Here is a 54,252-nt window from a genome sequence, read left to right on the forward strand (position 1 = left end):
CGCCTTGGCGATACCGGCGAGGTTGAGGTCACCGGCGTTCTTGATGACCGGGGTCATCAGGCCCTTTTCGGAGTCCACCGCGATACCGACGTTCTCGGTGTCGAAGTAGGTGATGGTCCCCTCGGCCTCGTTGATCCTGGCGTTGATCGGCGCGTGCGCCTTCAGCGCCTGCGCCGCGGCCTTGACGAAGAACGGCATCGGGGAGAGCTTGACGCCCTCACGCGACGCGAACGCGTCCTTGGCACGGGCGCGCAGCCTCATCAGGCGGGTGACGTCGACCTCGACGACCGAGGACAGCTGGGCCTGCTCGTGCAGGGCCTTGACCATGTTGTCGCCGATGACCTTGCGGATCCGCGGCATCTTGATGGTCTGGCCGCGCAGCGGCGACGCCTCCAGCGACGGGGCCCTCTTCGCGGCCGACGGGGCGGCAGCGGCGGGGGCCGGGGCGGCGGCGGCGCTCTTCGCGGCCTCGGCCGCGGCGACGACGTCCTGCTTGCGGATACGGCCGCCGACGCCGGTGCCCTTGACGGCGGCCAGGTCGACGCCCTGTTCGGCGGCGAGCTTGCGCACCAGCGGGGTCACGTAGGCGCCGTCGTCGGCCGGCTTGGCGGCGGCCGGAGCGGCCGGGGCCTGGGCCGGAGCCGGGGCGGGCGCCGGAGCGGCCGGGGCCGGGTCGGGAGCCGGGGCGGTCTGCTCCTGCGGAGCCGGGGCGGACGGCGCCTGCGGAGCCGGAGCCGGGGCGGCCGGGGCCTGCTGGGCCGGGGCGGCCTGCTGCGGGGCCGGGGCCTGAGCGGGCTCGGGCTGTGCCGGGGCCTGGGCGGGCTCGGGCTGCGCCGGGGCGGCCGGGGCCTCCTGCGCGGGGGCGGCGGCCGGAGCGGCACCCGCCTCGCCGATGACGGCGAGCTTGGCGCCGACCTCGGCGGTCTCGTCCTCACCGACCACGATCTCCAGCAGGGTGCCCGAGGTGGGCGCCGGGATCTCGGTGTCGACCTTGTCGGTGGAGACCTCGAGCAGCGGCTCGTCGGCCTCGACGCTGTCACCGACCGACTTCAGCCAGCGGGTGACGGTGCCCTCGGTGACGGACTCGCCGAGCGCGGGCAGGACGACGTCCGTGCCCTCGGCGGAGCCGCCGCCGGCCGCGGTGTCGGTGGTGGGAGCGGGCGCCGGGGCGGCCTGCTCGGTGGACGGGGCGGCCGGGGCCGGCTCGGGAGCGGGCTCGGCGACCTGCTCGGCCTGCGGGGCCTGCTCGGCGGCGGGCGCGCCGCTGCCGTCGTCGATCAGGGCCAGCTCGGCGCCGACCTCGACCGTCTCGTCCTCGGCGACCTTGATGGAGGCCAGGACACCGGCGGCGGGCGAGGGGATCTCGGTGTCGACCTTGTCGGTCGAGACCTCGAGCAGCGGCTCGTCGGCCTCGACGCGCTCGCCCTCGGCCTTCAGCCAGCGAGTGACAGTGCCCTCGGTGACGCTCTCGCCGAGCGCCGGAAGGGTTACGGAAACCGCCATGGTTTCGGTTGCTCCTTACGGAAAGTGCGGAAGTCTGTGTCGTCGCGTTCGTCGACCGAGGGGTCAGTCGTGCGCGTGGAGGGGCTTGCCGGCCAGGGCCAGGTGGGCCTCGCCGAGCGCCTCGCTCTGGGTCGGGTGGGCGTGGATGAGCTGCGCGACCTCGGCGGGCAGCGCCTCCCAGTTGTAGATCAGCTGGGCTTCGCCGACCTGCTCGCCCATGCGGTCGCCGACCATGTGGACGCCGACGACGGCACCGTCCTTGACCTGGACGAGCTTGATCTCGCCCGCGGTGCCCAGGATCTTGCTCCTGCCGTTGCCCGCGAGGTTGTACTTCAGAGCGACGACCTTGTCCGCACCGTAGATCTCCTTGGCCTTGGCCTCGGTGATGCCCACGGAGGCGACCTCCGGGTGGCAGTACGTCACCCGCGGAACACCGTCGTAGTCGATCGGAACGGTCTTCAGACCGGCCAGGCGCTCCGCCACCAGGATGCCCTCGGCGAAGCCGACGTGCGCGAGCTGGAGGGTCGGGACGAGGTCGCCGACGGCGGAGATGGTCGGCACGTTCGTGCGCATGTACTCGTCGACCAGGACGTAGCCGCGGTCCATGGCGACGCCCTGCTCCTCGTAGCCCAGGCCCTGGGAGACCGGGCCGCGGCCGATGGCCACCAGCAGGACCTCGGCCTCGAACTCCTTGCCGTCGGCGAGGGTGACCTTGACGCCGTCCTGGGTGTACTCGGCCTTCTGGAAGAAGGTGCCCAGGTTGAACTTGATGCCGCGCTTGCGGAACGCGCGCTCCAGGAGCTTGGAGGAGTTCTCGTCCTCGACCGGCACCAGGTGCTTCAGGCCCTCGACGATCGTGACCTCGGTGCCGAAGGACTTCCAGGCGGAGGCGAACTCGACGCCGATGACACCGCCGCCCAGGATGATCGCGGACTTGGGCACGCGGTCCAGCACGAGGGCGTGGTCGGAGGAGATGATCCGGTTGCCGTCGATGTCCAGGCCGGGCAGCGACTTCGGCACGGAGCCGGTCGCGAGCAGGATGTGGCGGCCCTCGACGCGGCGGCCGTTCACGTCGACGGAGGTGGGGGAGGACAGTCGGCCCTCACCCTCGATGTACGTCACCTTCCGGGAGGCGACGAGCCCCTGCAGGCCCTTGTACAGGCCGGCGACCACGCCGTCCTTGTACTTGTGCACCCCGGCGATGTCGATGCCCTCGAAGGAGGCCTTCACACCGAACTGCTCGCTCTCGCGGGCCTGGTCGGCGATCTCGCCCGCGTGCAGCAGGGCCTTGGTGGGGATGCATCCCCGGTGCAGGCAGGTGCCGCCGACCTTGTCCTTCTCGATCAGGGCGACGTCCAGGCCCAGCTGCGCCCCGCGCAGGGCCGCGGCGTAACCACCGCTGCCACCGCCGAGGATCACTAGGTCGAAAACGGTGCTGGCGTCGTTCGCCACGTCACGTCCTCCATGCATGTGCGCCGTGAGCCGGTCTTCGGTGACCGGCAGGCGGCTGGTGTCCGGCCGCTCGTTCTTCGGCCCTTCGGTGGGGCCCTGTCCTGCCGAGCCCCATCTTCGCACTTGTCAGCACACAAGGAGACGCCGGGCTGCGGTGTGAGACACCCCACGTTCAGATGAGCCGCCTTCGGGGGCGAAGCCCGAGTGGCGCGGTGCTGTGTCTGATCTGCGGCTCCGCCGCGCAGCCGCGAGGACGGCGAACCCAGGGGGCGCGGTGCCGTATCGGATCTGCGGCTGCGCCGCGCGGCCGCGACCAGTCCTCACGCGCACCGGCGACCGACGGCGGGACGTGCTCGCAGGGGCGCGGAGCCGTATCCGATCTGCGGCTGCGCCGCGCGGGCGTGAGGACGGCGAACCCGGGGGCGCGGTGGCGTATCGGGTCTGCGGCTGCGCCGTGCGGGTGCGGGGACGGCGAACCCGGGGGGCGCGGTGGCGTATCGGGTCTGCGGCTGCGCCGTGCGGGTGCGGGGACGGCGAACCCGGGGGGCGCGGGGAACTGCGCGAACAGCCCCACGCCCCCGCACTCGCCGCACCACCGGCGAGACCGGGCTCTCCGGGGACTCAGCCCAGCTCGCCCGCGGCCGTCAGCTCCGCGACCCGCACCAGCGTCCGTACGGCCGAGCCCGTGCCGCCCTTCGGCGTGTATCCGAACGGTCCGCCCTCGTTGAAGGCCGGACCGGCGATGTCCAGGTGCGCCCAGGTGATGCCCTCGCCCACGAACTCGCGCAGGAACAGACCGGCGACCAGTCCGCCGCCCATCCGCTCGCCCATGTTCGCGATGTCGGCCGTGGCCGAGTCCATCCCCTTGCGCAGGTGCTCCGGCAGCGGCATCGGCCACGCCGGCTCCCCGACCTCCTCCGCCGCCTCGTGCAGCGCCGCACGGAACGCGTCGTCGTTGCCCATGATCCCGAACGTCCGGTTGCCGAGCGCCAGCACCATCGCTCCGGTCAGCGTCGCCACGTCCACGATCGCGTCCGGCTTCTCCTGCGAGGCCGCCCACAGCGCGTCGGCCAGCACCAGCCGGCCCTCCGCGTCGGTGTTGAGCACCTCCACGGTCTTGCCGCTGTACATCCGCAGCACATCACCCGGACGGGTAGCGGAACCGGAGGGCATGTTCTCGGCCAGGGCGAGCCAGCCGGTGACGTTGACCTCCAGGCCGAGGCGCGCGGCGGCGACGACCGCGGCGAACACGGCGGCCGCCCCGCTCATGTCGCACTTCATCGTCTCGTTGTGACCGGCCGGCTTCAGCGAGATGCCGCCCGAGTCGTACGTGATGCCCTTGCCGATGAAGGCGAGGTGCTTCCTGGCCTTGGAGGAGGTGTACGACAGCTTGACCAGGCGCGGTCCGGCCGCCGAGCCCGCGCCGACACCGAGGATGCCGCCGTAGCCGCCCTTGACCAGGGCCTTCTCGTCGAGCACCTGCACCTTGATGCCGTGTTCCTTGGCCGCGGCCTGGGCGACCGCGGCGAACGACTCGGGGTTCAGGTCGTTCGGCGGGGTGTTGATCAGGTCGCGGGCGCGGTTGAGCTCCTCGGACACGGCGACGGCACGCTCGATCGCGGCCTTGTACGCCTTGTCGCGGGGCTTGCCGCCGAGCAGGGTGACCTCGGCCAGGGGCGCCTTGCCGTTCTTGGCCTTGGGGTCCTGGCCGTTGGCCTTGTAGGCGTCGAAGGAGTACGCGCCGAGCAGAGCGCCCTCCCCGAGCGCGCCGGCGGCGGCGGAGTCGCCCAGCGGCAGCGCGAAACCGGCCTTCTTGGACCCGGCCAGGGCGCGGGCGGCGACACCGGCGGCCTTGCGCAGGGCCTCGGAGTCGTAGTCGGCGTCCTTCTCGGGGGCCGCGCCCAGGCCGACCGCCAGGATGAGCGGTGCCTTGAAGCCGGACGGCGCCGGCAGCTTCGTCACCTCGCCCTCGCCGCCGGAGGCGCCGAGAGTCTCCAGAACGCCGGCGAGCCTGCCGTCGTACGCCTTGTCCACGGCCTCGGCGCCCGGTGCGACGACCGGCCCGTTGGCACCCTTGGCGACACCGATCACGATCGCGTCGGCCCGCAGACCGGACGCCGCGGCGGTGCTGAGAGTGAGAGCAGTCACGGTGGTGAAATCTCGCTTCCGATGTGAAGTTGCAGTGGTCGAACGATGTGGGTCGACCGGGCCCGACAGCCGACCCTATTCCGACCTCAGGGTCCGGTATCCACGGGGCCTTCCCCGGTACGGCGAACACTCGACGTCGAGACTACGCGCGTGGTCCCGTTCGCTCATTCCTGCGGGCGTTCACCCGTCGGTGGCGTAGTGGCCATTTCCTGATCCCTCACACCGGTGAACTGGGTCACACTCGTCGCGATCCGGTGAGCGCCCTGCTCGCCGCTTTGCACGATTCCCACGGCTCCCCCCTCTGCTCGACCGCACGAAGATGCCGGGGATCTTCTGGGGAGGAACCATGACGCGGCGTGCGCGCGGATGGAGGAACACGGCCGCCGCGATGACGGCGGCGGGCCTGATCACGGCCGGGGCCTCCGCGCCCGGGGCGACGGCCGCCGAGCAACCCCGCGTCGACCTGAGGGTGCTGGTGGTTACGGTTGTGCCACCTGGTGTACGACGTCCCGCCCGGCGTCGACCCGGAAGGTCTGGCCCGGGCGCGGGGCGCGGCGGTGCACTGCGCGGTGCCCGGGGCCGGAGATCATCCGTGGGGCACCCTGCCGCACACCTCCAGAACGCGGAGAACACCCCGTGAGACGCCTGCCCCTTCTCGTCGTCGCCCTGCTCCTCGTGCTGCTCGCGGGGTGCGCCCAGGCCCCGGACGACAAGCCCGGCCCCCGCTGGCGGCCCCGCCCCGGCACCGACTGGCAGTGGCAGCTCAGCGGGCGCCTGGACACCTCCGTCGACGTGCCCGTCTACGACATCGACGGCTTCGACCACTCCGAGGACACCGTCGCCCGGCTGCACCGCGAGGACCGCAAGGTCATCTGCTACCTCTCCACCGGCGCCTGGGAGGAGTTCCGCCCCGACGCGGAGAAGTTCCCCGAGTCGGTCCTCGGCCGCGGCAACGGCTGGAAGGGGGAGCGCTGGCTCGACATCCGCCGCACCGACGTCCTGGAGCCGCTCATGGCGGCCCGGATCGACATGTGCCGCGACAAGGGCTTCGACGCGGTGGAGCCCGACAACATGGACGGCTACCGCAACGACACCGGCTTCCCCCTGACGGCCGCCGACCAGCTCCGCTACAACCGCCTCATCGCCGGGCTGGCCCACGACCGGGGCCTGGCGGTCGGGCTGAAGAACGACCTGGACCAGATCCCCGAACTGGTCGGGAACTTCGACTTCGCGGTCAACGAACAGTGCGCCCAGTACGGCGAGTGCGCGGCCCTCACGCCGTTCATCGAGGCGGGCAAGGCCGTCTTCCATGTCGAGTACGAGGTTCCCACCGGCCGCTTCTGCGCCGACTCGCGCCGCCTGAAGCTCAGTTCGCTGCTCAAGAAGTACGAACTGGGAGTGTGGCGACGGGCCTGCTGAGCCCGGTCCCGGTGACCGTCGTGCCCGCGATCCGCTCGGCGAGGGACCGGCGGCCGCAGGAGAATGACGAGGAGATCGTTTCAGCCCAGTGCCAGAACGACCAGCGAGGTGGTCGCCGCCGTCTCCGCCAGGCCGCCGAAGACGTCCCCCGTCACTCCGCCGAAGCGGCGGGTGCAGTGGCGCAGCAGCGTCTCGGCGGCGGCCAGGGAAACGACGACCGCGAGCACGCCGCGGACCATGTCGTACGGCCCGAGGAGGGCCCCGGCCGCCGCGGCGGCCCCCGCGACGGCCACGGTGGCGATCACCGCCCCCCGCGGCGGCACCACACCGGCCACCGCCGCCCCCAGCCCCTCCGGCCGCGCCGCCGGCACCCCCGCCCGGGCCGCGAGGGTCAGGGCCAGCCGGGCGAGTGTCGCGGAGACGACGGCGGCACACGCGCCCCGGCCCCAGGAGGCCTCGTACGCCTGGGCGAGCGCGGCGACCTGTGCGAGCAGGGCGAGGACGAGGGTGATGACCCCGAACGGCCCGATGTCCGACTGCTTCATGATCCGCAGTGCGTCCTCGGCGGGCTTTCCGCTGCCCAGCCCGTCGGCGGTGTCCGCGAGCCCGTCGAGATGGAGCCCGCGCGTGAGTACGGCCGGCACGGCGACGGTCGCCACGGCGGCGAGCGGCGCCCCCGCGCCCAGGGTCAGCAGGACCAGCCCGAGCAGGGCGGCCGCCGCACCCACCGCCAGCCCGGCCAGCGGAGCGCACAGCATGCCGCCGCGCGCGGCCTCCCGGTCCCACCGGGTCACCCGGACCGGGATCACCGTGAGGGTGCCGAAGGCGAAGCGGAGTCCGTCGAGGGGCGAGGTACTGGGCACCGGCGCAGGCTACCGGCCGGTCAGGAGAGCGGGAACGGCAGCCGTGGATAAAGTTCACATATGGGATGGTTCGAGCGGAACATCATGGAACCCGGCAAGCTGCCGTTGCTTCTCGCTCTCGTCTCCTTCGTCCTGACCTTCCTGATCACCCGGGGCATCACCCGTCTCATCCGGGCGGGCAAGGGCCCCTTCCGCAACATCAGCGGCAGCGGCGGTGTCCACGTCCACCACGTGGTCCCCGGTGTCATCCTGACGATCATCGGCGGCTTCGGCGCGGTCGCCGGCGGCCAGTACGGCTTCGGCTCGGCGCTGGCCGCGGTGATCTTCGGCATCGGCGCGGGCCTCGTTCTCGACGAGTTCGCCCTGGTCCTGTATCTCGCCGACGTCTACTGGACCCCGGACGGCCGCAAGAGCGTGGAGATGGTCGTCCTGACCGCCTCGCTCGTGGGCCTGCTCCTGATCGGCTTCTCGCCGCTCGGCGTGAACGATCTCAACGAGGACCAGCAGCAGAACCGCGCCGTCGTCCTCGGGAACATCCTCGTGAACTTCGCGTTCGCGCTCATCGCCCTGTTCAAGGGCAAGACGCGCCTCGCGGTCCTGGGCGTGATCGTCCCGCTCGTCGCACTGGTCGCCGCCGTGCGGCTGGCCCGTCCCGCCTCCCCGTGGGCCAAGCGGTTGTACGGGAACCGCCCTCGCGCCCGTGCGAAGTCCACCCTGCGCGCCTACCACCACGACCGCCGCTGGGTGGGCCCCCGGCGTGCCTTCCAGGACTGGATCGGCGGCGCGCCCGACCCCGAGCCGGCCCGGTCCCTCGATCGCCGCTGACGCGGCGCGCCGAGCGCGCACAGCATCAGCACCGCCACGATCGCCGCGAGGTGCTCCTTGCCCGCGAGGTTCTCCTTCAGCACCACTTCGACCACCATCGCCACGACCACGACCGAGGCCGTGACCCAGGCGCGGTAGAGCCACCCGAGGAAGACGGCCAGACCCACCACCGCCGCCGACGGCCCGGTGTCCACCACCCACCGGTCCGAGGCGGGCAGACCCAGCGGCGCGTCGGGACCGAGCCCGATGCCCAGACGCGCGTACAGCGTGCCCGCGAGCGTGGCGGCGTAGGCGAGGGCGAGCGTCCGCCACCAGCCCAGGCAGAGCTCCGCGATGCCGAACACCAGCAGGATCTGCGCGAGCGCCCCCCACACCGGCAGATCCAGCGCCGGAACGAACAGCGACAGCGGCGTCCGCAGCAGTGCCACCCACAACGGGTCCGCGGCCCGCACGCCGCCCACGTCCTGCACGAACCGATAGCCCCACGCCTGGTGGTGCACGAGGTGCAGCACGGCCGTGAGGCACACCGCCGTGACCGCCATCGGCACGGCACGCCACCGCCGCTCGGCCAGCGGCCCGCGCACCGCGGCGAACAGCGCACCCCATTCAGCGCGGGCCCAGCGGGCGAGCGTGGTCATCCGGCGGTCGTCCTCGTCCGTGCGTGGAAACGTCTGAGGGTGTCCGCGACTCGGTCAAGCCGACACCACGTTCCAAGACCGACCGGAACGGGACGAAGTTGAGCCAGGCGGGAGTGACCTGGCTCTCGGGGCGCTACTGCCCGGCGGACGCCCCGGAGCGCCCCGGATGCCTCGACGCGTCCGGCCTGGCCGACCTGCCGGCTCCGGGGCGCTACTGCTTGGCGGACGCCTCAGATGCCTCAGACTCAGACGCCTCAGACTCAGACTCAGCCTCGGACGCCTCGGACGCGTCCGGCACGGCCGGCTCCTCGGAGTCCTTCGGCTTCTCCGGCAGCTCCGCCGCCAGCGCGGCCGCGGCCTGCACGAGCGGCAGCGCCAGCAGGCCGCCCGCGCCCTCGCCGACGGTCACCCCATGGGACAGCAGCGGCTCCAGGGCCATCCGGTCCAGCGCCTTCGCCTGCCCGGGCTCCCCGCTGTCGTGCGCGGCCAGCCACCAGTCCGGTGCCCGGAACGCGATCCGCTGTCCGACCAGCGCGCACGCGGCCGTCACGACCCCGTCCAGCACCACGGGCAGCTTGCGCACCGCGCTCTGCAGCAGGAAGCCGGTCATCGCGGCGACGTCCGCTCCGCCCACCGCGGCCAGCAGCCGCAACTGGTCCCCGAGCACCGGCCGCGCCCGGCGCAGCGCGTCCCGGATCGCCGCGCACTTGCGCATCCACGCCAGGTCGTCGATCGCCAGCCCGCCCCGCCCGGTGACGACCGACGCGTCGACCCCGCACAGTGCCGCGACCAGCACGCCCGCCACCGTGGTCCCGCCGACGCTCACATCACCGAGCACCACCAGGTCCGTGCCCGAGTCGGCCTCCTCGTCGGCCACCGCGACCCCGGCGCGGAACGCCGCCTCGGCCTCCTCCGCCGTCAGCGCGTCCTCGATGTCGATCCGCCCGCTGCCGCGCCGCACCCGGTGCCGTACGACGTCGCCGGGCAGCGAGTCGGGGTCGCAGTCCAGGGCCATGTCGACGACCCGCACCGGCACGCCCAGCCGCCGTGCCAGCACCGACACCGGCCGGCCGCCCGCCAGCACCTCGCGCACCAACTCCCCGGCGCCGCCCGCCGGCCGGGCCGAGACGCCCAGCTCGGCGATGCCGTGGTCACCGGCGAAGAGCACCACCCGCGGCCGTTCCACCGGCCGCACCGGCACGGCGGACCGCGCCGCCGCCAGCCACTCACCCAGTTCGTCGAGGCGGCCCAGCGACCCGGGCGGCACGACCTGTCGCTCCCGGCGCGCCTCGGCGTCCCGGCGGATCCCGCCGTCCGGACGCTCGATCAGATCGGTGAAGTCGTCGAGATTAAGCGAGCTCATTCGCCGAACAGTACCGGCACCGGTCGAACAGCACGGCGCCACATCACCACTCCGTCGAGGCGACGTCATTGCACCCGAGATCGGCATCCCATACGTTCCGGTTTGCAGAGGATTGTCGTACGTGGCTCGTGCGACGTCCCCGCCGTACGTCCTTGCCGTACGCCGCCGCGCCCGGGAGCCGCCCATGCCCGCACATCCCGCCCCTTCAGCACCCCCCGCCCCGCAGGCGACCACGCGGGTCCACGAACCGCGCCGGGAGGACTGCCCCTGGTGCGGCTCCGCCCGGCTCCGCAACCGGCTGCGCACCGGTGACCTGCGGCAGTACAAGCCCGGCAGCTTCACCGTCGACGCGTGCCGCGACTGCGGCCACACCTTCCAGAACCCCCGTCTCACCGCGCAGGGCCTGGCCCTCTACCACCGGACCGTGCGCGGGGAGCCCAGGGACCCGGCGAGCGACGGCCTCCTGGCCCTGCGCGCCGGTCCGCGCCGCCACCGCTCGGCAGCCCGCGCGATGCTGCGCTTCGGCGAGCCGGAGAGCTGGCTCGACGTGGGGACGGGGCATGCCCGCTTCCCGGCCACGGCCCGGCGCTTCTTCCCGTACACCGCTTTCGACGGCCTGGACCCCACCCCGCGCGTGGTCCGCGCCCGCGCGGCCGACCGCGTCGAGGAGGCCCACGTCGGCCGCCTGACGGACCCTCGGCTCACCGAGCCCCTGCGCGCCCGCTACGACGTGGTCAGCATGCTCCACCACCTGGAGGGCACCCCGGACCCGCGAGCGGAACTCCACGCGGCCCTGTCCGTCCTGCGTCCCGGCGGCCACCTGCTGCTGGAGACCCTGGACCCCCGCAGCCTCTTCGCCGTCCTCCTGGGCCGCTGGTGGCTCGCCCACGACCAGCCCCGCCACCTCCACCTGATCCCCCCGCCCAACCTCCGGGCGGAACTGGAGGCGGCCGGCTGCACGGTCCTGACGCTCGACCACCGCCCGGTGCACGTCCCCCACGACCTCGCGGGCGCCATGTCGCTGGCCCTCTCCCACGCCCTGCCGGCCCCGGACACCCCCTGGCGGGCGATCCCCCCGCCCCCCGTCCAGAGGCACGCCCGTACCGCTCTGCTCCGCGCGGGCATCCCGCTGGTGGCCCTGGCGGCGGTGGCGGACCTGTTCCTGGCCCCGGTGGCCCGCCGCACGCGGTGCGCGAACACCTACCGGGTGATCGCCCGCAAAGCCCCGTAGCCGACCGGGGCGCAGCCCTGGCCTCCGTCAGCCCCGCAGCACCACGGCCTGCCCCGCCACCACCAGCAGCACGTGCTCGCACTCGTCGGCGAACCCCGCGTTCAGCCGCCCCAGTTCATCCCGGTACCGTCGCCCCGACGCCGTCGCCGGCACGATCCCCGAGCCCACCTCGTTCGACACGGCGACGACGGTGCGCCGGGTGATCCGTACCGCCTCCGTGAGCTCCCGCACCCGTTCCCGCAGCGCCTTCTCCCCGTGCTCCGCCCACACCGCGTCGTCCCATGCCCCGGCGGAATCCATCGCGTCGGTCAGCCACAGCGACAGGCAGTCGATGAGCAGAGGCGGCCCCTCGGCCTCCAGCAGCGGCACCAGATCACAGGTCTCGACCGTCTGCCACGATCCCGGCCGCCGGTCCCGGTGCGCCGCCACCCGCGAGGACCACTCCGTGTCCCCGTTGCGCGAGCCGCCCGTCGCCACGTACAGCACGTCCGGGAAGGCCTCCAGCCTCCGCTCCGCCTCCACCGACTTGCCCGAGCGCGCCCCGCCCAGCACCAGGGTCCGCCGCGGCACGTCCGGCACGTTCTCGTACGCCCCCACCACCAGCGTCACCCCGTCCGGTACGGCCCGCGCCCCGGCCGCCGCGAGCCGCCGCCCGAGCTCGGGGCCGGGCGGCACGTCGTGGTCGAGGTGGACGGCGACCACATCGGTCGTCGGCCCGACCGCCCCCACCGCCCGCAGTTTCGCCAGCGCGTCCGGCCGGCCCACGACGTCCACCAGGACCATGTCGTAGGACGCGGCCGGTGCCTCCAGGCCCGCGGGCGCCCCGCCCGGCGGCAGATACAGCAGCCGCTGCCCCTCCGGCCCGGTCACCGCGTATCCCGTGCCCGGCGCGTCCAGCGCCACGGCCCGCACCCGGTGCCCCGTCAGCAGCGTCAACTCCCGCCCGTCCGGCACCCGCCCCGGCTGCGGCAGCCCCGCGGGCACCTCCACCGCCGGCCCGTCGTGCGGATGCGACAGCAGCACCTGCCGTACGCCCGTCAGGGAACGGCCCGCCCGCGCCGCCGCGAACGCCGCGCCCGGTGTCAGGTCGAGCAGCAGGGCGCCGTCCAGGAGCAGCGCGGTGGCCGCCCGCGTGTCCGGGCCGAGGGCGGCCGCACAGGCCGCGCAGGGACAGTCGGGGCGGGGGAGGCCCGCCGGGGCGCCGGTGCCGAGCAGAGTGAGTTCCACGGCACCGATTTTCGCCTGCCCGCCCGGCTCCTGCGCGCCTGGCACCCCGGATGGAGCCCCCGCGCGGGCTCCGTACGGGAAGCGTGGGTGACCACCCGCGCGCAACCGGTCACCCGCGGTCCTGTGACGGGACACCCGGTCGAGCGCATAGGCTCGGGGCGGGAGCCGGACCAAGATCCGGCTTTTCGCTGTGCAGTGTGCTCACACACATGGGAGGCGTACATGGCGGCATGGACGTGGCGGTTCGAGAAGACCGACGGGACGGAGGTCCAGCCCGCGGTGCCGCCGGAGGAGTTCCCCACCCAGGGGGACGCCGAGTCCTGGATCGGAGAGCACTGGAAGGCCCTCCAGGAGGGCGGTGCCGACCAGGTGCGGCTGTTCGAGGACGCCGCGGAGATCTACGGGCCGATGAGCCTGCACGCGGCCGAGGCGTGAGCCCGGGCGGGGGCCGAGGCCCCCGCCCACCCCTCGTGCGCGTCGTCCGTGTGTCAGCCGCGCACGCCGCACAGGTGCAGCAGCGCGGCCACCCCGCGGTACGGATCCGTCCGCCCGGCCTTCTCCTCCACCGCGAGCAGCGTCTCCACGTCGGCCGGGACCTGCGCGCCGTCCGCCGCCGTGTCGGTGAACACCCGCACCCCGTACCAGGCGTGCAGCGGCGCCCCGATCCCCGCGAGCGTCGACGTCAGGTCCTTCAGCCGGTCGGCGCGCACGTCGAGCCCCAGCCGGTTGCGGTAGGACACCGTGTCGAAGGCGGCCAGCGCCCCCGGCCAGTCACCGGACAGGCCCGGCCGGAACGCGAGCGCGTCGCCGTTGCGCACGAGCAGGGACAGCAGCCCGCCGGGCGCGAGCATCCGGGCGAGGCCCGCCAGCAGCGGGTCGGGTTCCTCGACGTACATCAGGACGCCGTGGCACAGCACCACGTCGAAACTGCCGGGCAGGAAGTGCACACCGGTGTCCCGGCCGTCGCCCTCGATGACGCGCATCCGCTCCCGGATGCCCTCCGGCTCCCCGGCCAGGGACTCCCGGGCCGCGGCGACCATCGTCGCGTCCTGCTCCAGACCGGTCACCTGGTGCCCGGCCCGGGCCAGCCGCAGCGCCTGCGTGCCCTGGCCCATCCCCACGTCGAGCACCCGCAGGCGCTGACCGACCGGGAACCGGCCGACTATCTGCTCGTCCAGCTGGCGGGCCACCAGCTCCTGTCGCACGACATCGCGCAGCCCGCCCAGCCTGTCCAGCCAGGCCTGCGCCGCACCCCCGGAGAACGGCGTCGTGGTCAGGGCCGCTCTCCACGTTTGACCTGCGGCTTCGGCAGCCGGAGCCGGCGCATCTGGAGGGAGCGCATCAGGGCGTAGGCGACGGCGCCGCGCTTGTTGTCACCCGCGAAGCGCTCGTTCAGCTGCTTCTTCAGACGGAAGGCCGTCGCGAACGAGTCGAGCACGATCAGCACGATCACCACGAGCCACAGCAGCAGCGCGATGTTCTGCAGCGACGCCACCCGCACCATGCTCAGCACGAGGATGACCACGGCCATCGGCAGGAAGAACTCGGCGATGTTGAACCGCGAGTCGACGAAGTCGCGCGCGAACCGGCGGACCGGTCCCTTGTCCCGCGCGGGCAGATACCGCTCGTCGCCGCTCGCCAGCGCCTGGCGCTGCCGCTCCATCGCGGCACGGCGCTCCTCGCGCTGTCGCTTGGCGGCCTCCTTGCGCGTCATCGACGTGTTGGCCACGCTGCGGCGCTGGGTCTGGGCCTGGCTGCGCTTGGGCGTGGGGCGGCCCTTGGGGGCCTCGGGGTGACGGGGCTGATTGGAGTCGGTCACCGGCGCCTTGTCGGCTGCCTGGGCCTTCTCATCCTTCGCACGGCTACGGAACACAAAACCCAAGGGTAAGGGCTTCGGGGCATGGACCCCAGCCCCGCGGGGAACGATCCGGCAACACCAGTCGTCAGTAAGGGGACAGAGGGGACGTTGCGTACGTCTTCGGATGCCTCTCGGGGTGTACGGCTCCGGCGGCCCCGGGGATCACCTACTCCCTACGCCGGAGCGGGAGCGTACGCAGTCGTCCTTGGGGATGAGCGCATCCGTCCCCGAACAGTGCGGTAATGGATGCAGGGCCCGTACTGTGGGTTCTGTCGCAGGAGCAGCTGCCGAAGTCGGTCAGAAGGGGGCGCGCGAAGCCCATGAGCGGTGTCATGAAGCGTATGGGGATGATCTTCCGCGCGAAGGCGAACAAGGCCCTGGACCGGGCCGAGGACCCGCGCGAGACCCTCGATTACTCGTACCAGAAGCAGCTGGAGCTGCTCCAGAAGGTCCGCCGCGGCGTCGCCGACGTGGCGACCTCCCGCAAACGTCTGGAACTCCAGCTGAACCAGTTGCAGTCGCAGTCGGGCAAGCTGGAGGACCAGGGCCGCAAGGCGCTCGCGCTGGGCCGTGAGGACCTGGCCCGCGAGGCACTCTCCCGCCGGGCCGCGCTCCAGCAGCAGGTGACCGACCTGGAGACCCAGCACGCGACGCTGCAGGGCGAGGAGGAGAAGCTCACCCTCGCGGCCCAGCGGCTCCAGGCCAAGGTCGACGCCTTCCGCACGAAGAAGGAGACGATCAAGGCGACGTACACCGCGGCCCAGGCACAGACCCGGATCGGGGAGGCCTTCTCCGGCATCTCCGAGGAGATGGGCGACGTCGGCCTGGCCATTCAGCGTGCCGAGGACAAGACGGCCCAGCTCCAGGCCCGCGCCGGCGCGATCGACGAGCTGCTCGCCTCCGGTGCCCTGGAGGACCCCTCCGGCATGCACAAGGACGACCTTCAGGCCGAGCTGGACCGGCTCTCCGGTGGTACGGATGTGGAGCTGGAACTGCAGCGCATGAAGGCCGAGCTGGCCGGCGGTTCGGGCAGCGGGCAGCAGGCCATCGAAGGCGGCGCGAACGGGCAGCAGTCCCCGCAGCAGCCGCAGGACACTCCGCGCTTCGACAAGCAGTAGGGTCCACGCCTAGGAGGGCGACATGATCGTACGGATCATGGGGGAGGGCCAGGTGAGCCTGGCCGACGGCCACCTCGCCGAGCTGAACAAGCTGGACGACGAACTCCTGGCGGAGATGGAGAACGGCGACGGCCCCGGCTTCCGCCGCACCCTCCAGGCCCTCCTGTCCAGGGTCCGCGACCTGGGCGACCCCCTGCCCGACGACTCCCTGGAGCCTTCGGAACTGATCCTGCCCTCTCCGGACGCCACGCTGGAGGACGTCAGGGAGTTCCTGAGTGACGACGGTCTGATCCCGGGCTGAGTGCCGCACCCCGTGGCCGGACCGAGGAGGGCCGGGGGGCGGCCCCGGTCCGGCTACCGTGGACAGCCGTGAGCACTCTCGCGCGGGCCCGGTGCCGGGCCAAGGCGCATCCCCTGGCCATGGACGCGGTCCTGGCCGCGTCCGTCCTTCTCTGCATGGTCGCCGGTTCGTTCGTGGAGCCCCGGCACCAAGACAGCGTCAGCTGGGCCCTGCGCACCCCCGACGCCCTCAGTCTCGTCCTCATGGCCCTCGGCGCCGCCGCCCTGGTCTTCCGTCGCCGGGCCCCGATGACGGTCCTCGCCCTCACCGGCGCCGTCTCCGTGGTCGAGTCGGTCACCGGCGACCCCCGCGCCCCCGTCGCCATGTCCGCCGTCGTCGCCCTGTACACCGTCGCCTCCACCACCGACCGCCCCACCACCTGGCGCGTCGGCCTGCTCACCATGACCGTGCTGACCGGCGCCGCCATGTCGGCCGGATCCCTGCCCTGGTACGCCCAGGAAAACCTCGCGATCTTCGCCTGGACCGGTATCGGCGCCACCGCCGGCGACGCCGTCCGCAGCCGCCGCGCCTTCGTCCAGGCCATCCGGGAGCGTGCCGAACGGGCCGAGCGCACCCGCGAGGAGGAGGCCCGGCGCCGGGTGGCCGAGGAGCGCCTGCGCATCGCCCGGGACCTGCACGACGTCGTCGCCCACCACATCGCCCTGGTCAACGTCCAGGCCGGAGTCGCCGCCCATGTCATGGACAAGCGCCCCGACCAGGCCAAGGAGGCACTCGCGCACGTCCGCGAGGCCAGCCGCTCCGCCCTCAACGAGCTCCGCGCCACCGTGGGCCTGCTGCGGCAGTCCGGCGATCCGGAGGCCCCGACCGAACCCGCCCCGGGCCTGGACCGCCTCGACGAACTCACCGGCACCTTCCGCAGTGCCGGCCTGCACATCGAGGTCGCCCGCGCCGACCAGGAGGGCACCACCCTCCCCGCGGCCGTCGACCTGGCCGCCTACCGGATCATCCAGGAGGCCCTCACCAACGTGCAGAAGCACGCCGGGCCCCGGGCCAAGGCGGAGGTCAGCGTCGTACGCGTCGGACCGAACATCGAGATCACCGTGCTCGACGACGGCAGCGGCGAGAACGAGGACCGGCACAGCGGCGGCGGCCACGGACTGCTCGGCATGCGCGAGCGCGTCAGCGCCCTGCGCGGCACCCTCACCACCGGTCCCCGCTACGGCGGCGGCTTCCGCGTCCATGCCATCCTGCCGGTCAGGAACCGCACACCCACCGGGGAGGACCCCGCATGACCATCCGTGTCCTGCTCGCCGACGACCAGGCGCTGCTGCGCAGCGCCTTCCGCGTGCTCGTCGACTCCGAGCCCGACATGGAGGTGGTCGGCGAGGCCTCCGACGGCGCCGAGGCGGTACGGCTGGCGAAGGAGCGGCGCGCGGACGTCGTCCTCATGGACATCCGCATGCCCGGCACCGACGGCCTCGCCGCGACCCGCATGATCAGCGCCGATCCCGCCCTCGCCGAGGTCCGGGTGGTGATCCTGACGACGTTCGAGGTGGACGACTACGTCGTGCGGTCGCTGCGCGCGGGAGCGTCCGGCTTCCTCGGGAAGGGCTCCGAGCCCGAGGAACTGCTGAACGCCATCCGTATCGCGGCCGGCGGCCAGGCCCTGCTCTCCCCGGCGGCCACCACGGGTCTGATCGCCCGGTTCCTCGCCACCAGGGACCCGGCCGACGACGAATGCGACCCGGCCCGCGGCCAACGGCTCGACTCGCTCACCGTCCGCGAGCGCGAAGTGCTCGTGCAGGTCGCCGGCGGGCACTCCAACGACGAGATCGCCGAGCGCCTCGAAGTCAGCCCGCTGACGGTGAAGACGCACGTCAACCGGGCCATGGCCAAGCTCGGAGCGCGGGACCGGGCTCAGCTCGTGGTCACCGCGTACGAGTCGGGCCTGGTCCGTCCGAGGGTGGAGTGAGCCCGACGCGGGCGTACTGCGGCGGGAGTATGCGCCGCATAAGGAAATGGACCTGGGGCCTACGAAACCCCGTTCCCCCATGGCCCAGGGTGTAGGGGCGGGCGCCCTTCCGCGCGTCCGCTGCCGCTTCTGCCGCCGAACAGAAGAGAGACCCTCACCCATGTCCTGGCTGTCCAGGTTCAGCCTCGCGCAACGGGCCTTGATCGGGCTGATGTCGATCATCGCGCTCGTCTTCGGGGCGATCGCGATACCCCAGCTCAAGCAGCAGCTGCTGCCCACCATCGAACTGCCCGTGGTGTCCGTGCTGGCGCCGTACCAGGGCGCGTCACCGGACGTGGTCGAGAAGCAGGTCGTCGAGCCCCTCGAGGACACCCTCGAAGCCGTCGACGGCATCAGCGGCGTCACCTCCACCGCCGGCGAGGGCAACGCCGTGATCATGGCGTCCTTCGACTACGGCAACGACACCAAGCAACTGGTCGCCGACGTCCAGCAGGCCGTCAACCGGGCCCGCGTCCAGCTCCCGGACGACGTCGACCCGCAGGTCGTCGCCGGTTCCACGGACGACATGCCGACCGTCGTCCTCGCCGTCACCTCCGGCCGGGACCAGCAGGCCCTGGCCGACCAGCTCGACCAGACCGTCGTGCCGGAGCTGAAGAGCATCGACGGCGTCGGCCAGGTCACCGTCGACGGTGTGCGCGACCTCCAGGTCACCGTCACACCCGACGACGCCGAGCTCGCCAAGGCGGGTCTGACCTCGCAGTCCCTCGCCCAGGCGCTCCAGGCGGGCGGCGCGACCGTCCCGGCCGGCTCCTTCGACGAGGGCGGCGCCAACCGCACGGTCCGGGTCGGCGGCGGGCTCACCTCGCTGCGGCAGATCCAGGACCTGATGGTCACGGGCGAGCCCGGCGCCAAGGGCAAGCCGGTGCGCCTCGGTGACGTGGCCACGGTGCGGCAGCAGGAGGCCACGGCCGACTCCATCACCCGCACCGACGGCAGGCCCAGCCTCGCCGTCGCCGTCACCATGGACCGCGACGGCAGCGCGGTCGCCATCTCCGACGCCGTCCGGGACAAGCTCCCGGACCTGCGCGAGGACCTCGGATCCGGCGCGAATCTCACGATCGTGAGCGACCAGGGCCCGGCCGTGTCGAAGTCCATCAAGGGCCTGACCACCGAGGGCGCGCTCGGTCTGCTCTTCGCGGTCCTGGTGATCCTGGTCTTCCTGGCCTCGATCCGCTCGACCCTCGTGACCGCGGTGTCCATCCCGCTGTCCGTGGTGCTCGCCCTGATCGTGCTGTGGACGCGCGACCTGTCGCTGAACGTCCTCACGCTGGGCGCCCTGACCATCGCCATCGGCCGGGTCGTCGACGACTCGATCGTGGTCCTGGAGAACATCAAGCGCCACCTCGGCTACGGCGAGGAGCGCCACTCGGCCATCCTCAACGCCGTCCGCGAGGTGGCCGGCGCGGTGACGTCCTCGACGCTCACCACGGTCGCGGTGTTCCTGCCGATCGGTCTGGTCGGCGGCATGGTGGGCGAACTGTTCGGCTCGTTCAGCCTGACCGTGACGGCCGCCCTGCTGGCGTCCCTCCTCGTCTCCCTGACGGTCGTGCCGGTCCTGTCGTACTGGTTCCTGGGCCCGCCCAAGGGCACCCCCGAGGACGCGGCCGAGGCACGCCGGCTGGCCGAGGAGAAGGAGGCCAAGAGCCGCCTCCAGCGCAGCTACGTCCCCGTCCTGCGCTTCGCGACCCGCCGCCGCCTCACCAGCGTGGCCATCGCCCTCGTCGTCCTGGTCGGCACCTTCGGCATGGCGCCGCTGCTGAAGACGAACTTCTTCGACCAGGGCGAGCAGGAGGTCCTCACCGTCAAGCAGGAGCTGAAGCCCGGCACCAGCCTGGCCGCGACCGACGCCCAGGCGAAGAAGGTCGAGAAGCTGCTCGCCCGCACCGAGGGCGTGAAGGACTACCAGGTCACGGTCGGCTCGTCCGGCTTCATGGCGGCCTTCGGCGGCGGCACCGACACCAACCAGGCCTCCTACCAGGTGATGCTGGAGGGCTCGGCGTCCTACGAGGACGTCCAAAGCCGCATCGAGAAGGGCCTGGCCGGGCTGAAGGGCATCGGCACGACCACCGTCGCCGCCGGTGACGGCTTCGGCAGCCAGGACCTCAGCGTGGTCGTCAAGGCCGCCGACGCCGACGTCCTGCGCACGGCCGCCGAGGAGGTCCGCAAGACGGTCGCCTCCCTCGACGACGTCACGGACGTCAGCAGCGACCTGGCGACCAGCGTGCCCCGCGTCTCGGTCACGGCCGGCGACAAGGCGGCCGCGGCCGGCTTCGACGACCGGACCCTCGGTGCGGCCGTCGCCCAGGCGGTCCGCGGCACCACCGCGGCCCAGGCGACCCTGGACGACACCGAGCGCGACGTCGTCATCCGCTCGGCGAAGCCCGCCACGACCCTGAAGCAGCTTCAGGACCTGCGGCTGGGCGGCACGGTGAAGCTCGGCGACATCGCCACCGTCAAGCTGGTCGACGGCCCGGTCTCCATGACCCGCATCGACGGGCAGCGCGCGGCCACCATCACCGCGAAGCCGACCGGCGACAACACCGGCGCGGTCAGCACCCGGCTCCAGTCCGAGATCGACGCGCTGAAGCTCCCCGACGGCGCGACGGCGTCCATCGGCGGCGTCTCCGAGGACCAGGACGAGGCGTTCGCCAACCTGGGTCTGGCGATGCTGGCGGCCATCGCGATCGTCTTCATGCTGCTGGTGGGCACCTTCCGGTCCCTGATCCAGCCGCTGATCCTGCTCGTCTCCATCCCGTTCGCCGCCACCGGCGCGATCGGCCTGCTGATCGCCACCGGCACCCCGATGGGCGTCCCCGCCATGATCGGCATGCTGATGCTGATCGGCATCGTGGTGACGAACGCGATCGTGCTGATCGACCTGATCAACCAGTACCGCCGGCAGGGCCACGGCGTCGTCGGGGCCGTGATCGAGGGCGGCCGGCACCGGTTGCGCCCGATCCTCATGACCGCCCTGGCGACGATCTTCGCCCTGCTGCCCATGGCCCTCGGCATCACCGGCGAGGGCGGCTTCATCGCCCAGCCGCTGGCCGTGGTCGTCATCGGCGGCCTGGTGACGTCGACGCTGCTCACCCTGCTGCTGGTGCCGACGCTCTACGCGATGGTCGAGCTCCGCAAGGAGCGCCGGGCGAGGAGGCGGGCGGCGAAGAAGGGCCTGCCCGCAGAGCGGACGGACGCGCCGGAGCCGGAGCCCGCGAACGTCTGACGGCCTGATCCGGCGGCGGCCGGGCACCGGACCCGCGGGGCCGGTGCCCGGCCGCCCGTGCACGCGTTCCGTATCCTGTGGTCTCGAACCGCTCAACGGGGGAGGGGGATTCGGGCGTGCCGCTGCACAGCGACGACCCGAAGTCGGTCGGCGGCTACCGGCTGCTCGACCGGCTCGGGGCCGGGGGCATGGGCGTCGTCTACCGGGCCAGGGCGCGTTCGGGCCGTGACGTGGCCCTCAAGGTCGTGCACGCCCAGTACGCGGCGGACGCCGTCTTCCGCGCCCGGTTCCGGCAGGAGATCGCGGCGGTCCGCAAGGTCAGCGGAGCCTTCACGGCACCGGTCCTGGACGCGGACCCGGAGGCGGCCCGGCCCTGGATGGCCACCCAGTACGTGCCCGGGCCCTCGCTCGCCCGGCGGATCCGCGACCGGGGCGCCCTGCCGGACACCGAACTGCGTGGGCTGGCCCTGGGCCTGGTGGAGGCCCTGCGCGACATCCACCGGGCGGGGGTCGTGCACCGGGACCTGAAGCCGGCCAACGTCCTGCTGGCCGAAGACGGCCCGCGGGTCATCGACTTCGGCATCTCCCGCGCGGCGGAGAACCACCAGACGCTGACCGAGACCGGCCAGTCGCGGCCACCCCGGCGGCAGCGTCTTCAGTCTCGACCCCGCGCACCCCGAGCGGAAACCGCGCTCGGGGTGACGAGGGAGCGGGACCGGGGCTACGGCAGCGCCAGCATCCGCTCCAGGGCCAGCTTCGCGAACGCCTCCGTCTCCTGGTCCACCTCGATGCGGTTGACGAGGTTTCCCTCGGCCAGGGACTCCAGGGCCCAGACCAGGTGGGGGAGGTCGATGCGGTTCATGGTCGAGCAGAAGCAGACCGTCTTGTCGAGGAAGACGATCTCCTTGCCCTCGGGCGCGAAGCGGTTCGCCAGGCGGCGCACCAGGTTCAGCTCCGTGCCGATGGCCCACTTGGAGCCGGCCGGCGCGGCCTCCAGGGTCTTGATGATGTACTCCGTCGAGCCGACGTAGTCCGCCGCGGCCACGACCTCGTGCCGGCACTCGGGGTGGACCAGGACGTTCACGCCCGGGATGCGCTCGCGCACGTCGTTCACCGAGTCCAGGCTGAAGCGGCCGTGCACCGAGCAGTGGCCGCGCCACAGGATCATCTTCGCCGCGCGCAGCTCCTCGGCCGTCAGACCGCCGTTCGGCTTGTGCGGGTTGTAGAGGACGCAGTCCTCCAGGGACATGCCCATGTCCCGCACGGCCGTGTTGCGGCCCAGGTGCTGGTCCGGGAGGAAGAGGACCTTGGTGGTGGAGGGCTCCCCCTGCTCGAAGGCCCAGTCCAGGGCGCGCTTGGCGTTGGAGGAGGTGCAGATCGTGCCGCCGTGCTTGCCCGTGAACGCCTTGATGTCGGCGGAGGAGTTCATGTACGAGACGGGCACGACCTGCTCGGCTATGCCGGCCTCGGTCAGCACGTCCCAGCACTCGGCGACCTGCTCGGCCGTCGCCATGTCGGCCATCGAGCAGCCGGCGGCGAGGTCGGGCAGCACGACCTTCTGGTCGTCGGACGTCAGGATGTCCGCCGACTCCGCCATGAAGTGCACACCGCAGAAGACGATGTACTCGGCCTCCGGGCGGGCGGCCGCGTCCCGGGCCAGCTTGAACGAGTCACCGGTCACGTCGGCGAACTGGATGACCTCGTCGCGCTGGTAGTGGTGGCCGAGCACGAAGACCTTGTCCCCGAGCTTCTCCTTCGCCTTGCGGGCGCGCTCCACCAGGTCCGGGTCGGACGGCGAGGGCAGGTCGCCGGGACACTCCACGCCGCGCTCGCTCTTCGGGTCGGCCTCACGGCCGAGGAGCAGCAGGGCGAGGGGCGTCGGCTGTACGTCGAGGTCCTGGGTCTGGGCGGTGGTCACGACACGCACCCTTTCTGTTTCTGCGACTTTTCGTCGATTTGACGCTATCTATCATAACCGCTTCACGTCACTTTGACGATGTCCATAGCGTCTGTGTGACGTGAATCCCGGCGAGCCGCCGTTCATTCCCGGGACGACCCGGAAAGGGCCGTTTTCCGGTTGCCGGTGCGTGTGCGAGCATGAAAAGAAGCCGAGATCGAGCGCCAGGCCCCGGAATGAATCCGAGGCCCCGCCGGTTGGAACCGTCGGCAAGCAGTCTCCGTACAACCCGGGAGAGATGTAGATGTCCGTATCGGACGAGACCAGCACCGTCACCGACGGCATCATCCTGACCGACGCCGCCGCGTCGAAGGTCAAGGCGCTGCTCGACCAGGAAGGCCGCGAAGACCTCGCGCTGCGTGTCGCCGTCCAGCCCGGCGGCTGCTCCGGCCTGCGCTACCAGCTCTTCTTCGACGAGCGCGCCCTCGACGGCGACGTGGAGAAGGACTTCGGCGGTGTGAAGGTCGTCACCGACCGCATGAGCGCCCCGTACCTGGGTGGTGCCACGATCGACTTCGTGGACACCATCGAGAAGCAGGGCTTCACGATCGACAACCCGAACGCGACGGGCTCCTGCGCCTGCGGCGACTCCTTCAGCTGAGCCTGCCGGGCCGCCGGCGGCGACCGCGCACACGACGAAGGCGGCGGCCCCCTCCGACGGGGCCGCCGCCTTCGCGTTGTACGGCGGTTCCTACCGCTCCCGCGTCGGGGGAGCCGGCAGCCGTGGGCCCTCCTTGGCCAGCGGGATCGCCTTGCCGTCCGCGTTCACCACGGCCCGGTCACCGAGCGGTTCGTCCAGCTGCACGGTCTTCTGGAACACCTTGGCGATCAGGATGCAGACCTTGTTCGGCCACGGGGTCGACGTCACGGTGACCGTCACCTCGTCACCCTTCTCGCTCGCCTTCACGTCGTAGTCGGAGCACACCCCGCCCGTGAAGGTCACCGTCAGCTCCGAGCCCTCGGCCCGGTAGCCGTTCACCTTCACCTCGCGAGGACCGGGAGTCGATGTCGGCCGGTCGCCGGGCCCGTCCGTCTCCGTCCCCGGGGAGACCAGGTACTTCGGTTCCACCGCCGGGTACGTCACGGTGAACGGGTCTTTCGCGCCCGGTGCCGTCACCTCGAACAGCCAGGACGGCACCAGCGCCTGCCGTCCGTCCACGACGTGCGCGGCCAGCCCGAACACCGCGTTCTCGACCGTGACCGCGTCCTGCTTCGGAGCGCCGCTCGCCGACTGCTCGCAGGGCTCCTCCAGCCGGTCCTTGTGCGGCACCGGGGAGGCGCAGCCGCCGATGCCCGCCCGGGGATCGTCCTCGGGCTGTCCGTTCATCAGCTCCAGCGCCTTCCCGGCGCCGACCACGGGGTAGGTGTCGCCCTTCACCGGCGCCTCGAGCCGACCGCTGCCGCCGACGACCTCCCCGTCCGAGCCGACCGTGATACCGGTCGTCCAGCCGTACGTGGGCAGTCCCCCGATCTCGGGGGCGGCGTTCACCACCCGCTGGGCCCCCATGACCTGGCTCGCGTCGAGCTTCGCGTCGTCCTGACCCACGGCCTTCAGCACGGGCGCGGCGGCCTTCTCGGCCACCTCCTCGCTCACCGGTGTACCCCCGGGCAGCCGAGGGGTGCAGGTGTCGGTGCCCTTGCAGTTGTCGGTGCCCGGGGCGTACCGGCTGAACGTCCAGGCCCCGGGCGCCTGCCTGTCCACCTGGAGGCTCGGCCCGGACCCGTCCTTACCCCCGATCCTCCAGGCCTCGGCCTGCGCCACCGGCGCCCCGTCGACCCCGAGAGCCCTCGCCAGCCGGGCCGCGTCCTCCCTGCTCACCTCGCCCCGCGCCCGGTACACCGCCGCCTCGCCCGGACCGTCCGGCAGCGTGCCGTCGGCCCGGTAGGTGACGCCGTAAGGGTTGGGCTCGCCGGGCGCGATGCCGTCCCCGCTGTCCGCCGTGGACTCCGAGTGCCCGTCGAGCGCGAGCGGCGGGGGAGTGCCGTCCCCGCCGGGCGCGCCGGACGTCGTACCGCCGCCCGCCCCACCGGACGCGTTGGAGGCGAGCCAGGCCCCGCCCCCGCCGATCAGCAGCACGGCGGCGGCGACGGAGGCGATGATCGCGGGCGTACGGGGACGGCCACCTGCGTGGTGGACCAGGTCGTCACCCGGTGCCGCGGTGGCACGAGGGCGGGCTGCCCCGGCACCGGTGTCGTCCGAGGTGGCGTCGTGGGCGGGTCCGGGGGTGGCGTTGGGGTGGGTTTTCCGGGTGCCGGTGTCGTCCGAGGTGGCGTCGTGGGCCGGTCCCGGTGCCGGTCCCGGGACGGGGTGGGCCTCCTCGATGCCCGGGTCTTCGGCTGCCGGGTCTTCGGCTCCCGGGTCTTCGGCTCCCGGGTCTTCGGCTCCCGGGTCTTCGGCTCCCGCGCCTTCGGCGGCCGTGCCGACGATGCCCGCGTCTTCGGTGGCGGGTTCGCGATCCGGGACCGACCCGGCACCGGCTTCCCGGGCCCCGGTCGCCGTGGCCCGCTCGTCGCCGGCCTGCCGGTCTTCGGGCGCGTCCGCCTGCGCGGCCTCCCGCGCCCCGTGCTCATCCGCCTGCGCACCATGTCCATCCGTCCGCGCGGCTTCCGGCACCCCGTGCTCGTCCGCTTGCGCGGCTTCCGGCGCCCCGTACTGGACGGCCTCCGGGGCCGCCGCCTCGGACTCGTCGCCCTCCGTCGTCCCGTCGTCCGCGGCCCGCGGCCCCCCATCGGGGGCGCCGGAGGCCTCGGCGGACTCGGTGGCCTCCTCGGACCCGGCGGTACCCGGCGACACCTCGCCGTCGGCCGACGCCTCGGCCCGCGCCGAGGTACCTGCATCCGCCGTACCCGGCTGCTCGGCCTCCGGGGAGCCGGCGGTCGCGCCGGCCGCTTCCCTGGCGTCGTCGTCCTTGTCGGGTCGCTCGGTGTTCACCGCATCGCTCCTTCGGCTGCACAGCTGTCCCATGGGACCCGGCCCGTCACGTACGGGCCCGCTGGTGGGTCGTATCCCGCCTCCCCTTTACGGGGGACAGCGATGGGACGCAGCGGGGGAGCACACGGTTCCCGCGAATGCGCCGTTCAGTCGCCGTAGTCCTCCATGGCGTCGAGCAGCCGTGCGGAAGCCGGGGGTACGGACACGCCGTGGATCAGGGCCGGGGAGACCGGCCGGGAGGCGACCCGGTCGGGGACCGCCCAGTGCGGAGCCATCCGTGCCCCGTCGCCCGGCAGCGACGCCAGTTCGCCTTCCAGATCGACCGGAACGGGCATGTGGAACTTGAGGTTCGTCATAACGGCACCGTACGCACGGTCGAGCTCACGGAGAAAGATCTACTATCGGGTAGTTTCGATGCCTTCAGAGCCGCCCCGCCCACCCGATAGCGTGAACCGTCAAGGTCCGCCTCCCTCAGGAGAGTCCACGCCGTGCGCATCGCAGTCTCCGGCTCCATCGCCACCGACCACCTCATGACCTTCCCCGGCCGCTTCGCCGACCAGCTCGTAGCGGACCAGCTGCACACGGTCTCGCTGTCGTTCCTGGTCGACAAGCTCGACGTCCGTCGCGGCGGCGTCGCCGCGAACATCGCGTTCGGCATGGGACAGCTCGGCACCCGGCCGATCCTGGTCGGCGCCGCGGGCGCGGACTTCGACGAGTACCGGGCCTGGCTGGAGCGGCACGGTGTGGACACCGACTCCGTCCGCATCTCCGACACGCTGCACACCGCCCGCTTCGTGTGCACGACGGACGCCGACCACAACCAGATCGGCTCCTTCTACACCGGTGCCATGAGCGAGGCCCGCCTCATCGAGCTCAAGACCGTCGCCGACCGTGTCGGCGGTCTCGACCTGGTCTCCATCGGTGCCGACGACCCGGAGGCCATGCTCCGCCACACCGAGGAGTGCCGCTCCCGGAACATCCCGTTCGCCGCGGACTTCTCCCAGCAGATCGCCCGGATGGACGGCGAGGAGATCCGCATCCTGCTGGACGGGGCGACGTACCTCTTCTCCAACGAGTACGAGAAGGGCCTCATCGAGACCAAGACCGGCTGGAGCGACGCCGAGATCCTCTCCCGGGTGGGCCACCGGGTCACCACCCTCGGCGCCCGCGGCGTACGCATCGAGCGGACCGGCGAGGACCCGATCGAGGTCGGCACGCCCGACGAGGAGCGCAAGGCCGACCCCACGGGCGTCGGCGACGCCTTCCGCGCCGGCTTCCTCTCGGGTCTGGCGTGGGGTGTCTCCCTGGAGCGTGCCGCGCAGGTCGGGTGCATGCTGGCGACGCTCGTCATCGAGACGGTGGGGACGCAGGAGTACCAGCTGCGTCGCGGGCACTTCATGGAGCGGTTCACCAAGGCCTACGGGGACGAGGCGGCGGCGGAGGTGCAGGCGCATCTGTCCTGACCGTCGTCCGCGCGCGGACGCGCGGGGGCCGGTCGCACAGTCCCCCGCGTCCCGTCGGGCCGGTCAGCCCACCCGGCGGACCAGATAGGCGGTCCCCCGGTCCGCCGGCTCCTCCCCGACGTACTCCTGACCGCGCATCTCGCACCACGCGGGAATGTCCAGCCGGGCCGCCTCGTCGTCGGACAGGACCCGCACCAGCCCGCCCACCGGCACACCGCCGATGACCTTCGCCAGCTCGATCACCGGAATCGGGCAGCGCTTGCCGAGGGAGTCCACGACCAGGACGTCCTCCTCGCGGGCGACCGCGGAGGCGACCGGCGCGCCCAGCTTCTCCCGGACGGCCGCCACGGTCCCGGGAAGGACGGCCAGGAACCTCTCCACTTCCTCCTCGGCCACCCCCGGCGGCAGCGAAACCCGCACGTTTCCCTCACTCAGCACGCCCATGGCCCGCAGCACATGGCTCGGCGTCAGCGTGCTGCTCGTGCAGGACGATCCGGACGAGACGGAGAAATCCTCGCGGTCCAGCTCGTGCAGGAGCGCCTCGCCGTCGACGTAGAGGCAGGAGAAGGTGACGACCCCGGGCAGTCGGCGCACCGGATGGCCCACCACCTCGACGTCGGGGACCAGTCGCGGCACCCGTGCCCGGATCCGCTCCGTCAGCTCCCGCAGCCGCGCCGCCTCCTCGGCCGCCTCCGTCCGTACGGCCCGCAGCGACGCGGCCGCCGCCACGATCCCCGGGATGTTCTCGAAACCGGGCGCCCGCCCCGACTCCCGCTCGTCCACCGGACCTTGCGCGGCGAACCGCACACCCTTGCGCACGACGAGCAGCCCGACCCCGGACGGACCGCCCCATTTGTGCGCACTGCCCGCGAGCAGTGACCAGTCCCCTTCCACCGGCCCCCACCCCAGCGACTGCGCCGCGTCCACCAGCAACGGCACCCCGGCCTCCCGGCACACCTCGGCCACCACCGCGACGGGCTGCTCGGTCCCGACCTCGTGGTTGGCGGACTGGAGACAGGCCAGCGCGGTGTCCTCGCGCAGGGCAGCGGCGTAGGCCGCCGGATCCGCCCACCCGGTGCGGTCCACCCCCACCTGGGTGACGCTTCCTCCGGCCGCCTCCAGGAGCTCCGCCGAATGCAGTACAGAGGAGTGTTCGACCGCGGACACGATCAGGTGACGCCCGACCCGTCGCCGCCCGGCCAGCGCCCCGGCAATCCCCGTGTGCACGGCACGGGTTCCGGACGAGGTGAAGATCAGCTCGTCCGGCCGGCATCCCACCGCCTCGGCGGCGGCCTCCCGCGCGGCGTCCAGCAGCACCCGGGCTCGCCGCCCCTCCCTGTACAGGCGCGCGGGATCCGCCCACCCCTCGTCGAGCGAGGCCAGCAGAGCCTGCCGGGCGATCGGGTGCAGCGGAGCAGCGGAAGCAGCGTCGAAGTAGGCCACACGGCAACGCTAGAACGTCCTCGGGCGCGGTGGGCCCCGGGGGCGCGGGGAACCGCGCGAACAGCCACAAACCATTCGCAGCCGCCAAATCGGCGAACCACCCGGGTGAGTAGGCACCCCTCCTGGAGAACCCCCTGAGGGCGTCGGCTAGGGTTTGGTCCGCATAAACATCCAAACCCCTGCCCGACGCAGGGCCGCGACCGACCAGCGAGAAGGCCAGGCCGCAGCCGATCCGCGCGGGCGAGACTCTCGGGAAGGCGCTACGTGAGTCCCAACGGCTCCGACCGCTCGCCGCGGCGCCCGATGCGGCGGAAGCTGCTGCAGGCACTGACCGCGGGCCTGGTCTTGGCGACAGCCACCGGTTGCTCGTACAACTGGGAAGACTTCCCCCGCCTTGGTATGCCCACCCCGACCACGGAAGAGGCTCCGCGGATCCTCTCCCTGTGGCAGGGGTCCTGGGCGGCTGCGCTCGCCGTCGGCGTGCTGGTGTGGGGTCTGATCCTGTGGAGTGCTTTCTTCCACCGGCGCAGCCGCACCAAGGTCGAAGTTCCTCCGCAGACCCGGTACAACATGCCCATCGAGGCGCTGTACACCGTGGTCCCGCTCATCATCGTCTCGGTGCTGTTCTACTTCACCGCCCGTGACGAATCCGAGCTGCTCACCCTCAAGAAGAAGCCCGACGTCACGGTCAACGTGGTCGGCTTCCAGTGGAGCTGGTGCTTCAACTACATCGAGCCCGTCGCCGGTTCCTCCGGTGACGCGAAGACCTCCAGGGACCTGGACGCGATCCCGGACCGCTTCAAGGAGGACTTCCCGGCCAACGCCGGCGGCACCTACGACTGCGGCACCCCCGGTACGCGGAACCCGCAGACCAACAACCCGGGCCCGACCCTCTGGCTCCCCGAGGGCAAGACGGTCCGCTTCGTCCTGACCTCGCGTGACGTCATCCACTCCTTCTGGGTGGTGCCGTTCCTCATGAAGCAGGACGTCATCCCGGGCCACACCAACGCCTTCGAGGTGACCCCCAACAAGCAGGGCACCTTCCTCGGCAAGTGCGCCGAGCTCTGCGGCGTCGACCACTCCCGGATGCTGTTCAACGTGAAGGTCGTCTCCCCCGAGCGCTACGAGCAGCACCTCAAGGACCTCGTGAAGAAGGGGCAGACCGGTTACGTACCCGCCGGCATCGAGCAGGCGGGCCACGAGAAGAACCGGGAGTCGAACGTACTGTGAGCATCCTGAATGAACCCAAGGGTGCCGCGGCAGCTGGGTCCCACTACGAGGACGAGTTGCCGGTCCGGCGCCAGAACCGCGGCAGTGTCGTGGTCAAGTGGCTGACGACGACGGACCACAAGACGATCGGCACGATGTACCTGGTCACATCGTTCGCGTTCTTCGTCATCGGTGGTGTGATGGCGCTGCTCATGCGCGCCGAGCTCGCCCGCCCCGGTCTGCAGATCATGTCGAACGAGCAGTTCAACCAGGCGTTCACGATGCACGGCACGATCATGCTGCTGATGTTCGCGACGCCGCTGTTCGCCGGCTTCGCGAACTGGATCATGCCGCTGCAGATCGGCGCGCCGGACGTGGCGTTCCCGCGGCTGAACATGTTCGCCTACTGGCTGTACCTGTTCGGCTCGCTCATCGCGGTGGGCGGCTTCCTCACCCCGCAGGGTGCGGCCGACTTCGGCTGGTTCGCCTACAGCCCGCTCTCGGACGCCGTCCGCAGCCCGGGCCTCGGCGCCGACATGTGGATCATGGGTCTGGCCTTCTCCGGCTTCGGCACCATCCTCGGCTCGGTCAACTTCATCACCACGATCATCTGCATGCGCGCCCCGGGCATGACGATGTTCCGCATGCCGATCTTCACCTGGAACGTGCTGCTGACCGGTGTCCTGGTCCTGCTCGCCTTCCCGGTGCTGGCCGCGGCCCTGTTCGCCCTGGAGGCGGACCGCAAGTTCGGTGCCCACATCTTCGACTCCGCCAACGGCGGCGCGTTGCTGTGGCAACACCTCTTCTGGTTCTTCGGCCATCCAGAGGTGTACATCATCGCCCTGCCGTTCTTCGGCATCATCAGTGAGGTCATCCCGGTCTTCTCCCGCAAGCCGATGTTCGGTTACACGGGTCTGATCGGCGCGACCATCGCGATCGCGGGTCTGTCCGTGACGGTGTGGGCGCACCACATGTACGTCACCGGCGGTGTGCTGCTGCCGTTCTTCTCCTTCATGACGTTCCTCATCGCGGTCCCGACCGGTGTGAAGTTCTTCAACTGGATCGGCACCATGTGGAAGGGCTCGCTGTCCTTCGAGACGCCGATGCTCTGGGCGACCGGCTTTCTGATCACCTTCACCTTCGGTGGTCTGACCGGTGTCATCCTGGCCTCGCCGCCGATGGACTTCCACGTCTCCGACTCGTACTTCGTGGTGGCCCACTTCCACTACGTGGTCTTCGGCACCGTGGTCTTCGCGATGTTCTCCGGCTTCCACTTCTGGTGGCCGAAGTGGACCGGCAAGATGCTGGACGAGCGCCTCGGCAAGATCACCTTCTGGACGCTGTTCATCGGCTTCCACGGCACGTTCCTGGTCCAGCACTGGCTGGGCGCCGAGGGCATGCCGCGGCGTTACGCCGACTACCTGGCGGCCGACGGCTTCACCGCGCTGAACACGATCTCGACGATCAGCTCGTTCCTGCTCGGCATGTCGATCCTGCCGTTCTTCTACAACGTGTGGAAGACGGCCAAGTACGGCAAGCCGGTCGGCGTCGACGACCCGTGGGGCTACGGCCGCTCCCTGGAGTGGGCGACCTCCTGCCCGCCGCCGCGGCACAACTTCATCACCATGCCGCGGATCCGCAGTGAATCCCCGGCGTTCGACCTGCACCACCCCGAGATCGCCGCTCTCGACCAGCTCGAGAACACCGGTCACGGCGACAAGGCCCTCGCTGGCGGCAAGGAGGCCGGCAAGTGAAGATCCAGGGCAAGATGTTCATGTGGCTGGGCGCGTTCGTGCTCGTCATGGCGGTCGTCTACGGCTTCTGGTCGCAGGAACCGGCCGGCACCACGGCCCTCTTCCTGACCTTCGGCCTGTGCATCATGATCGGCTTCTACCTCGGCTTCACGGCCAGGCGGGTCGACGTGGGCGCGCAGGACAACAAGGAGGCGGACGTCGCGGACGACGCCGGCGAAGTCGGGTTCTTCAGCCCGCACAGCTGGCAGCCGCTCTCGCTGGCCATCGGCGGCGCCCTCGCCTTCCTGTCGATCGCGATCGGCTGGTGGCTGATGTACTTCTCGCTGCCGATCATCCTGATCGGACTCTGGGGCTGGGTCTTCGAGTACTACCGCGGTGAGAACCGCACCCAGTAACACGCGCCGAGCGCCACAGGGGCCCGGACACTCCGAGAGGAGCGTCCGGGCCCCTGCGTATGCCGCAATTACATGTCACTCGTACGAGTCATTCGGCGTGCCGCTGTTGACTCCGCTTCCTAGCGTGGGGTCATGAGCCACACAGTGATCTCCCGCCCCCGCACCGCCGTGGGCTGCACGCTGCTGGTGATATCCCTCTGCGCTGGTGTCACCGCCTGCGGCTCGGACGGCAACCCGCTCGCCGCCCGCCCCTACGACGCCGCGGACCAGGTGTCCTTCAACGCCCCCTCCGGGGGCAACCGGAAGGCCGACCCGGACAAGCCCCTGGAAGTCGTCGAGGACTCCGACGGGCGCATCACGGACGTCACCGCCCACGACGCCTCAGGACGCTATGTGGCGGGCGAACTCGCCGCCGACGGCAGCCGCTGGCACAGCACCTCCCCGCTCGCCGCCAACGCCAGCTACACGGTCCGGGTGAGCACCGAGGACGAGGACGGCGCGCCCGGGCGCAAGGTCGTCACCTTCGACACCGGCATGCCGGCCACCAAGAAGCGCCTGGACGTCACCTTCGGCCCCAAGGCGGGCACCTACGGCGTCGGCCAGCCCATCACGGCCGAGCTGAGCCAGCCGGTCAAGGACAAGGCCCAGCGGGCCGTCGTGGAACGCGCCCTCAAGGTCTCCTCCACGCCCTCCACGGACGGCGCCTGGCACTGGGTGGACGACAAGAAGCTCCACTACCGCCCGAAGGACTACTGGCCCGCCCGGGCCACCGTCCAGGTCCGCAGCAACCTTCAGGGCATCAAGATCGGCGACCGGATGTGGGGCGGTGAGGCCGAGCCGCTGACCATCACCACCGCGGACAAGTTCATAGCCGTCACGGACGCCGCCGCCCACCAGATGACCGTCTACCGGAACGACGAGATCGTCCGGCAGATACCGGTCACCACGGGCATGCCGGGTTACGACACCCGCAACGGCGTCAAGGTCGTCCTGGCCAAGGAGGGCACCGTCCGCATGACCAGCGCCAGCATCGGCGCCTCCGACTTCTACGACCTGGTCGTGCACCACTCGGTCCGGGTCACCCACAGCGGCGAGTACGTCCACGCCGCCCCCTGGTCCGTCGGCTCCCAGGGCTACGCCAACGTCAGCCACGGCTGCATCGGCATGAGCACCGAGAACGCGGCGTGGTTCTACGACACCGTCCGCGAGGGCGACATCGTCAAGGTCGTGAACTCCGGCGGCGACACGATGGCGCCCTTCGGCAACGGCTTCGGCGACTGGAACCTCGACTGGGCGAAGTGGCGCACCGGCAGCGCCCTGATGGGCGGCACCCCGGACGGCCCCACAGCGGCCGACAGGGCCCGTCTACGCCCTCAGAGCGTCTGACCTGAAGGGGCGCGGGGCCGCATCGGATACGCGGCTCCGCCGCGTGGGCGCGAACAACCCCCACGCGCCCGCAGCCGCCGCACAACGAGACGAGCCGAGCCCCTAGGCGTTCGAGGCCGCCTTCTCCCGCAGCAGGGAAGCCAGCGCGGAGGCGAACTCCACCGGCTCGACCGGCAGCGTCACCGCGGACTCGGCCCGGCTCCAGGTCGCGAGCCAGGCGTCCTGCGGCCGTCCGATCAGCAGCAGCACCGGCGGGCAGTCGAACACCTCGTCCTTGATCTGCCGGCACATCCCCATGCCGCCCATCGGCACGGCCTCGCCGTCCAGCACACAGACGTCGATCCCACCCCGGTCCAGTTGCGTGAGCACCGCGGCGGGAGTCGCGCACTCCACGAACTCCACCACGGGAACGTCGGGAGCCGGCCGCCGTCCCGTGGCGAGCCGCACCTGCTCCCGGGTGTTGGAGTCGTCGCTGTAGACCAGCACCGTGGCGGTCGGCTGCATTGTTCCTCCGTGACGTCAGCGTCGTAAGGACAGGCCTGTCGGGCCGGATGCTACTCCCTTGAACACCACGTCAACACCGGTACGACCGCCTTAGACACTCCGAACGGCACCCCCCGGAGTGAGGGCGGGATAAGCGACCGACATAATGTCGGTCGTGGCGACAGCAACGACAGTAGAAACCGGGCACGCGCACCCGTCGGTCAACCGGCCGAACCTCACCAGCGTCGGAACCATCATCTGGCTGAGTTCCGAGCTGATGTTCTTCGCGGCCCTCTTCGCGATGTACTTCACCCTGCGATCGGTGACGGGTCCTGATCACTGGAAGGAGATGGCCGCCCATCTCAACTTCCCGTTCTCGGCGACGAACACCACCATCCTGGTGCTCTCCTCGCTCACCTGCCAGCTCGGCGTCTTCGCCGCCGAGCGCGGTGATGTGAAGAAGCTCCGGATGTGGTTCATCGTCACGTTCGTGATGGGTGCGATCTTCATCGGCGGTCAGGTCTTCGAGTACACGGAGCTGGTGAAGGAGGCGGGCCTGACCCTGTCCTCCGACCCGTACGGCTCGGTGTTCTACCTGACCACCGGCTTCCACGGCCTGCACGTGACGGGCGGTCTCATCGCCTTCCTGCTGGTCCTGGGCCGGACCTACGCGGCTCGGAGGTTCACCCACGAGCAGGCGACGGCCGCGATCGTCGTGTCCTACTACTGGCACTTCGTCGATGTCGTCTGGATCGGTCTCTTCGCCACGATCTACATGATCAAGTAGCAGGGCCCGCATCCGCGCGTGCTCGACGAAGCGCGCATCCCAGAAGCATCGACGCAGAAGATCCTGACACCGGGGTAATCCGTGAAAAAGCTCTCCGCACGACGACGCCACCCGCTGGCGGCGCTCGTCGTCCTACTCCTCGCGCTGGCATGCACCGGGGGGCTGTACGCCGTGTTCGCACCCGCGGACAAGGCACAGGCCGACGAAACCGCCCAGTCCCTCACCATCGAGGAGGGCAAGAAGCTCTACGCCGTCGGCTGCGCCAGTTGCCACGGCACCGGCGGTCAGGGCACCTCCGACGGGCCGAACCTGGTGGGTGTGGGCGCCGCGGCCGTCGACTTCCAGGTGGCCACCGGCCGCATGCCGGCCGCGACCTCCCAGGGCCCCCAGGTCCCGGAGAAGAAGAACATCTACTCGCAGGCCGAGATCGACCAGCTCGCGGCGTACATCGCCTCGCTGGGCGCCGGTCCGGCCATCCCGACGGAGGAGCAGTACAGCCCCGAGGGTGCCGACATCGCCGAGGGCGGTGTGCTGTTCCGCAACAACTGCGCGCAGTGCCACAACTTCACCGGCAAGGGCGGCGCACTGACGCACGGCAAGTACGCGCCGTCGCTTGAGGGTGTCTCCGCGAAGCACATCTACGAGGCCATGCAGACCGGCCCGCAGAACATGCCGTCCTTCCCCGACACCTTGCTGACGGAACAGAACAAGAAGGACATCATCGCGTACCTCGACGCGGTCAACAGCGAGCGGAGCGAGAGCCCCGGCGGCCTCGCGTTGGGCGGCCTCGGGCCGGTCAGCGAGGGCCTGTTCGGCTGGATCTTCGGTCTCGGCGGACTGATCGCCGTCGCCGTGTGGGTCGCCGCCCGGACCGCAAAGGCCAAAAAGTCATGAGTAGCCAAGACATTCCAGAAGAGAACCTGCCCGCCGCGCGGTCCGCAGGACACGACGAGCACGGTGCGATGAGCGTCGCGGACGACAAGCACCCGTTCGCCGACCCGGGCCTGCCGCCCCACGAGCACCGCATCCAGGACGTCGACGAGCGGGCCGCCAAGCGGTCCGAGCGCTCGGTCGCCCTGATGTTCACGGTGTCGATGCTGGCCACGATCGCCTTCATCGCCTCGTTCGTGACGATCCCGGTCGACGAGTCGGTCTACATCTTCCCGCTCGGTCACATCAGCGCGCTGAACTTCGCGCTGGGCATGACGCTCGGGATCGCGCTGTTCTGCATCGGCGCGGGCGCCGTCCACTGGGCCCGCACCCTGATGTCGGACGTCGAGGTCGCCGACGAGCGCCACCCGATCGAGGCGGGGCCCGAGGTCCGCGAGAAGGTCTTCGCGGACTTCAAGCAGGGCGCCAAGGAGTCGGCGCTCGGCCGTCGCAAGCTGATCCGCAACACCATGCTCGGCGCGCTCACGCTGGTGCCGCTCTCCGGCGTCGTGCTGCTGCGCGACCTCGGCCCGCTGCCCGGCGAGAAGCTCCGCCACACGCTGTGGTCCAGGGGCAAGCTGCTCGTCAACATGAACACGAACGAGCCGCTGCGTCCCTCCGACGTCGCGGTCGGTTCGCTGACCTTCGCCAAGCCCGAGGGCCTGGAGGAGCACGACCACGGCTTCCAGAACGAGATCGCCAAGGCCGCCCTGATGATCGTCCGGATCCAGCCGGAGAACATCAAGGACAAGCGCGAACTCGAGTGGTCGCACGAGGGCATCGTCGCGTACTCGAAGATCTGCACCCACGTCGGTTGCCCGATCTCCCTGTACGAGCAGCAGACGCATCACGTGCTCTGCCCCTGCCACCAGTCCACCTTCGACCTCTCCGACGGTGCCCGAGTGATCTTCGGCCCCGCCGGTCACGCCCTGCCGCAGCTCCGCATCGGCGTGAACGACGAGGGCTACCTCGAGGCGCTCGGCGACTTCGCGGAGCCCGTCGGCCCTGCCTTCTGGGAGCGCGGATGAGCACTGCACAGACACGCCGCAAGGCGCCCGCGGGTGAGCGGGTAGCCGACTGGGCCGACGGCCGCCTCGGGATCTACTCCCTGGCCAAGGCCAACATGCGCAAGATCTTCCCGGACCACTGGTCCTTCATGCTCGGTGAGATCTGCCTCTACAGCTTCATCATCATCATCCTCACGGGTGTGTACCTGACGCTGTTCTTCCACCCGTCGATGAACGAGGTGGAGTACCACGGCAGTTACGTCCCCATGCAGGGCGTGCTGATGAGTGAGGCGTACGCCTCCACGCTGGACATCAGCTTCGACATCCGCGGTGGTCTGCTCATCCGGCAGATCCACCACTGGGCGGCGATCATCTTCCTCGCCGGCATGTTCGTGCACATGATGCGCGTCTTCTTCACCGGCGCGTTCCGCAAGCCGCGTGAGATCAACTGGCTGTTCGGCTTCCTGCTGTTCGTCCTGGGCATGTTCACCGGGTTCACCGGCTACTCGCTCCCGGACGACCTGCTCTCCGGCACCGGTGTCCGCTTCACGCAGGGCGCGATCCTGTCCGTGCCGATCGTGGGCACGTACATCTCGATGTTCCTGTTCGGCGGGGAGTTCCCGGGGACCGACTTCATCGCCCGGTTCTACTCGATCCACATCCTGCTGCTGCCGGGCATCATGCTCGGGCTCGTGGTCGCCCACCTGATCCTGGTCTTCTACCACAAGCACACCCAGTTCGCGGGTCCCGGCCGGACCAACAAGAACGTCGTCGGCATGCCGCTGCTGCCGGTCTACATGGCCAAGGCCGGAGGCTTCTTCTTCCTGGTCTTCGGTTTCATCGCGGCCATCTCCGCCATCGCGACCGTCAACCCGATCTGGAACCTGGGGCCGTACCGGGCCGACCAGGTGTCGACCGGTGCCCAGCCCGACTGGTACATGGGCTTCGCCGAGGGTCTGGTCCGCGCCATGCCGGGCTGGGAGATCAACTTCTGGGGTCACACGCTCGTCCTCGGCGTGTTCATCCCGCTGGTCCTGTTCGGTGTGTTCCTCGCGATCATCGCCCTGTACCCGTTCATCGAGTCGTGGGTCACCGGGGACAAACGCGAGCACCACATCCTGGACCGTCCGCGCAACGCCCCGACCCGCACGGCCGTCGGTGTCGCGTGGATCACCGGCTACATCATCATGCTGATCGGCGGTGGCAACGACATCGTCGCCACGCACTTCCATCTGTCGATCAACGCGGTCACCTGGTTCGTCCGGATCGGGTTCTTCCTCGGACCGGTCATCGCCTTCATCGTCACCAAGCGCATCTGCCTCGGCCTGCAGCGCCGGGACAAGGAGAAGGTGCTGCACGGCCGCGAGTCGGGCATCATCAAGCGCCTGCCGCACGGTGAGTTCATCGAGGTGCACGAGCCGCTCAGCCAGGAGCAGATGTACACGCTCACGGCGCACGAGCAGTACCAGCCGGCCGAGATCGGCCCGACGGTCGACGAGAACGGTGTCGAGCGCAAGGTGAAGGGTTCCGAGAAGCTGCGCGCCAAGCTCAGCGACGCCTACTACGGCGAGGGTGCCCAGATCCCGAAGCCCACCGCCGAGGAGTACCGGGAGATCACGAGCGGCCACGGCCACCACTGATCACTGCGTCGCCACGCCACACGAAGGGCCCCGTCGGTTCAACGGACGGGGCCCTTCGCCCTGCCCGCGGCTGGATAGGGTGGACCTCGTTGAGACTCTCGTCCCGCACTGCGGGACGCCTGACCCTGGAGCGGCTTATGAGCGCTGTGATCCCCGCTGGAGGCGACACCGCGGCGGGCCGCTCCTGGCCCCTGCTGCTGAACGGCCTGCTGGACGGCAGGCACCTGAGCGCCGACGACACCGCCTGGGCGATGGACCGCATCATGCGCGGCGAGGCGACCGAGGCGCAGATCGCCGGGTTCGTCGTGGCCCTGCGCGCCAAGGGCGAGACCGTCGAGGAGATCAACGGCCTGGTCCGCACGATGTACGAGCACGCCAACGTGATCGAGGTGCCCGGGGCGACGGTCGACATCGTCGGCACCGGCGGTGACGGCGCGAAGACGGTCAACATCTCCACGATGTCCTCGATCGTCGTCGCGGGCACCGGCGCGAAGGTCGTCAAGCACGGCAACCGGGCCGCGTCCTCGGCGTCCGGGGCCTCCGACGTGCTGGAGAAGCTCGGGGTCAACCTGGAGCTGCCGCTGCACCGGGTCGTCGAGGTGGCCGAGGAGGCGGGGATCACCTTCTGTTTCGCGGTGAAGTTCCACCCGGCGCTGCGGCACGCGGGAGCGGCCCGCGGCCAGTTGGGCATCCGCACGGTGTTCAACGCCCTCGGCCCGCTGACCAACCCGGCCCGGGTCCGGTCCCAGGCCGTCGGTGTGGCGGATCCCCGCATGGCGCCGATCGTCGCGGGCGTGTTCGCCGAGCGCGGCAACTCGTCCCTGGTCTTCCGGGGTGACGACGGCCTCGACGAGCTCACCACCACGGCCACGTCCCGGGTGTGGATCGTCCGGGACGGCGAGGTCACCGAGGAGGCCTTCGACCCCCGGGACGTCGGCCTCCCCCTGGTCCCCGTGGAGGCCCTGCGCGGTGCGGACGCCTCCTACAACGCGGAGGTCGCGCGGCGGCTGCTGGACGGAGAGACAGGGCCGGTGCGGGACGCGGTGGTGCTGAACTCGGCCGCGGCCCTGGTGGCCCTGGAGCCCACCACCGCGCCCCTGGCCGAGCAGATCCGTACCGCGATGGTGAAGGCGGCCGAGTCGATCGACTCCGGTGCGGCCAAGCGGACGCTGGAGCGCTGGGTGGCCGCGAGCAATACGTAGGGAACCCGGACGGTGTCCCGCGATCCGGACTCGGGTTGCGGGACATCGATCATTTCGCGTACGTTCCTGGCAGGTCATGAGTGACAGTCATGAGGCCCCGGCCGACTGTCCGGCAACCCTCCGTCCGTGGCGGGGTGCCCCGGGTGAAGACCGGGCCGCAGGCAGCGAGGTCTGTGGCAAGCGCGTGACGAGGAGTCTCTCGTGAACCAGCGAATGCGATAGGGCCGCAGAGCCCCGCCTCCGCACCCCTCTTTCCCGCACCCCCGCTTGTAGCCGTACGTGCTCGCGTGTAGCCGTACGTGCTCGCGGGCGGATTCCACCTGCCTTCACGGGAGTTCACCCATGTCCGTCTCCACCGTTGCCGCCGATCAGTCCGTTTGTGCCCCGCTGCCCGTTCTGGGACGGGATGTCACCGTCCCGCTCGTGACCGGCGGTGAGGTCTCCTACGCCGCGCTCGACTACGCCGCCAGCGCTCCGGCGCTCCAGCGGGTCTGGGACGACGTGGCCGCCTACGCGCCCTACTACGGCAGCGTGCACCGCGGGGCCGGGTACCTGTCCCAGCTGTCGACCGACCTGTTCGAGAGCGCCCGCCGGGCCGTCGCGGAGTTCCTCGACTGCCGTGAGGACGACCAGGTGGTCTTCACCCGCTCCACCACCGACTCCCTCAACCTCCTCGCCGCCGCGCTCCCCACCGACTGCGAGGTCTTCGTCTTCGAGACCGAGCACCACGCCGCCCTGCTGCCCTGGCGCAAGGCCCGCGTGACGTACCTCGACGCCCCGCGCGGCCCCCGTGAGGCCGTCGAGACCCTGGAGCGCGCCCTGGCCGGCCGGACCGGGTCGACGGCGGGGGGCCACGGGCCGGCCCTGGTCTGCGTCACCGGCGCCTCGAACGTCACCGGCGAGCTGTGGCCGGTACGGGAACTCGCCGCGGCGGCGCACGCCCATGGTGCGCGGATCGTGCTGGACGCCGCCCAGCTGGCCCCGCACCACCCGGTGTCCGTCGCCGGCCTCGGTGTCGACTGGGTCGCCTTCTCGGGGCACAAGCTGTACGCGCCCTTCGGCTCGGGCGTCCTGGCCGGGCGGGCCGACTGGCTGCGCGCGGCCGAGCCGTATCTCGCGGGCGGCGGCGCCAGCCGCAAGGTCGGCCGGCGAGAGGACGGGGGAGTGGACGTGGAGTGGCACGACAGCGCCGCCCGCCACGAGGCCGGTTCGCCCAACGTCATCGGCGCCTACGCCGTCGCCTCGGCCTGCAAGGCGCTGACCGAGGCCGGTTTCGACACCCTCGTGGCCCGTGAGCAGTACCTGGTCCGCACGGTGCGCGAGGGTCTCGCCGACGTTCCCCGGGTGCGGTTCCTGTCCCTCTTCGGGGACGACGCGCCGCGGGTCGGGGTGCTCTCCTTCGTCGTCGAGGGCTGGAACAGCTCCCATTTCGCCGCCGCCCTGTCGGCCGAGTACGGCATCGGCGTGCGGGACGGGCTGTTCTGCGCCCATCCGCTGGTGCGCACGCTGCTCGGCGGCGACCCGCAGACGCAGGGGGAGTGCGGGTCGCCGGAGGCGGCGCCCGGGGAGAAGTCGCTCAACGCCATCCGGGTCAGCTTCGGCGCGGGCACGCCCGACGAGCACGTGGAGCGGTTCGTGCGGGCGGTGAAGGAACTCGTGACGGACGGGGCGCAGTGGAGCTACCGCACCGAGGACGGGCGCTGCGTGCCGGACACCTCCGCCTGAGCCGGTGGGCGGCTGCCGGGGGCGATCATCCGCCCGGCGGGCTCGGGGACGCCCGTGAGCAGGTCACGCGCGGGCGGGACGCGACGGCCTCAGTTGTCCAGGCCGATCGAGAACGCCGCCTCCAGATCGTGCTGCGAGTACGTGCGGAACGCCACGTGCGTGTCGGTGCCCTCGACTCCGGGGATCTTGCTGATCCGGCCCGGGATGACCTCCGCCAGGTCCTCGTGCTCCTTCACCCGGACCATCGCGATCAGGTCGTAGGTGCCGGTGACGGAGAAGACCTCGCTGACGCTGTCCAGCGCCGCGATCGACTCGGCGATCTCGGGGATCCGGTCCACGCTGGTCTTGATCAGGACGATCGCGGTGATCACGGCTGGTTCTCTCCCTCGGGGGCCGGAGCAGGGGCGGCCTTCACTCTAGTAGGGCCGGTGGGGCGGCCGTAGCGGACGGACGCACAGCCGAAGCCCAGACCGAACCCGATGAGGTGGGCGAGGTAGGCCACCCCCGGCCCGTCCGAGGCCCGCCCCGCCGCCAGCCACTGCAGCGCCGCCCAGAACGGCAGCACGACCCACGCCGGGAAGCGCACCGGCAGGAAGAAGAGGAACGGCAGGAGACTGGTGACCCGGGCGCGGGGGAACAGGTACAGGAACGCGCCGAGGACCGCCGAGATCGCCCCCGAGGCGCCGACCAGGGACTGCTCGGAGTGCGCGTTGGCGACGGCGTAGCCCAGCAGGGCCAGATAACCGCAGCCGACGTAGAACAGGGTGAACTGCACGCGGCCCATCCGTTCCTCGGTCATCGCCCCGAAGACGTAGAGGAAGAGCATGTTGCCGAGCAGGTGCACCCAGCTGCCGTGGACGAAGAGCGCCGTCGCGGGAGTGAGGGCCGACCCCGCGGACCCTTCGAACAGTTCTGCGGGAATCACCCCCCAGCGCCGGAAGTAGGCCCGCTGTACGGCGAGGAGCTCGTCGCCGGTGCCGTACGCGGGATTCAGGCCCGAGACGGGTCCGGCCAGGAAGGACAGACAGCACAGGGCGATCAGTGCGTACGTCACCGGCGCCGACGACCACCCGGCCGCTCTGCCGGCCCGGACGATCGGCGCACTCCACTTGCGGATCATGAGCACAAAGCATGACGCAATCGGACGCAACCGCCCGGACCGCCTCGCCGCCGCGGACGGGCAGGCGGCGAGGACCTGCCAGGCCGTAGGGTTACGAGCCATACGCACCGGGGATGCCGGTCGCGTCACGGACACTAGAAGGAAAGAGAACAGGTCACGATGACGGTTCCCCTGCCGACCGCCGAGACGCGGTGGCGCTGCACCCTCTGCGGCAACCTCACGAGGTTCGACGTGACCCGCTCGGCGAAGGTCGTCGAGTACGTCCACCTCGACCTGGCCGGAGAGCCGAAGGTCGAGGAGCGCGAGGTGCTCAGTGAGACCATCGAGTCGGTGCGCTGCCGCTGGTGCAACGCGGTGGATCAGGTGGAACTCGTGGACAGGCCGGGCGCCGGCTCCTGACGGGAGGCGGCCCCGCACAGGCATTGGGGTGTGACGGATGGTGGAGACCACAGGCGGGGGGCCGGGGGACGGCGCCGCCGAGGTGCTCGACCGTCCCCTGCTCGACGGTGTGCGCCGCAGGGTCGTGCAGATCGTCTCCGACGGCTTCGGGTCGCTGACGGTGGGCGAGCTGCCCGCCCAGCTGAGGCAGTACGCCAGGTTCGCCCCGAACCGCAGGGCCAAGTTCGCCGGCAACGCGATGGCCGCGGCGCTGGAGACCGATCCGCTGTTCCGGCAGCGCATCGGGGAGAAGCTCAGAGAGGCCCAGCCGGAACTGACCGGCGCTCTCGACTCAGGCTCCCCGCCCCCGGCCGCGGACCCGCTCGACGTGGCGGCCGCGGCCTACGTACTGCGGCCGCCCGGCTGGGTGAAGCTGGTCACCGCCGCCGGCGAGGAGGCCCAGCGGGCCGACGCCGAACGCGCCGACGAGGAGAGCCGGGCCGAGCTGGAGCGGCTGCGAACCGAACTCGACCGGGCCCGCGATCACACCCGGACCGAGACCGAGCGGCTGCGCACGGAGCTGGAATCGGCCAAGAAGGAGGCCGACTCCCTGCACCGCAAGCTGCGCGCCGCCCTCAGCGACGTCAAGCGCGGCGAGGCCGCCCTGCGCAAGGCGCACGGCGAGATCGAGGCCATCCGCGCCGAGGGGCACGCCCAGGTGTCCGCCGCCGAGAGCGAGACCCGGCGGCTGAAGTCCCGGCTGGGCGAGACCGAGGCCGCCCTGGAGGCCGCGCGCCGGGCCGCCCGCGAGGGCCGCAGCGTCGAGGACATGCGGGTACGGCTGCTGCTGGACACCCTGCTGGACGCGACGCAGGGGCTCCGGCGCGAACTGGCCCTGCCGCCGGTGTCGGTGCGGCCCGCCGAGACCGTCGACGCCGTCGAGCCGGGCCGGATGACCCCCAAGGACATCGCCGCCCGCGCCCTGTCCGAGAACGACCCGCAGGTCCTCGACCAGCTGCTGGCGCTGCCGCAGGCCCATCTGGTCGTCGACGGCTACAACGTCACCAAAACGGGTTATCCGCAGATGCCGCTGGAGAAGCAGCGTCTCAGGCTGCTCGGACAGCTCTCCCAGCTGGCCGCGCAGAGCGGCGCGGAGGTGACCTGCGTCTTCGACGGCGCCGAACTCGCCGCACCGGTACTGCTGGCCCCGCCGCGCGGGGTGCGCGTGCTGTTCTCGAAGCCGGGCGTCACCGCCGACGAGCTCATCCGCCAGCTGGTGCGGGCCGAACCGCCGGGCCGCCCGGTCATCGTGGCGTCCACCGACCGCGAGGTCGCCGACGGAGTCGCCCGGGCCGGTGCCCGCCCGGTGGCCTCGGCGATGCTCCTCAAGCGCCTTTCGCGGGCCTAGGGGGCGTACGCCCCATGCGTAACGTCCGGGCGTGATGCCCGAATTGATGGTGCCTGTGGGCCACGATGCGTCAAGTGAGCCTCACCGTCTGTGAGTCCCGGGGAAAAGTTGGCCTACCGTGACGCGATTTTTCATCTGAGGATTTGAACTGATCACAGGAAGGTCACTAGGGTCAGGCCGAACCTCCGCTCGGGTGATCACTCATCGGGAGAGACGGCGGAGGGGCCAGAAGGAGCTTTTCACCCGTGGCGTCCCACCGTCGTCCGAAGCAGCCGAGCCGCGCACGTGTGACCGTGCTGACCACCGCCGCCGCCGCTGCCGTCGCCTTCAGCTCGCAGGCCGCCAACGCGGCCCCCAGTGAGAAGCCGAGCAAGGACGAGGTCAAGGCCAAGGTCGACAAGCTCTACGAAGAGGCGGAGCAGGCCACCGAGAAGTACAACGGGGCCAAGGAGAAGCAGGAGAAGCTCCAGAAGGAGATCTCCACCATCCAGGACAACGTGGCCCGCGGTCAGGAGGAGCTCAACGAGCTCCGCGACAGCCTGGGCCTGGCCGCCGCGTCGCAGTACCGCACCGGCTCCATCGACCCCTCCGTCCAGCTGTTCCTCTCCGCGAACCCCGAGGACTACCTCGACAAGGCCTCTACGCTCGACCAGTTGAGCAGCCAGCAGGTCGAGGCGCTGAAGAAGGTCCAGGAGAAGCAGCGCGAACTCGCCCAGGAGCGCGCCGAGGCTTCCGAGAAGCTCAAGGACCTCGCCTCCACCCGGACCGAACTCGGCAAGAAGAAGTCGGAAGTCCAGGGCAAGCTCTCCTCCGCGCAGAAGCTGCTCAACAGCCTCACCGCCGCCCAGAAGGCCGAAATGGCCGCCGAGCAGAACCGCGCCAGCCGGACCGCCGAGCGCGACGCCCTGACCGCCGACGTGCCGCCCGGCTCCGGCCGCGCCGCCGCCGCCTTCGCCTTCGCCCAGAGCCAGCTCGGCAAGCCCTACGTCTACGGCGCCACCGGCATGAGCTCCTACGACTGCTCCGGCCTCACCTCCCGGGCCTACGCCTCGGCCGGCGTACAGATTCCGCGCACCTCCGAGGCCCAGACCGGGGCCGGCACCAAGATCTACTCGGTCAGCCAGCTCAAGGTCGGCGACCTGGTCTTCTTCTTCAACGACCTGCACCACGTGGGCCTCTACGCCGGCAACGGGCAGATCATCCACGCCCCGCGCACCGGCACGGTCGTCCGCTACGAGTCGATGAACACCATCGGCGGCCCGTTCATGTTCGGCGTCCGGGTCTGATCCTCGCGCCGCGAGGGGCCCTCGAACTCTCCCCGGCGTCCCGAAGATCAAGACACCGTGTCCGCCGTTCGGGCGAATCACGACAGCTCCGAGTGAGCCCACGCCCCGCCATTGACCTGCGTCAGCGGCGGGGCGTCGTGCCGGATACCCACGGATGGTCGTTGGCGGCTCCCTGTCACGGGGCTACTGTCTGCCGCGTTCCAAGTCCGCCAGCGGAAGGAGAGCGGCTTCCCGTGGGGTCCCATCGCCGCCTTGCCACGTCCGGGTTCGACCGGGGCGCCAGTGTCGCCGTCGGTTTCCTGTCCGTCGCCGCCGCCACCCTGGGGGCGGTACCGGTCGACGCCGCACCGTACGACGACACCCGGGCCAAGGTGGACCGGCTCTACGAGCAGGCCGAGAAGGCGACCGAGGCCTACAACGCGGCCGACGAACGCGCCGACGAGCTGCGCGCCGAGGTCGGCACCGCCCGGGACCGCGTCGCCCGCCAGCAGCAGCGGATCAACTCCCTGCGGGAGTCCCTCGGTTCGCTCGCCGGCGCCCAGTACCGCTCGGGTGGCATCGACCCCTCCCTCGCCCTGCTGCTCTCCGACGACCCGGGCGACTACCTCGACCACGCGTCCCGGCTCGACCGCCTTACCGCCCACCAGGCCGGTGAACTGAGGGAGCTCCAGGACGCCATGCGCGAACTGGCCCAGGACCGCGAGGAGGCCGCCGGCAAGCTCCGCGAACTGGAGAGGAGCCGCAAGGCCGTCGCCGCCCACAAGAAGACCGTCGAGCGGAAACTCGCCACGGCCCGGCGGCTGCTCGACTCCCTGCCCGACGACGAGCGCGACGCCTACGGCCGCGCCTCCCGCTCCGGCCGTGACGGCATGGCCGGCCTCGACGGCGCCGCCGCCTCGGGACGCGGGTCCGCCGCCGTCGCCGCCGCCCGCAGCGCGCTCGGCAAGCCCTACGTCTGGGGCGCCAACGGGCCCTCGGGCTTCGACTGTTCGGGCCTGATGCAGTGGTCGTACGCGCAGGCCGGGGTCGCCCTGCCGCGCACCTCGCAGGCGCAGCGCCACGCCGGCCGGCAGGTCCCGCTGTCCGAGGCGCGCCCCGGTGACCTGGTCGTCTACCGGGGCGACGCCAGCCACGTCGGGATGTACATGGGCAACGGCCAGGTCATCCACGCGCCCTACCCCGGCGCGCCCGTGCGCTACGACCCGGTCGGGATGATGCCCGTCTCGTCGGTCACCAGGGTCTGACCCGCGCGGCCCGTCGCCCGTACGATCGGGAACGTGGCTGGTCGAAGGTCGGGATACGGGGTGGTGGCGCTCGTCCTGCTGCTCGTGGCCCTGGTCGGGTGCGGCGGGCGGCCCGTCGCCGACCGTGCCACGGCCGAGGTCCAGCGGCTCCTGGACCGGCGGGCCGCCGCGGTCCTCGACCGCGACGAGCGGGCCTACGACCAAACGGGCCGGGGCACCGAATTCGCCCGGCTGCGCGCGGTGCCCGTGGCCGCCTGGTCGTACCGCGTCACCGGGCTGCGCCGCAGCGGTGACACGGCCACCGCCGAGGCCGAGCTGCGCTACCGCGTCGCCGGGTACGACCCGGCGCCGATGACCGCCGGGCGCACCCTGCGGCTGAACCGTGACGCGGACGGGCAGTGGTCCGTCGACACCGACCGGCCCGCGAAGAAGGCCGCGCAGCAGCTCTGGGACCAGGGGACGGTGCAGCTCGTCCGGGGACGGCACAGCCTCGTCCTGGGCGTCGGGCAGTCCGGACGGTCGTTGCGCGACTTCGCGGACCTGGCCGACCGCGCGGTGCCCGCCGTGTCGGACGCGTGGGGCACGGACTGGAGCAGACGGGTCGTGGTGCTCGTGCCGAAGTCACTGGAGGGGATGGCGGGGCTGCTCGGCTCGCCCGCCTCCTCCTACCGCGGGATCGCGGCGGTCACCACCGGCGAGACGGGCGCGCGGCGACAGGCACCGGCGGACCGCGTCATCGTCAACCCGGACGCGTTCGCGCTCCTCGGCGGGCCGGGTGAGCAGGTCGTCATCACCCACGAGACCACCCACGTCGCCACCCGTGCCCGCACCACCGCCGCCACACCTCTGTGGCTGTCCGAGGGGTACGCCGACTGGGTCGGCTACCGCGCCGCCGGCCGCACCCCCGCCGAGGCCGCACCCGAACTGTCCCGGGCGGTGACCGAGGGCCGGATCCCCGCCGCGCTGCCGGACGACGAGGACTTCGGTTTCACCGGCGACGCCGGCCGTCTGGCCCGCGCCTACGAGAGCGGCTGGACGGCGTGCCGGCTGATCGCCGACCGCTGGGGCGAGTCCCGGCTGCGCGCGTTCTACCGGGCCGTCGGGGCGCACGAGAAGCGGGCCGGGGCGGTGGAGGACGCCATGCGGGAGGTACTGGGGACGACACCGCAGGCCTTCACGACTCAGTGGCGTGAGTCCCTGCGGGAGCAGCTGGGCTGACCTGAGCCGGCCGCCCGCGGTCTCACGCGGGCCGGTCACGGGCGGCGGGCGATCGGTCGGCAGGCCGTGCGTTTCAACCGGTGCTCCCGGGCGCAACGCGGCCGTTGCGCTGTCCGTCACCGGTCCCCGGAAGGACGGCCGTCCGGCTCGGACTCTTCACATGAACGGCCCGGCCGGGCCGGTGCTGCCCCGGGGCGCCGACGACGGGTGTGCGGTGTCACCCGGCCGGACGGCTGTCGCGGTGGGTGCCGGCTCAGGGGGAGACGGGCGTCTCACCGGCGCGGGCGGGCTGCGGGGGCACGGGGGCGCGGGCCGTGCCGGGGACCGTCGCCTTCCACAGGGCCCGGGCCGCGATCAGCGAGGCGGCCACCAGCAGACCGTTGCGCAGGAACAGCAGGGTCAGGCCGAGGCCGTCGCCGGCCACCACGCTGCCGAAGTAGAACGGGAACTCCAGCACCGTCACGAAGCTCGCCACCAGCACCAGGAGGACCGGCAGCCGCATCCGGCTCCCCGGGTGGTACAGGCACACCGCCGCCAGCCCGACCAGCCACACCATGTACTGCGGGCTGATCACCCGGCTGGTGGTGGTGAACATCAGCACCGCCACGAAGGCCGCGTCGGCGAGGGTGTGCTCCTCGAAGCGCCGGGCCAGCAGCCGCCACAGCACCAGCCAGCCGAAGGCCGCCCCGGTCAGGAACAGCGCGCCCGTGCTCACCTCGCTCACATACGGCCCGAGGAACTCGATGGAGCCGTAGTTCAGCTTCACCTCGCCCTGCCAGCCGAAGTGCCGGGCGACATGGAAGACCAGCGCGCCCAGCGACTCCACCTCGGTGCCCCGGTCTCGCTGGAACGTCAGGAACGCGAACGCACCCGGCATGGCCAGGGCGAACACACCCATCACCGCGATGCCCGTCACCAGGGCCGACCCCCAGGCGCTGCGGCGGCGGGCGGCCAGCAGCAGCATCGCGGGCCAGACCTTCAGCAGGGCACCGAAGGCGGCCAGGGCCCCCATCGCCCGCGGGTGCCGGGCGCCCGCGAGCAGCGCGGCCATCGCCACCGCCGTGACCATCACGTCGTAGCGGGCGTACACCGTCGGCCCGAGCAGCGGCACGCCGATCACCCACACCCACGCGCCGCGCAGCGAGCGGCCCGGGCGGCGTCCGGCCCAGGTCATCAGGGCCAGTACGGCCGCGTCGGTGACGCAGACCAGCACGAAGAAGGCGGTCGCGTAGTCCAGGAAGGGCAGCAGGCCGGGGGAGAGGATCGCCAGCGCGGCGGCGGGCGGGTACTGCCAGGTGACGTCGTGCAGCGGGAACGTTCCGCTGCTCAGGACGCCGTACCAGCCCTGGTAGATCACATGCACGTCGCTGGTCACGTCCGGGCCGGGGAAGACGTACACCTTCAGGACGAACAGCAGCAGCAACAGCCTCGTGAGACACCAGACCACCGGCAGCCATGCCAGGGATCGCCTCAAGCGCGTCGTCTTCACGTGATCCCGCCCGTTCGCCCGCCGTGTCGAGGGGGCCGTGATGGGCCCGCCGTCTGTGAGCGTGCCATATGTGCCGCGGCGCGAAGCCGTGAGGGGCGGTTCGGTAGGGTCGGCGGCGTGCGCAAGACCCTGATCGTGACGAACGACTTCCCGCCCCGGCCCGGTGGCATCCAGGCGTTCCTGCACAACATGGCGCTGCGGCTGGACCCGCAGCGGCTGGTCGTCTACGCCTCGACCTGGAAGCGGAGCGGGGAGGGCGTCGAGGCGACCCGCGCCTTCGACGCCGAGCAGCCCTTCACCGTCGTACGGGACCGCACGACCATGCTGCTGCCGACGCCGGGTGCCACCCGCCGGGCCGTCGGGCTGCTGCGGGAGCACGGCTGCACCTCGGTGTGGTTCGGGGCTGCGGCTCCGCTCGGTCTGATGGCCCCGGCGCTGCGGGGCGCGGGCGCCGAGCGCCTGGTCGCCACCACGCACGGCCACGAGGCGGGCTGGGCCCAGCTGCCCGCCGCCCGGCGGCTGCTGCGACGGATCGGCGACGCCACCGACACGATCACCTACCTCGGCGAGTACACGCGCTCGCGCATCGCCCCGGCCCTGAGGCCCGAGGCCGCCGCGCGCATGGCGTGGCTGCCGCCCGGTGTCGACGAGAAGACCTTCCACCCCGCGTCGGGCGGTGACGAGGTGCGGGCCCGGCTGGGGCTGACGGACCGGCCGGTGGTGGTCTGCGTCTCCCGGCTGGTGCGGCGCAAGGGGCAGGACACCCTGATCCGGGCCATGCCCCGCATTCTCGCCGCCGAGCCCGACGCCGTCCTGCTGATCGTCGGTGGCGGTCCCTACGAGAGCGACCTGCGGCGGCTCGCGCGCGAGACCGGGGTCTTTCCGGCCGTGCGCTTCACCGGCGCCGTGCCCTGGTCCGAGCTGCCCGCCCACTACGGCGCCGGCGACGTCTTCGCGATGCCCTGCCGCACGCGGCGCGGCGGCCTCGACGTCGAAGGCCTCGGCATCGTCTACCTGGAGGCGTCCGCGACGGGCCTCCCGGTCGTCGCCGGCGACTCGGGCGGCGCGCCGGACGCGGTCCTCGACGGCGAGACCGGCTGGGTGGTGAGAGGCGGCTCTCCGGAGGAGGCCGCCGACCGCATCACCGCCCTCCTCGGCGACGCCGGGCTGCGCCGCAGGATGGGCGAGCGGGGCAGGGAGTGGGTCGAGGAGAAGTGGCGCTGGGACCTGCTGGCGGAGCGCCTCAAAGACTTGCTGTAGTGCGGTCGGCCCAAAGGGGCGCGGGGAACTGCGCGACAAGCCACGGACAACCCGCACCCGCCCACAAGAATCAGCCCGCCCCCCACTAGGCGGAACCCGAAAATCCGCCGATGCTGCGCCCATGACATCAAACCTGACGCATCGTCATCTGACAAGACGTCACATCCTCGGCATGGCCGCCCTGCAGACCGCAGCAACCCTCGGCTTCACCCGCATAGGCATCCAGAGCGCCCGAGCCGCCCAGCCCGACGCGGTCGACGCCGCCCCCGCCATCGTCGTCGGCTCCGGCTACGGCGGCGCCGTCGCCGCCCTGCGCCTCGCCCAGGCCGGCGTCCGCACTCTCGTCCTGGAGATGGGCCGCCTCTGGAACACCCCCGGCCCCGACGGCAAGGTCTTCTGCACCACCAGCGCGCCCGACAGCCGCTCCATGTGGTTCCGCACCCGCACCGAGGCCCCCCTCGGCTCCTTCCTCTGGCTGGACGTCGTCAACCGGGACATCGGCCGCTACCCGGGCGTCCTGGACCGCGTGCACTTCGACCACATGTCGGTCTACGTCGGCCGCGGCGTCGGCGGCGGCTCCCTGGTCAACGGCAGCATGGCGGTCACCCCGCCCCGGTCGTACTTCGCCGAGCAGTTCCCCACCGTCGACGCCGACGAGATGTACGGCACGTACTTCCCGCGCGCCCGGGCCGCCCTCGGCGTGAACACCGTCGACCCCGCCTGGTTCGAGTCGACGGAGTGGTACCGCTTCACCCGTGTCTCCCGCAGGCACGCCGAGAAGACCGGTCTGCGGACCACCTTCGTGCCGAGCGTCTACGACTTCGGCCACATGCGGCGCGAGGCGGCCGGCACCGCCCCGAAGTCGGCGCTCGGCGGCGAGGTCATCTACGGCAACAACCACGGCAAGCGCAGCCTCGACAAGACCTACCTCGCCGCCGCGCTCGGCACCGGCAACGTCACCCTCCACACCCTGGAGAAGGTGCGCGCCGTCAGCCGCGCGCCGGACGGGACCTGGGTCCTGACCGCCGACCGGATCGACGAGACCGGCCGCGTCGTCGAGACCAAGGAGTACGGCTGCACGTACCTCTTCCTCGGCGGCGGCAGCCTCGGCACCACCGAACTGCTGCTGCACGCCCGGGAGACGGGCGCCCTGCCCGCGCTCGACGCCAGTGTCGGGGCCGGCTGGGGCACCAACGGCAACGTGATGCTGGGCCGGGCCAACCACCTGTGGGACACGGTCGGCGCGAACCAGTCGACCATGCCGGTCATGGGCATCGACGACTGGGCCAACACCGCCAACCCGGTGTTCGCGGAGATCGCCCCGCTGCCGACGGGCCTGGAGCACTGGGTGAGCCTCTACCTGGCGATCACCAGGAACCCGGAGCGGGCGTCCTTCTCCTACGACACCGGCTCGAACCGGCTGCGGCTCGGCTGGACGGCCGCCCACAGCGCGGTCTCCGTCGCCATGGCCAAGAAGCTGTTCGACCGGATCAACGCGGCCAACGCGACGATCTACCGGTACGACCTGTTCGGTTCCAGGAGCAAGGTCTTCGCCGACGACTTCACCTACCACCCGCTGGGCGGCTGCGTGCTGGGCCGGGCGACGGACGACTACGGGCGGGTCAAGGGCTACCCCAGGCTCTACGTCACCGACGGCTCACTCGTGCCCGGGTCGCTCGGGGTGAACCCCTTCGTGACCATCACCGCGCTCGCCGAACGCACGATGGCGCGGGTCCTGGCGGAGGACGTTGTGCTCTGACCGTGGAACGGTCATGACCGCACCAGGGCAGCAGCGAGCGGTGAGGAGCGGGGTGTTGAGCGGCAGAGGGGGGCCGCGCCCTTATGGCTCGGCTTCGTGGCGACCCTGTCGGCCCGCGCGATGGCCGTGGGCGCAGACGTGCGTCCGGCCACAGCTGATCGATCGCAGCCAGGCACTCCCGGTCACCGGCGCGCCGTCTCCCGCCGTCGTGAGGACCCGGAGGCCGTGCGCTCACGAGGCGAAGAAGGGCCGGGACGAGGGCGCGTAGGCGAGGACGACGGCGGTGGCAGTCAGCAGCAGGGGCAGAGCCCCGAGTGCGCTCTCCCACCCGACGCCGTTCATGCTGAACTCGGAGAGGGTGAACAGCAGGCCGGCGATACCGACGGCGAGAAGAACGGCACGGGCCCACCTTCTGCCCGCGCGTATCTTCACCGCACCGATCGTCCAGAGGGCGGTCACCACCAGCAGCAGGCCGGCAGACAGGGAAAGCTGCGCCAGGGCGCCACCCGTCCCCCTCTCGGCACGCAGCTCGGCCAGCCCGGTGGGGGAGACGACGAACGCGCCCAGGACCCAGGTGACCACTTCTGTGACGACCGCGGTCATCAACAGGGCGTACGCCGCCTCTGTCGCTCTCGGACGTGCCCTGCCGACACGGGACCCGCTTGCCATCAGTTTTCTTCCCTGCCCTTGAAGGGTCTCGCTCGTGCCCGGTACGGCACGCCCTTCTGCCCGGCGGATGCCGCGGACCGCAGCACCCGCGTCCATTCTCTGCTGGGAGGACGACGGAGCGGACCGACGGGTTGTCTCCCGCCTCAAAACCCGTTGCGCCCGGTCACGCCGCCGCCTCACCATGCCTGCATGGCTGCGGGTGAAGCTTGGAACGAAGGCCCAGGGCGATGGCGGGTTCGCGCTTACGAGCAGACGGACTGGCAGGCGATCTCCCGAGTCCACGACGCCGCACGCATGGACGAACTGCGTGGCTCGGTCGGCGTGGAGGCGTTTCTGTCCCTGGCCGACACCTACGCCACCGAGGGGCTGTTCGACGGCCAGGTGTGGGTGGCGGAGGGGACCCCCGGCACCTCTCCCGAGGCTGTCGTGGGTTTCGTCGCCTTGGCGGACGACGAGGTCACCTGGCTCTACGTGGATCCGTCGTGCTACGGCCGAGGGGTGGGTACCGTGCTGCTGCGACACGCCATCGCCTACGGCGGCCCTCGGGTGGAGACCACGGTCCTGGCGGGCAACGAGCGGGCTCTGGGGCTGTACCTGAGTGAGGGGTTCGTCATCGTGGAGACCAAGACCGGACGCCTGGCGGGCAACGAAGCCTATGCGGCCACCGGCCATATCATGGAGAGGCGAGCTTCACAGGCAGGCAACGCACCCGGCCAGCCCGTCCCCTGAGGCATCGCCTCTCCTGGCGTGATCGCTCGTTGAGTGGTGCACGACGGGTCCGGACGGGATCCCCGGGGCCGCCGAGGCCGGTGCGCACAGATCGCGGGCGCACTCCGCAAGGCGGGCACGGAGAGCACCCAGTTCGTGGGCTCGACGTACCAGAACCCGTTCCTGGGAGCCTGGCTGC

Annotated in this window: 47 protein-coding genes, 1 pseudogene and 1 riboswitch (1 of these 49 only partly in view); of the genes and pseudogenes, 30 read left to right on the top strand and 18 right to left on the bottom strand. The window is 71.5% G+C overall.

Going from position 1 to position 54,252, the window contains the following annotated elements; all coding sequences use genetic code 11:
- The 3 genes from sucB to ABTX62_RS11255 all read right to left on the bottom strand — a co-directional run.
- Positions 1 to 1,503, bottom strand: partial view of a 2-oxoglutarate dehydrogenase, E2 component, dihydrolipoamide succinyltransferase gene (sucB, locus tag ABTX62_RS11245; protein WP_352115912.1) — the 5' portion only. 339 nt of this gene lie to the left of the window's left edge; 1,503 of the gene's 1,842 nt are visible here — the first part of the coding sequence; it begins with the start codon at positions 1,501 to 1,503; the stop codon falls past the left edge of the window.
- 63 nt (positions 1,504 to 1,566) lie between these two features.
- Positions 1,567 to 2,955 carry a dihydrolipoyl dehydrogenase gene (gene lpdA, locus ABTX62_RS11250; RefSeq protein WP_352115913.1) on the bottom strand — a complete coding sequence of 463 codons (1,389 nt, stop codon included), beginning with the start codon at positions 2,953 to 2,955 and terminating at the stop codon, positions 1,567 to 1,569.
- A 621-nt stretch (positions 2,956 to 3,576) separates the two neighbouring features.
- Positions 3,577 to 5,103, bottom strand: a complete 1,527-nt coding sequence (locus ABTX62_RS11255; RefSeq protein ID WP_352115914.1) for a leucyl aminopeptidase — start codon at positions 5,101 to 5,103, stop codon at positions 3,577 to 3,579.
- A 636-nt stretch (positions 5,104 to 5,739) separates the two neighbouring features.
- On the opposite strand from ABTX62_RS11255, the gene ABTX62_RS11260 reads away from it, so the two are divergent.
- Complete coding sequence (locus tag ABTX62_RS11260) at positions 5,740 to 6,522, top strand: endo alpha-1,4 polygalactosaminidase (RefSeq protein WP_352115915.1); 783 nt, start codon at positions 5,740 to 5,742, stop codon at positions 6,520 to 6,522.
- Between the two features lie 80 nt (positions 6,523 to 6,602).
- Here ABTX62_RS11260 and ABTX62_RS11265 read toward each other — a convergent pair whose 3' ends face one another.
- On the bottom strand, positions 6,603 to 7,385 hold the full coding sequence (locus ABTX62_RS11265; RefSeq protein WP_352115916.1) for an adenosylcobinamide-GDP ribazoletransferase: 783 nt from the start codon (positions 7,383 to 7,385) through the stop codon (positions 6,603 to 6,605).
- 60 nt (positions 7,386 to 7,445) lie between these two features.
- On the opposite strand from ABTX62_RS11265, the gene ABTX62_RS11270 reads away from it, so the two are divergent.
- The gene (locus ABTX62_RS11270; RefSeq protein ID WP_352115917.1) at positions 7,446 to 8,210 is read left to right on the top strand and encodes a hypothetical protein; all 765 of its coding nucleotides are present in this window, start codon (positions 7,446 to 7,448) and stop codon (positions 8,208 to 8,210) included.
- Here ABTX62_RS11270 and ABTX62_RS11275 read toward each other — a convergent pair.
- Complete coding sequence (locus tag ABTX62_RS11275) at positions 8,108 to 8,848, bottom strand: hypothetical protein (RefSeq protein ID WP_352115918.1); 741 nt, start codon at positions 8,846 to 8,848, stop codon at positions 8,108 to 8,110. The genes ABTX62_RS11270 and ABTX62_RS11275 overlap by 103 nt on opposite strands.
- A gap of 211 nt (positions 8,849 to 9,059) precedes the next feature.
- The gene (gene cobT, locus ABTX62_RS11280) at positions 9,060 to 10,211 is read right to left on the bottom strand and encodes a nicotinate-nucleotide--dimethylbenzimidazole phosphoribosyltransferase (RefSeq protein ID WP_352115919.1); all 1,152 of its coding nucleotides are present in this window, start codon (positions 10,209 to 10,211) and stop codon (positions 9,060 to 9,062) included.
- 184 nt (positions 10,212 to 10,395) lie between these two features.
- Here cobT and ABTX62_RS11285 point away from each other — a divergent pair, with 184 nt between their 5' ends.
- A complete protein-coding gene (locus ABTX62_RS11285; protein ID WP_352115920.1) occupies positions 10,396 to 11,442 on the top strand; it encodes a class I SAM-dependent methyltransferase in 1,047 nt (348 codons plus the stop codon).
- A 27-nt stretch (positions 11,443 to 11,469) separates the two neighbouring features.
- Here ABTX62_RS11285 and ABTX62_RS11290 read toward each other — a convergent pair whose 3' ends face one another.
- Positions 11,470 to 12,669: a bifunctional adenosylcobinamide kinase/adenosylcobinamide-phosphate guanylyltransferase gene (locus ABTX62_RS11290; RefSeq protein ID WP_352115921.1), complete on the bottom strand. Its 1,200-nt coding sequence runs from the start codon at positions 12,667 to 12,669 to the stop codon at positions 11,470 to 11,472.
- A gap of 222 nt (positions 12,670 to 12,891) precedes the next feature.
- On the opposite strand from ABTX62_RS11290, the gene ABTX62_RS11295 reads away from it, so the two are divergent.
- Positions 12,892 to 13,104 carry a hypothetical protein gene (locus tag ABTX62_RS11295; protein ID WP_352115922.1) on the top strand — a complete coding sequence of 71 codons (213 nt, stop codon included), beginning with the start codon at positions 12,892 to 12,894 and terminating at the stop codon, positions 13,102 to 13,104.
- A gap of 53 nt (positions 13,105 to 13,157) precedes the next feature.
- Here ABTX62_RS11295 and ABTX62_RS11300 read toward each other — a convergent pair whose 3' ends face one another.
- A complete protein-coding gene (locus ABTX62_RS11300; protein ID WP_352115923.1) occupies positions 13,158 to 13,859 on the bottom strand; it encodes a class I SAM-dependent methyltransferase in 702 nt (233 codons plus the stop codon).
- A gap of 83 nt (positions 13,860 to 13,942) precedes the next feature.
- On the bottom strand, positions 13,943 to 14,542 hold the full coding sequence (locus tag ABTX62_RS11305) for a DUF3043 domain-containing protein (protein ID WP_352115924.1): 600 nt from the start codon (positions 14,540 to 14,542) through the stop codon (positions 13,943 to 13,945).
- A gap of 317 nt (positions 14,543 to 14,859) precedes the next feature.
- On the opposite strand from ABTX62_RS11305, the gene ABTX62_RS11310 reads away from it, so the two are divergent.
- The 6 genes and pseudogenes from ABTX62_RS11310 to ABTX62_RS11335 all read left to right on the top strand — a co-directional run.
- Positions 14,860 to 15,645 carry a PspA/IM30 family protein gene (locus tag ABTX62_RS11310; protein ID WP_283969594.1) on the top strand — a complete coding sequence of 262 codons (786 nt, stop codon included), beginning with the start codon at positions 14,860 to 14,862 and terminating at the stop codon, positions 15,643 to 15,645.
- A 22-nt stretch (positions 15,646 to 15,667) separates the two neighbouring features.
- Positions 15,668 to 15,946, top strand: a complete 279-nt coding sequence (gene pspAA / locus ABTX62_RS11315; RefSeq protein ID WP_283969595.1) for a PspA-associated protein PspAA — start codon at positions 15,668 to 15,670, stop codon at positions 15,944 to 15,946.
- 68 nt (positions 15,947 to 16,014) lie between these two features.
- Positions 16,015 to 17,238 carry a sensor histidine kinase gene (locus ABTX62_RS11320; protein ID WP_352115925.1) on the top strand — a complete coding sequence of 408 codons (1,224 nt, stop codon included), beginning with the start codon at positions 16,015 to 16,017 and terminating at the stop codon, positions 17,236 to 17,238.
- A complete protein-coding gene (locus ABTX62_RS11325) occupies positions 17,235 to 17,918 on the top strand; it encodes a response regulator (RefSeq protein ID WP_352115926.1) in 684 nt (227 codons plus the stop codon). The genes ABTX62_RS11320 and ABTX62_RS11325 overlap by 4 nt, the downstream gene beginning before the upstream one ends.
- Positions 17,919 to 18,078: 160 nt before the next feature.
- Entirely contained in the window at positions 18,079 to 21,201 is a 3,123-nt protein-coding gene (locus tag ABTX62_RS11330) for an efflux RND transporter permease subunit (RefSeq protein ID WP_352115927.1), read from the top strand.
- 116 nt (positions 21,202 to 21,317) lie between these two features.
- Positions 21,318 to 21,830, top strand: a pseudogene (locus ABTX62_RS11335) (serine/threonine-protein kinase); the annotation flags it as partial.
- 92 nt (positions 21,831 to 21,922) lie between these two features.
- On the opposite strand, the gene nadA reads toward ABTX62_RS11335, so the two are convergent.
- Entirely contained in the window at positions 21,923 to 23,119 is a 1,197-nt protein-coding gene (nadA, locus tag ABTX62_RS11340) for a quinolinate synthase NadA (RefSeq protein WP_352115928.1), read from the bottom strand.
- Between the two features lie 283 nt (positions 23,120 to 23,402).
- Between nadA and ABTX62_RS11345 the strand changes: the two genes are divergently transcribed.
- Complete coding sequence (locus ABTX62_RS11345) at positions 23,403 to 23,759, top strand: HesB/IscA family protein (RefSeq protein WP_031109243.1); 357 nt, start codon at positions 23,403 to 23,405, stop codon at positions 23,757 to 23,759.
- Between the two features lie 90 nt (positions 23,760 to 23,849).
- Here the strand turns inward: ABTX62_RS11345 and ABTX62_RS11350 are convergent, their stop codons facing one another.
- Positions 23,850 to 26,090: a hypothetical protein gene (locus tag ABTX62_RS11350; protein ID WP_502997937.1), complete on the bottom strand. Its 2,241-nt coding sequence runs from the start codon at positions 26,088 to 26,090 to the stop codon at positions 23,850 to 23,852.
- Between the two features lie 146 nt (positions 26,091 to 26,236).
- Complete coding sequence (locus ABTX62_RS11355; RefSeq protein WP_283969601.1) at positions 26,237 to 26,446, bottom strand: hypothetical protein; 210 nt, start codon at positions 26,444 to 26,446, stop codon at positions 26,237 to 26,239.
- Between the two features lie 132 nt (positions 26,447 to 26,578).
- Between ABTX62_RS11355 and ABTX62_RS11360 the strand changes: the two genes are divergently transcribed.
- Complete coding sequence (locus ABTX62_RS11360; protein ID WP_283969602.1) at positions 26,579 to 27,553, top strand: carbohydrate kinase family protein; 975 nt, start codon at positions 26,579 to 26,581, stop codon at positions 27,551 to 27,553.
- A 63-nt stretch (positions 27,554 to 27,616) separates the two neighbouring features.
- Here the strand turns inward: ABTX62_RS11360 and ABTX62_RS11365 are convergent, their stop codons facing one another.
- Positions 27,617 to 28,996, bottom strand: coding sequence for a cysteine desulfurase/sulfurtransferase TusA family protein (locus tag ABTX62_RS11365; protein ID WP_352115929.1), 1,380 nt, complete (start codon positions 28,994 to 28,996; stop codon positions 27,617 to 27,619).
- 264 nt (positions 28,997 to 29,260) lie between these two features.
- Between ABTX62_RS11365 and ctaC the strand changes: the two genes are divergently transcribed.
- From ctaC to ABTX62_RS11385, 4 genes are all read left to right on the top strand, one after another.
- Entirely contained in the window at positions 29,261 to 30,226 is a 966-nt protein-coding gene (ctaC, locus tag ABTX62_RS11370; protein WP_283969604.1) for an aa3-type cytochrome oxidase subunit II, read from the top strand.
- Positions 30,223 to 31,959: an aa3-type cytochrome oxidase subunit I gene (gene ctaD / locus ABTX62_RS11375; RefSeq protein WP_352115930.1), complete on the top strand. Its 1,737-nt coding sequence runs from the start codon at positions 30,223 to 30,225 to the stop codon at positions 31,957 to 31,959. The genes ctaC and ctaD overlap by 4 nt, the downstream gene beginning before the upstream one ends.
- Entirely contained in the window at positions 31,956 to 32,354 is a 399-nt protein-coding gene (locus ABTX62_RS11380; RefSeq protein ID WP_352115931.1) for a cytochrome c oxidase subunit 4, read from the top strand. The genes ctaD and ABTX62_RS11380 overlap by 4 nt, the downstream gene beginning before the upstream one ends.
- A gap of 132 nt (positions 32,355 to 32,486) precedes the next feature.
- Positions 32,487 to 33,740 carry a L,D-transpeptidase gene (locus ABTX62_RS11385; protein ID WP_352115932.1) on the top strand — a complete coding sequence of 418 codons (1,254 nt, stop codon included), beginning with the start codon at positions 32,487 to 32,489 and terminating at the stop codon, positions 33,738 to 33,740.
- A 102-nt stretch (positions 33,741 to 33,842) separates the two neighbouring features.
- On the opposite strand, the gene ABTX62_RS11390 is transcribed toward ABTX62_RS11385, so the two are convergent.
- Positions 33,843 to 34,244, bottom strand: coding sequence for a response regulator (locus ABTX62_RS11390; protein ID WP_352115933.1), 402 nt, complete (start codon positions 34,242 to 34,244; stop codon positions 33,843 to 33,845).
- 145 nt (positions 34,245 to 34,389) lie between these two features.
- Between ABTX62_RS11390 and ctaE the strand changes: the two genes are divergently transcribed.
- The 6 genes from ctaE (at position 34,390) to ABTX62_RS11420 (ending at position 41,514) form a co-directional block, all read left to right on the top strand.
- Positions 34,390 to 35,010 carry an aa3-type cytochrome oxidase subunit III gene (ctaE, locus tag ABTX62_RS11395; protein ID WP_283969609.1) on the top strand — a complete coding sequence of 207 codons (621 nt, stop codon included), beginning with the start codon at positions 34,390 to 34,392 and terminating at the stop codon, positions 35,008 to 35,010.
- An 81-nt stretch (positions 35,011 to 35,091) separates the two neighbouring features.
- Positions 35,092 to 35,904 (top strand): cytochrome bc1 complex diheme cytochrome c subunit, encoded by an 813-nt coding sequence (gene qcrC, locus ABTX62_RS11400; protein ID WP_352115934.1) that lies wholly within the window; start codon positions 35,092 to 35,094, stop codon positions 35,902 to 35,904.
- A complete protein-coding gene (gene qcrA / locus ABTX62_RS11405) occupies positions 35,901 to 36,968 on the top strand; it encodes a cytochrome bc1 complex Rieske iron-sulfur subunit (protein WP_352115935.1) in 1,068 nt (355 codons plus the stop codon). Before qcrC ends, qcrA begins: the two co-directional genes overlap by 4 nt.
- Positions 36,965 to 38,587 carry a cytochrome bc1 complex cytochrome b subunit gene (gene qcrB, locus ABTX62_RS11410; protein ID WP_352115936.1) on the top strand — a complete coding sequence of 541 codons (1,623 nt, stop codon included), beginning with the start codon at positions 36,965 to 36,967 and terminating at the stop codon, positions 38,585 to 38,587. The genes qcrA and qcrB overlap by 4 nt, the downstream gene beginning before the upstream one ends.
- 137 nt (positions 38,588 to 38,724) lie before the next feature.
- The gene (gene trpD / locus ABTX62_RS11415; protein ID WP_352115937.1) at positions 38,725 to 39,789 is read left to right on the top strand and encodes an anthranilate phosphoribosyltransferase; all 1,065 of its coding nucleotides are present in this window, start codon (positions 38,725 to 38,727) and stop codon (positions 39,787 to 39,789) included.
- 72 nt (positions 39,790 to 39,861) lie between these two features.
- Positions 39,862 to 39,978, top strand: a riboswitch (SAM riboswitch).
- 153 nt (positions 39,979 to 40,131) lie between these two features.
- A complete protein-coding gene (locus tag ABTX62_RS11420; RefSeq protein WP_352115938.1) occupies positions 40,132 to 41,514 on the top strand; it encodes an aminotransferase class V-fold PLP-dependent enzyme in 1,383 nt (460 codons plus the stop codon).
- An 89-nt stretch (positions 41,515 to 41,603) separates the two neighbouring features.
- Here ABTX62_RS11420 and ABTX62_RS11425 read toward each other — a convergent pair whose 3' ends face one another.
- Positions 41,604 to 41,885 carry an Lrp/AsnC family transcriptional regulator gene (locus tag ABTX62_RS11425; protein ID WP_030848030.1) on the bottom strand — a complete coding sequence of 94 codons (282 nt, stop codon included), beginning with the start codon at positions 41,883 to 41,885 and terminating at the stop codon, positions 41,604 to 41,606.
- Positions 41,882 to 42,634 carry a rhomboid family intramembrane serine protease gene (locus ABTX62_RS11430; RefSeq protein WP_352115939.1) on the bottom strand — a complete coding sequence of 251 codons (753 nt, stop codon included), beginning with the start codon at positions 42,632 to 42,634 and terminating at the stop codon, positions 41,882 to 41,884. The genes ABTX62_RS11425 and ABTX62_RS11430 overlap by 4 nt, the downstream gene beginning before the upstream one ends.
- Positions 42,635 to 42,793: 159 nt before the next feature.
- Here ABTX62_RS11430 and ABTX62_RS11435 point away from each other — a divergent pair, with 159 nt between their 5' ends.
- From ABTX62_RS11435 to ABTX62_RS11455, 5 genes are all read left to right on the top strand, one after another.
- Positions 42,794 to 43,033: a hypothetical protein gene (locus ABTX62_RS11435; RefSeq protein WP_033312729.1), complete on the top strand. Its 240-nt coding sequence runs from the start codon at positions 42,794 to 42,796 to the stop codon at positions 43,031 to 43,033.
- Between the two features lie 37 nt (positions 43,034 to 43,070).
- Positions 43,071 to 44,420: an NYN domain-containing protein gene (locus tag ABTX62_RS11440; protein WP_352115940.1), complete on the top strand. Its 1,350-nt coding sequence runs from the start codon at positions 43,071 to 43,073 to the stop codon at positions 44,418 to 44,420.
- A 245-nt stretch (positions 44,421 to 44,665) separates the two neighbouring features.
- Positions 44,666 to 45,706 (top strand): C40 family peptidase, encoded by a 1,041-nt coding sequence (locus tag ABTX62_RS11445; protein WP_352115941.1) that lies wholly within the window; start codon positions 44,666 to 44,668, stop codon positions 45,704 to 45,706.
- A 233-nt stretch (positions 45,707 to 45,939) separates the two neighbouring features.
- A complete protein-coding gene (locus tag ABTX62_RS11450) occupies positions 45,940 to 46,950 on the top strand; it encodes a C40 family peptidase (RefSeq protein ID WP_352115942.1) in 1,011 nt (336 codons plus the stop codon).
- Positions 46,951 to 46,983: 33 nt separating this feature from the next.
- Positions 46,984 to 48,168 (top strand): hypothetical protein, encoded by a 1,185-nt coding sequence (locus ABTX62_RS11455; protein ID WP_352115943.1) that lies wholly within the window; start codon positions 46,984 to 46,986, stop codon positions 48,166 to 48,168.
- A 253-nt stretch (positions 48,169 to 48,421) separates the two neighbouring features.
- Here the strand turns inward: ABTX62_RS11455 and ABTX62_RS11460 are convergent, their stop codons facing one another.
- Entirely contained in the window at positions 48,422 to 49,657 is a 1,236-nt protein-coding gene (locus ABTX62_RS11460; protein WP_352115944.1) for a glycosyltransferase 87 family protein, read from the bottom strand.
- 117 nt (positions 49,658 to 49,774) lie between these two features.
- Between ABTX62_RS11460 and ABTX62_RS11465 the strand changes: the two genes are divergently transcribed.
- Both ABTX62_RS11465 and ABTX62_RS11470 read left to right on the top strand, forming a co-directional pair.
- Positions 49,775 to 50,917 (top strand): glycosyltransferase family 4 protein, encoded by a 1,143-nt coding sequence (locus tag ABTX62_RS11465; RefSeq protein ID WP_352115945.1) that lies wholly within the window; start codon positions 49,775 to 49,777, stop codon positions 50,915 to 50,917.
- Positions 50,918 to 51,038: 121 nt separating this feature from the next.
- Positions 51,039 to 52,676 carry a GMC oxidoreductase gene (locus ABTX62_RS11470; protein ID WP_502997938.1) on the top strand — a complete coding sequence of 546 codons (1,638 nt, stop codon included), beginning with the start codon at positions 51,039 to 51,041 and terminating at the stop codon, positions 52,674 to 52,676.
- 231 nt (positions 52,677 to 52,907) lie between these two features.
- Here the strand turns inward: ABTX62_RS11470 and ABTX62_RS11475 are convergent, their stop codons facing one another.
- Complete coding sequence (locus ABTX62_RS11475; protein ID WP_352115947.1) at positions 52,908 to 53,279, bottom strand: hypothetical protein; 372 nt, start codon at positions 53,277 to 53,279, stop codon at positions 52,908 to 52,910.
- 360 nt (positions 53,280 to 53,639) lie between these two features.
- Here ABTX62_RS11475 and ABTX62_RS11480 point away from each other — a divergent pair, with 360 nt between their 5' ends.
- The gene (locus ABTX62_RS11480; protein WP_352115948.1) at positions 53,640 to 54,074 is read left to right on the top strand and encodes a GNAT family N-acetyltransferase; all 435 of its coding nucleotides are present in this window, start codon (positions 53,640 to 53,642) and stop codon (positions 54,072 to 54,074) included.
- Positions 54,075 to 54,252: the final 178 nt, after the last annotated feature.

Origin of the sequence: Streptomyces sp. NPDC096046 (genome assembly GCF_040303285.1) — a bacterium.
Taxonomy (GTDB): domain Bacteria; phylum Actinomycetota; class Actinomycetes; order Streptomycetales; family Streptomycetaceae; genus Streptomyces.

What these genes read in the sequence shown, in the direction of transcription:
- ABTX62_RS11275 (WP_352115918.1), bottom strand. Translation starts at nt 8,848, where the DNA reads ATGACCACGCTCGCCCGCTGGGCCCGCGCTGAATGGGGTGCGCTGTTC.
- ABTX62_RS11475 (WP_352115947.1), bottom strand. Translation starts at nt 53,279, where the DNA reads ATGACCGCGGTCGTCACAGAAGTGGTCACCTGGGTCCTGGGCGCGTTC.
- ABTX62_RS11430 (WP_352115939.1), bottom strand. Translation starts at nt 42,634, where the DNA reads ATGATCCGCAAGTGGAGTGCGCCGATCGTCCGGGCCGGCAGAGCGGCC.
- ABTX62_RS11385 (WP_352115932.1), top strand. Translation starts at nt 32,487, where the DNA reads ATGAGCCACACAGTGATCTCCCGCCCCCGCACCGCCGTGGGCTGCACG.
- ABTX62_RS11440 (WP_352115940.1), top strand. Translation starts at nt 43,071, where the DNA reads ATGGTGGAGACCACAGGCGGGGGGCCGGGGGACGGCGCCGCCGAGGTG.
- pspAA (WP_283969595.1), top strand. Translation starts at nt 15,668, where the DNA reads ATGATCGTACGGATCATGGGGGAGGGCCAGGTGAGCCTGGCCGACGGC.
- ABTX62_RS11480 (WP_352115948.1), top strand. Translation starts at nt 53,640, where the DNA reads ATGGACGAACTGCGTGGCTCGGTCGGCGTGGAGGCGTTTCTGTCCCTG.
- ABTX62_RS11330 (WP_352115927.1), top strand. Translation starts at nt 18,079, where the DNA reads ATGTCCTGGCTGTCCAGGTTCAGCCTCGCGCAACGGGCCTTGATCGGG.
- ABTX62_RS11470 (WP_502997938.1), top strand. Translation starts at nt 51,039, where the DNA reads ATGACATCAAACCTGACGCATCGTCATCTGACAAGACGTCACATCCTC.
- ABTX62_RS11295 (WP_352115922.1), top strand. Translation starts at nt 12,892, where the DNA reads ATGGCGGCATGGACGTGGCGGTTCGAGAAGACCGACGGGACGGAGGTC.
- ABTX62_RS11355 (WP_283969601.1), bottom strand. Translation starts at nt 26,446, where the DNA reads ATGACGAACCTCAAGTTCCACATGCCCGTTCCGGTCGATCTGGAAGGC.
- ABTX62_RS11325 (WP_352115926.1), top strand. Translation starts at nt 17,235, where the DNA reads ATGACCATCCGTGTCCTGCTCGCCGACGACCAGGCGCTGCTGCGCAGC.
- ABTX62_RS11390 (WP_352115933.1), bottom strand. Translation starts at nt 34,244, where the DNA reads ATGCAGCCGACCGCCACGGTGCTGGTCTACAGCGACGACTCCAACACC.
- ctaE (WP_283969609.1), top strand. Translation starts at nt 34,390, where the DNA reads ATGTCGGTCGTGGCGACAGCAACGACAGTAGAAACCGGGCACGCGCAC.
- ABTX62_RS11310 (WP_283969594.1), top strand. Translation starts at nt 14,860, where the DNA reads ATGAAGCGTATGGGGATGATCTTCCGCGCGAAGGCGAACAAGGCCCTG.
- cobT (WP_352115919.1), bottom strand. Translation starts at nt 10,211, where the DNA reads ATGAGCTCGCTTAATCTCGACGACTTCACCGATCTGATCGAGCGTCCG.
- trpD (WP_352115937.1), top strand. Translation starts at nt 38,725, where the DNA reads ATGAGCGCTGTGATCCCCGCTGGAGGCGACACCGCGGCGGGCCGCTCC.
- qcrB (WP_352115936.1), top strand. Translation starts at nt 36,965, where the DNA reads ATGAGCACTGCACAGACACGCCGCAAGGCGCCCGCGGGTGAGCGGGTA.
- ABTX62_RS11285 (WP_352115920.1), top strand. Translation starts at nt 10,396, where the DNA reads ATGCCCGCACATCCCGCCCCTTCAGCACCCCCCGCCCCGCAGGCGACC.
- ABTX62_RS11345 (WP_031109243.1), top strand. Translation starts at nt 23,403, where the DNA reads ATGTCCGTATCGGACGAGACCAGCACCGTCACCGACGGCATCATCCTG.
- ABTX62_RS11420 (WP_352115938.1), top strand. Translation starts at nt 40,132, where the DNA reads ATGTCCGTCTCCACCGTTGCCGCCGATCAGTCCGTTTGTGCCCCGCTG.
- ABTX62_RS11435 (WP_033312729.1), top strand. Translation starts at nt 42,794, where the DNA reads ATGACGGTTCCCCTGCCGACCGCCGAGACGCGGTGGCGCTGCACCCTC.
- ABTX62_RS11270 (WP_352115917.1), top strand. Translation starts at nt 7,446, where the DNA reads ATGGGATGGTTCGAGCGGAACATCATGGAACCCGGCAAGCTGCCGTTG.
- qcrA (WP_352115935.1), top strand. Translation starts at nt 35,901, where the DNA reads ATGAGTAGCCAAGACATTCCAGAAGAGAACCTGCCCGCCGCGCGGTCC.